Source organism: Mesorhizobium zhangyense (assembly GCF_011045115.1).
GTDB lineage: Bacteria > Pseudomonadota > Alphaproteobacteria > Rhizobiales > Rhizobiaceae > Mesorhizobium_M > Mesorhizobium_M zhangyense.
Window position 1 is genome coordinate 1 of the sequence record NZ_JAAKZG010000010.1, and the last position, 57671, is coordinate 57671.

A 57671-nucleotide genomic window follows, 5' to 3' on the forward strand; every position below is an offset into this window, starting at 1 on the left:
AGCCTACATCCCTGAAGCCAAGGCCGGTGACGTGCGTCTTTTCTTGATGAACGGCTTACCGCTTGCGCGCGATGGCAATTATGCAGCCTTTCGCCGCGTTCCGGCCAAAGGTGACGTTCGGTCCAATATTCATGCCGCCGGAACCGCCCGCAAAGTCAAAGTAACGGCCACGATGTTGGGCATTGCCGATATGGTGCGTCCCAAGTTGATTAGCGACGGAATGTTCCTGGTTGGACTCGATATCGTCGGCGACAAACTTCTGGAAATCAACGTCTTCACGCCAGGCGGGCTGACGCGGCTCTCCGTCATGTACAAGACGGATTTTGCCACAAGTGTCATCGCTGCCCTGGAGGAGAAGTGGGCGCTGCGACAAGCGTATGGAGATGCCATGCCGAATTCACGGCTGGCCACGCTCTGAGGGACGCAGCAAAATCGGTCATGCGCTCGCTGTCAGGCGGCAGCACGGATGCAGGCTGCCGCCAATGAGCAGCCGACTTTACGGAACGAAGCTTCGCGCGCCGCGTTTACGGTGATCGCAACCACATCATGATCAAACAGTAGCTAGGCAGCCCCTTCCTCTCGAAGGCGGACAGTCATGCCGTGCGCGATCAGTAAAAGGGAGGAACCCAATGGCGAAAACATCAGGCCGTTCCGACAAGGCTTCAACGGCAAGCATATCTATCCACGATCAGAAACTGCGCAAAGGCAATGGCGGTGAGCTTCACCAGGTTGCAGCGGGAGACACGCCTATTCTGACGACCGCCCAAGGCGGGCCGGTTTCAGACGATCAAAACTCGTTGCGGATCGGCGATCGAGGCCCGACGGTGATGGAGGACTTTCATTTCCGAGAGAAGATTTTTCACTTTGACCATGAACGTATACCCGAGCGCGTGGTCCACGCTCGAGGCTATGGAGCGCATGGTTATTTCGAAACATATGACTCTCTGGCGGACTATACACGGGCCGACATTTTCCAACGGGCAGGAGAAAAGACGCCGGCGTTCGTGCGCTTCTCCACCGTGGCAGGCAGCAAGGGCTCGGTTGACCTGGCGCGCGATGTTCGCGGCTTTGCTGTCAAGCTCTACACCAAGGAAGGCAACTGGGACATCGTCGGCAACAACATCCCGGTCTTCTTCATACAGGATGCGATCAAGTTTCCCGATATCATCCATTCGGTGAAACCCGAGCCTGATAGCGGTTTCCCCCAGGCCCAGTCCGCGCATGATAATTTCTGGGATTTCATATCGCTGACGCCCGAAAGCATGCACATGATCATGTGGGTGATGTCCGATCGCGCCATCCCCCGCTCTTTCCGCTTCATGGAGGGGTTTGGCGTCCACACGTTTCGCATGGTCAATGCCAAGGATGAGTCGACGTTCGTAAAGTTCCACTGGAAGCCGAAGCTCGGCCTGCAATCCGTCGTCTGGAATGAGGCCGTCAAGATCAATGGGGCTGACCCCGACTTCCACCGCCGTGACCTTTGGGATGCGGTTAAATCCGGAAACTTCCCCGAGTGGGAATTGCAGGTTCAGCTCTTCGACCAGGATTTTGCCGATAGCTTCGATTTCGACATTCTCGATGCCACCAAGCTCATTCCGGAAGAAGTTCTCAGGCCCATTCCCGTCGGCCGCCTGGTACTCGACCGCATGCCGGACAACTTCTTCGCCGAGACCGAGCAGGTTGCGTTCATGACGCAGAACGTGCCGCCGGGCATCGACTTCTCAAACGATCCGCTGCTTCAGGGCCGCAATTTTTCGTATCTCGACACCCAGATCAAGCGGCTGGGCAGCACCAACTTTACGCATCTCCCGATCAACGCCCCCAAATGCCCCTTCAATCATTTCCAGCAGGACGGCCACATGGCCATGCGCAACCCGGTCGGCCGCGTCAATTACCAGCCCAACTCGTGGGGAGAAGGCCCGAGGGAGTCTCCGGAGCGAGGATTTCGATCGTTTGCAGACGTGGAGGAAGGACCCAAGCAACGCATTCGCGCTGAAAGTTTCGCCGATCATTATAGCCAGGCGCGGCAGTTTTTCATCAGCCAGACGCCGCCGGAGCAGCATCATATCGCAGCAGCACTCACCTTCGAGCTTAGCAAGGTCAAGACACCGGTTATCCGCGAGCGGATCGTCTCTCACCTGCTCAACATTGACAAAGGACTGGCCAACGAGGTCGGCATCGCTCTCGGGATTAGGGCCATGCCCAAGCCCGCTGACGCGGCCGTCGCGACGCGCCAGGATCTCGATGCTGCGCCGTCCCTCAGCATCCTCGCAAAAGGGCCGGAACGGTTCGAAGGCCGCAAGCTTGGCATTGTGGTCACCGATGGAACAGATGCAGCAATTCTGAAGGCACTCACTGCTGCATTGGTGAAAGAGCGTGCGAATTTCGAGATCATCGCTCCAAAGGTCGGCGGGGCAAAAGCCAGCGATGGAAGCCTGATCGAGGCGGATCAGATGATCGGCGGCGGACCGTCCGTGCTTTACGATGCGGTTGCGCTTCTTCCGTCCGAAAACGCGATGGCAGATCTGCTGAAAGATCCGGCCATGCGCGATTTCGTTGCCGATGCCTACGCGCATTGCAAGTTCATCGGCTATGTCGGACCGGCAAAACCCATATTCGAAAAGGCCGGTATTGCTGACGGCCTCGACGAAGGCATCATTGAACTCTCCGGGGCAAAGGATGCCGTCCAGTTTGTCAAAACACTCGGCTCTCTTCGGGTCTGGAGCAGAGAGTCCAAAGCTTAGAGGTCATCCCCATAAACCGCAAAATACCCGCCGCTCCTTTCGGAGCGGCGGGTAAATGTGTACCACACCGGCCGAGGACGCTCGACAATGCTTCACGAGCTTTGCGCGCCTGAGCTGGATAACTGGATCAGCCCGTGATTGAGTGCTGATCACGACAACGCACTCGCCTTGCGCGCGTTAAATGGCGTCGCCATCAGCAATGGCAGGTCATGGCCAAGAAAAACGGATGTAGGCGGGCACTTGGCTTCACGGAGCGCGGTCAAGCACGTCTTTGTCGGCACAGGATTTCCTGTCTTCGTGGACAAGGTATTGTCTTGGCCGAAGCCCCACGCTGGTCTGAATGAGATATGGCTAGCCGTTCCAACTGTGCCGTCCCTGAGTTCATCAGAGTTATGAACTGGATCACCACCTGGAAGAAACCGCCATACCGATCTCTAAGACAAGTTTGCGGCGGAGTGCGGATGCATAGTCCGCTTTGCCAATCGGCGAAATGACAAAAGATCCAATACCGCCAATCACATTCCTGGCGAAATAGTCGGCAATGTCTCGTTTTTCGCCGGGAATCGTTGACGGTATGGCGATGGCCTTCGAGCGTGACCGCTTCGAGGAAGAATACAATCGCCGCCGCGCTAAATGGGCTGCCGATTTGCCGATGGATGCTCGCCAGTCTGAATTTTTTTAACAATAAGAAAGCCCGCCATCGCGAGGGCGGCGAAGGCGGGCTCTGTGCCGCCGGGGAGTAAGGGGGCGCCGGCGACGTGCCGCCATGGCGTGGCAACCGAAATAGGCGGCGCAGGTTTAACGCTTTCGACCGTCGCGACTGTTCCAATCAAAAACACTGGAACGGCAGGAAATTCGGAGATTGTCTGATTGCGTAGCTGCGTCCGCTGGCTGCATGGGCTGGCGCGATGAATTGAACCCTCGTCATGTCGGCCTCTAATTACATGAAAGCCGAGCGTGTCCGACAACCCCTTACCTCAGCAGAAGAGGCCGATGCCGTCGATTGTCGTCGTGCGTTTCGATCGCCATGAAACCTTAAGGGTTAGATTTCCCGGTTAGGCATACGCCTTTTTTCGCCAGAAAATCAGACAATAGACGCAGCCCTACACACCCCAGATGGGAGTGTCGGACGAGCTTTGGCTGAGCACTACTGGAAACGTTGCAACGTCGACTGCTGACGCGTTCTGACTGCCGGCAGGCCGCAGAACGAAAACGGCGGCGGCATATAAAATGTCCGGAGAACGGGCATCTGGGGGATATATGGCGATCACGATCTCAGCCACAGGCAATTCGGTTGTCGAGAGTTCAAGCAATTACTTGCGTTTCACTATTACCCTCTCAGAGCCGGCAGTCGATGCCGTCACCATAAATTATCGTACGCTTCTCGCCGGCACTACCGGCGAAAGCGACCTCTGGAACCCCTCAACATTCGCCACCAACAACGGCGTGGTTACATTCGCCCCTGGCGTCACGTCGATGGATATATTCATCCGCACCACAGGCGACAGCCTCGATGAAGTTGACGAGCATATTGTGCTGGAGCTGTTCGATCCCTCGAACGGCATGTTTTTCGACGGCACGGCCACTTTGCGGACAAGCGGCGTCATCCTTGACGACGACGGACCTGGGTCCAACCTGGCCCTTTTTGTTTCCGACCCCGTCATAGTCGAGGACGACAGCGGCTCCAAATTCGTGACCTTCGAGGTCAGGCTTTCTCAACCCGCGCCAGCGGGCTTCAGCGCCTCCTACCAGACGATCAACGGCTCGGCAGCGGCAGGCTCGGACTACGTCGCCAAATCCGGAACCTTGAACTTCGTAGCTGGTCAGGAAGTAGCCACGGTGACGGTCCAGATCAATGGCGACGTTACCGTCGAGGCCTCTGAAACGTTTTTCCTCTCCGTGAAGCCCAATGCCGGCGCTCCGACGATAAATCTTTCCGGGACCGTTGGTACGGCCACCATCCTGGAAGACGACGCGGGCCCGGCACCTGTCATCTCTCTCTCGAACGGCAGCGCGGTCACGGAAAGCAGTTCGAACTACATACGTTTCACAGTAACCCTGTCTGCTGCAGCGAACGATGCCGTTACCGTCAATTATCGCACATTGTTGGCGGGCACGGCAGGGGAGGATGATCTCTGGAACCCCTCAACCTTCTCCGACGCCAACGGCATCGTTACGTTTGCGCCGGGTGAGACATCCAAGGACATCTTTATCCGCACTACGGGCGATACGGTCGACGAACGCGACGAACATATTGTTGTTGAACTGTTCGACCCCAACGGCGCCCGTATCGAAGGCGGCGAACCGACCATTGCCAAAAGCGGCGTCATTCTTGATGACGATGGTGCCGGCTCCAATCTTGCTCTTTTCGTCTCCGATCCGGTCGTCCTTGAAGGGGACGCCGGCCAAAAGAATGTGGTCTTCGAGATCAGGCTTTCTCAGCCGGCGCCGCTGGCATTCACGGCCAACTATACGACCGTCGACGGAACCGCGGTCGCCGGAACGGACTATGTCGCCAAGAGCGGGACTGTCAGCTTCGTAGCCGGGCAGGACGTTGCCTATGTGACAATTCCGGTTATCGGCAACACGGTTTCTGAAGCAACCGAGCGGTTCTCCCTGGTGGTGACACCTCCCGCAAACCCCTCGATCGGCACAGATGGAGCGGTCGGAACCGCAACGATCCTCGATGACGACACGGGCTCGGGTCCGGTCATCAGCCTCTCAGGCGGCGAAGGGGTCGTCGAAAGCAGCTCGCACTACATTCGCTATATCGTCAGCCTGTCCGAGGCGAGCCTGAACGCCGTAACGGTCAATTTCAACACACGCCTTGGCACTGCCTCGGATGCCGATCTATGGGATCCTGCATCCTCCGGCGCCAACAATGGGATCGTGACCTTCGCTCCGGGCGAAACCTCCAAGAGCATCTTCATCCGCGCGACCGGCGACTCAATCGATGAGCGTGATGAGACAATTTTCCTGGAACTCACCAATCCTGCAAACGCGTCCCTAGCCGGAGGCAAGTCAGTATTGCGGCAGGCCGGGTTCATTCTGGATGATCCGGCCGATGGGGTTGGTCTTAACATAGCCGTGACGGGAACGAATGCGACTGTCACCGAAAGCTCAGCCACGCAACAGCTCGAAATTCTCGTAACGCTTTCGAGGCCCGCACCGAGCAATCTGACTTTCAACATTACAACAACCAATCAGACAGCGGCTGCAGGGAGCGATTTTCAGCTGGTCGACAGTTCGGTGACCTTTGCCGCCGGCCAGACTATCGCGGCGGTTACGGTCAACATCCTTTCGGACAAGATTTCGGAAGTAGCCGAAACCTTTGCCCTTAATTTTTCTCTGGCCTCCGGGCCTTTTCCTGCCGGAGTGATCCCGTCGACGATCGTCACGATCAACCCCGGTGCAATCTACGGAACTCCCGCCAGCGAAACGATCAATGGCGGCATCTACAACGATGTCATCCACGGCCTAGAAGGCAATGACATCCTCAATGGCCTAGGAGGCAATGACAAGCTCGATGGGGGTGTCGGCAACGACCATCTCGACGGCGGTGCTGGAAACGACGCCATGTATGGTGGCACCGGCAACGACACCTATGTCGTGAACTCCCTCAGCGACCAGACCATTGAAGCGGCGAGCCAAGGCACCGATACTGTTCGTTCGTCAATCAGTCTGACACTCGGCGCGAATATCGAACGCCTGGAATTGCAAGGCACGACCAATCTGGTCGGCAACGGCAACAGCCTGAACAACACGGTGATCGGCAACAGCGGCAACAACGTCCTGCGCGGCGGGGCCGGCAACGACTTGCTGAGTGGCGGCGCAGGCAAGGACACGCTGGCTGGCGGAAGCGGCAACGACGCCTTCCACTTCAATGCCCGTCTCGGCTCGACCAACATCGACAAGATCACGGACTACAGTGTCGCGCAGGACACGATCCAGCTGGAGAATTCGGTTTTCACCGGCCTAGCGAACGGATGGCTTTCGGTGGGGGCCTTTCACACCGGCAGTGCGGCGCATGACGCGACTGATCGCATCGTCTACAACAAGACAACCGGCGACCTGTATTTCGACAAGGACGGGCTCGGTGGAGCGGCGGCAACGAAATTCGCCACCCTTGCCCCGGGACTTGCCATGACGGCCGGCGACTTCTTTATCGTGTAGGTAAAAGCAAAAGCGCGTCCTTCTGACACGGAATTCGCGGGACCCTCGGGATATCACTGGGCTAGCTGATTATGTCCGGCAAAGTCCTGCCGCAGCAGAAAGCGCCGAAGCTGATCGTTGTCATGGCGTTCGACCGAGACGCGGAAGGAGGCCGCTAATATGTGGAACACACATTATTAACAATAAGAAAGCCCGCCATCGCGAGGGCGGCGAAGGCGGGCTCTATGTCGCCGGGGAGTAAGGGGGGACGCCGGCGACGTGCCGCCATGGCGTGGCAACCGAAATGGGCGGCGCCGATATAACGCCGCAATCGCCGCGACCGTTCCAATCAAAATTGCTGGACGGCAAAGAATTCCGTGATTATCTGATTTCGCGGCCGACCGGCAGGGTTGTTACCGCATTGGCTGGCGCAGCTGTCAGCAAGCTACCATTGCGCCGGCCTCTCATTGGAGGATGCGATGCCACAACTTCATGCGCGCGGCGTGGAATTGGTCGTTGAGCTTCTGGATGCCGCCGAACATCTTGAGAAAATCCCCGCCGCCGAGGTCAAGAAGCTCTTGCGCGAGACATCGCTAGTTCTGGGTGATCTATTGGCTCGCGATATCCCCCGACCCGTAGGAGACGCGGCGGCCGGCTGATCATGTCCGATAACGCCTTGCCACAGCAAAGGGCGCCGAAGCGGATCGTTGTCACGGCGTTCGACCGAGACGAGAAAGGCGATCTTCAGCCGGCGTTCGATCCTGTGGAGCAACAGTCCGAGGAAAGTGATCGGAACAGCGAAGGGTCAGGCGGGCAAGCATGCGGGCGTTATCGCATGGAGCCTATCATCTTGGTGATCACGGCGAGTATGATGAAGCGGGTGTAGAGGGAACTGGGCGATGGGCTTGGATTCGATGTTCGGCGGCGGCCATATCATGATCGTCATGCTCGGGCTGCTGGGCGCGTTGCTGCTCATGGTTTCGGTCTTCATAAACAACCAGGTCGCTCACTACACACAGCGCGACGAGCGCCACAAGGAAAAGCAGCTCGAATATTATCGCAATACATTTTCGCAGCTTGGCGTGATCCTCTTGGGAATCGCGGTTTCTCTATTCATATTCTTTTTCCAGCAGGGCTACCTGGAGCGTCAAAGACAAGAGTCACAGATGCAGGAGCTTTTGGCGAAGCTTGGCGTAAGGCTGAGCCGGGCGGCGCCACTGCTTGAATTCGTCGCCGAGATTGATCCCGTGCTCGATGATGGAGGTGACTATATTGATCCCAAGGACGGTGGGTCGAACCGAGCGGTAACGGCAACCGGCCCGGACCTCGCCAGGCAGGTCGAGGCCATTGAACTGCTTCAGCGCGAGATCGATCTCGAAGATTTTGCTGCGATGAAGTTCTCTGGCGATTTCCAATCGTCGCCGTTGGTGAACCAAATTGATCCCAGTCTCTGGTTCGGCATGGTCAAGGATGAGGCGGACCTGGAGTACGCGGCGGAGCAGCTTCGTCAGGACTATGGCGATCTACGGGCAGCGCTTGGGGATCGCAAGCCTGACGAGGGAGTATCCGACCCGGGTGTTAGCAGCAGCGTCAAGCGTGAGGTGCTGGATGTGCTGTGGGACTATGCCTGGCTCCGAGACCGGAGCCGGCGTCTCGTCGGGCGCTCCTGCTGGTTCTTGAGCCAGGGCCCGAAATTCCTCTTTCTAAAACCGATTCCTGCGGTCGAGACCAGATACGATTCCCACCGCGAATGGCTTCTAGAGGCGCGAAAGGTCTATGAAAAAGTCTCGGCCGGCGGAGAGAATTGCTACGCCATGCTCAGGGTTGCCGAGCAATCGTGAACGACCCCGTCAGTCGGGATCGATGCAAAGCCTCGCAGAGATCGTTCAGCCCACTTCTGATCCGCGAAATCAAAAGGGCCAGAAAGGCGAGCAATCCCCGGCCCATCCACCCTTTCAGAAATGAACTCGATACGGCCCGTCTCTAGTGCGCCACGGGTAGCGATCATGGCGGTGAAGAATGCGCGTCGATCGCTTGAGAGCCGAATACGGCCGTCAGATGATGCCGTGCTCTTTCAGAAGCGCCTGCTCGTCGCCCGACACCCAGCCGAAAACTTTCGGGTCTCCGTCCAGCTTCTGCACGAAGTAGTGGACATCGAAATCTATTCCGACATCCGGCTGATCCTTGCGGGTATAGGTTGCAGTCCAGGCAACATGGGCCACGCAGTTGATGCTCATCCATGGGGGAGATGCGGACATTGCGTATCCGCATTTCCTTCGTCCCTATCTCCCGATAGTGCGCATAGCCTTTGGCCATGACCTGCTTGAGATGGTCGTCGTTCTTTCCGGTCATCACCCCGGCAGGTGTGGCCGCTATGAAGTCGGAAGCGTACAGCGATGCAACCTCATCCATGTCCATGTCGCCGGCGAGGGATTTATTGAAAAAGCGCTCATATCGCTCGAAAAGCTTTCGCACGCTGGTCTCCATCATTTTCTCTCCAGTCATGTTCTGAAAGGGTCCAAGGGACCCATTCATCTCCTAGCGTGCGAACGGCGGCCATGTGGGATGGGTTTTTTTGGGCTTCTTATGTCAAATTTTGTTGCAGCGATTGGACGGCCCAGATTAATCTATCACCTTTGGTGAAGGAGGCTGCCATGGGTAGGTTTCTTGATGCCGACATTGCACATCAATGCATTTTCACGCCGGAAGAGCTCGAAGTCCTGAATTTCGTCTCCAGGGCCGCTATCGATCGTTTGGCGATCACCACGCAAGATGAGGTCGAGCACATAGCTAGCGCCGCTTTGTCCTTGTATTCAACCGGAATGACTGATCCCGGCCTACTGTTGCAGGAGGTGTTGTCTCGCTTCGGCAGATCGATAAAGCCGTCCGCGGCTCGTCATGTTGACGCCCGGAAACACACGCGCGCAAGAACCCGTTAGACGACACCCATCCCCAGGCGTTGCGAAATCGCGTGCCAGCAGTCTGGGCCTAGCATAACCGTCGACACTACAATCTGTGGTATAGTCTGCCCTCGGCAGGGAGGGTGCGATGGGATGGCGTTCCGATCGAGCCTATGAAGAAAAGCGGCATCGGGCATTCGTCCGATGGAAGGCGTCGCTCGGCTGGCCGGAATATCTGCGATGGCAATGGCAGCGCAGCCGCGCCTTTGTGGCCGGCGTGGCGTGTGCTGTTGGCGCGGTACTGATCTATGGATTTCTAACCTGAATCCCGAGCTTTGTGTCGAGATGAGGCAAGAGCTTTCAATACGCTCTGATCAATCAGACAGTTAGAAACGGGCATTTCCACCAGAGTGGAATGAATGGGCCAAGGTCCAACTAGCACCGCCACAACGGAATGGTTATTCCCGATTCAGTCATCAGGTTCAGCAACCCGGTCTCATTCCAGGTGGAGATTTTAGATGTTGCATGTCTCATCAACGGAAAACCCATCTCAACGCCAACCGCAGGCATGGTCACGGATGCGTAAAAATTGGATCGCATCCATTGTCAGCGTTGCAATCCTTGCCGCCGGCACCGCCCACACCGCCCTCGCTCAAGAGCAAGCTTCGCCCACTCCGACGAGCCGTCCGGCGCAGGTTGAAGCGCTGTCCGAGCAGAAGGTCCAGGAAATCGCGCGCGAAGTGTTCCAGTACGCCTATCCCATCGTGCTGATGGACGCGACGATGCGGCAAACGACGGCGGTGCCCGACGCAACCTCCGTCCACGGGCGCGCGCCGATCAACCAATTCGCCTATTTCCGGACATATCCGGCTGCCGACGCAAAGGATGTCGTCCGCTTCAACTTCGACACCTTGTACTCCTTCGCATGGCTGGACCTCAGCAAGGGTCCGATCGTGCTGTCGGTTCCCGACACCGGCGGGCGTTTTTACCTCATCCCCACCCTAGACATGTGGACGGATGTATTTTCCTCGCTCGGCTCGCGGACGACCGGCACGGGTGCAGGCAATTTCGCCTATGTCGCGCCCAGCTGGCAGGGCGATCTTCCCGAAGGCGTGCAGCGCATCGAGGCGCCGACGTCGACGATCTGGATGATGGGTCGCGTCCAGACCAATGGTCCGTCCGACTACGAAAATGTTCATAAGGTTCAGGATGGGCTGAAGCTGACGCCTCTCGACCAGTGGGGCAAATCCTATGCGCCGCCAGCCACATCTCCTGTCGAAGCGGGCGTGGACACAAAGACGCCGCCGCTGGTTCAGGTGGAGAAGATGACCGGCGTCGAGTTCTTCACGCGTTTTGCCGAGCTGCTGAAGAAATATCCACCGCACTCCAACGACTACCCGATCGTGTTTCGCATGCGCGCACTTGGACTTGAGCCGGGTCAGAGTTGGGATGCTGGCAAGCTCGATGCAAAGACAACAGCGCTCATCAACGATGCCGCGAAAGTGGCGCTGAGCGACGTTGTTGCTTTCCTCAAGCGAGGTGGAGAAGGCACGCATGTTAACGGCTGGAACATCGCAACCGATAACATGGGCACCTACGGCACATCCTACCTGCAGCGTGCCTTGGTGGCGCTCGCCGGCCTGGGTGCCAACCTGCCGGCCGATGCCGTCTATCCCGCAGCGTTTGTCGACAGTGAAGGCAAGCAGCTCGACGGTGCGAACAAGTACGTCCTGCATTTCAACAAGAATGAGCTGCCGCCGGTCGACGCCTTCTGGTCTCTGACCATGTATGACGAGCAGGGTTTTCAGGTGCCGAACCCGATCAATCGCTTCGCCATCGGCGATCGCGACAAGCTCAAGTTCAATGCCGACGGCTCGCTCGACATCTACATCCAGGCGCAATCGCCTGGTGCGGACAAGGAATCCAACTGGCTGCCATCACCGGCATCTGGAGCGATCCAGCCAACCCTGCGACTGTATTCGCCTCGCGCTACCGTCATGAACGGCACATGGGTGCCACCCGGGATCAAACGCGTACAGTGAAGATTTGAGAGCCAATGCAAATCTCAAACTGGCGTCACTTGTGTATTGCGCGGCAGTTCTCTGACGCCCTACTCTGCTCTCGGCAGGGAGGGTGCGATGGGATGGCGTTCCGATCGAGCCTATGAAGAAGAGCAGCGTCAGGCATTCGTCCGATGGAAGGCGTCGCTCGGCTGGCTGGAATATCTGCGATGGCAATGGCAGCGCAGTCGCGCCTTTCTGGCCAGTGCCGTGGCGGCCAGTTGCGTCATTCTGGCGTTCCGGCTGCTAGGTTAGCTCCTGTGGTGTGAAGCCAAAGGACTCTTCTTCGCCGAAATTAAACCTCGACGTGACCACCGGTTTGGCTCGAGGATGCAGTCCAATGTTTCCGCATCACGTCGGATAGGGTGTCGCGTGCTGCCACCATGCGCTGATGCCATTCATTTTCCTTGTCGAGGACAATTGCGCATTTGCCCGCCTCTTTCCCCAACAGGACCGGGTTGCTAACCCGCGAAAAGTACCACGTAGCTGCCGCAGCATAGAAGATTGTGCGAGGCGAGTGCGTTGAGGCCAGTCCGAAAATGGCCGGCGCGTACTCATCTCCCTTACCAAGCTTGCCGGATACAACCGTTAGCGCAGCAGCTAAATAGGACAGGTGTGACGACTGCGAGAGTATCTCATATTCTTCCCGGCGCCACTTCGTCATTGCATCAATCATTTCTGTGTCGAATCCGATTTTCTTCTCAATCGCAATGATTCTCTCGTGCAATCTCTTCGGCGAAGCCGTGGAATGCCAGAAATCCTTGACCCGAGCGTCAGTATCAGCGGCAACGTAAGCTTTCCCCAACGCAGGGTCATGTAAGACTACCGTACAGAGAAGTAGAGCTTCGACATATGTGCGCAAGATCGCGCGAGCGGGTGTGTCCAGTCCCGAGATCACCAACGTCCGAACTGACACGCCGAACGACACCGCAGATCCCGTCAGCGCCCACGCAGCTCGCGTATGCTCACTCGATGGGCCGTGACCCTCCGTGGAGCTCAGTGCAATGTGCACGTATGACAGAAACTCTAGACCAAACTCGAAGATGGCGAGGTGTGGTTGAAGCGCAGTCGTCGTGGCAGCTCGCGCCTCGGTCTCGGCTTCCAGCAGAAGCTCGTTGAACCCGTCGCGAGGCGAGGGATTGCGGTGCATGTCAGCGTAGATCGTGCGCCATCTCTCATCAATTTAATCGTAAATGCTCGCTCTCGGTGTCGGCTCGCTCAGCATCGGCAGCTTTCTTTGACCGTTTAGCTTTTGGCCATAATCACATAGACCGGCGAGTAAGTCGCACCCCTGCCCCACCACCATTCTCAGGTATGAATTCGATACCGCTCGCCTCGAAAGCCGCACGTATGGCGAGCAATGTTGCAGGATGTGCAGACTTCCCATTCTCGATGCGAGTGATCGTTGCAGCCGTCACTTGTGCATTGCGCGCCAGTTCTCTGACACCCCACCGCAACGCAGCTCGAGCCATCCGAATTTGTTCCGGTGTTATCAAATTATAACCTTGACATAATATCGAGTGCAGTCAGTATGCGTTCGTGCAATGCGGTCGTGCAGGATGGGCAAACATCCCACACGACCTGACCAGACCTAAGCTGTTGTGGAGCTCGGATCATGGCTGATTCCGACAATACCACGACTTTGCCCTTCGTCACCTCTCGGTTGCGGCGGAAGCGAAGTCCTGTGGATGAAAGGCCGGACGGCGCCTCGGAGCGGCGCGGGTGCGAGCCTGCCGACCCGGCTGTGGTGCTGCTGAATAAATGGCAGGAAGCGCATCATGTCGCCCACGTTCTTTGCCGGCTACAGCAGCGGCACGAGACGCGCCTTCTGAACACGCCTGCAAGCCCCGCGCAGGACCGGGTCGACCACGCCATGGCCCGCGCCTTGGAGATCGACGCCATGGATGCGGAACAGCGTCTGATCGATGCGGTTGCAACCACGCCTGCGCACAGCCTCTCCGGCGTAATGGCGAAGCTCGAGATGATCACCGGCTGCAGCGAAGCCGACGAGGACCCGTCCGCCTTCCCCTGGCCGCAGCTTCGCTCGGTACTTGCGGATTTGCGGGAAGTCGCTGCGCGCGACCACGCGTGCAGAACGGACAAGCCATAGCCATCAACAGAATGCCCGGTCGCGCCCAAAAACAAAAAAAGCGACCGCGCCAACAGTTCACGACAATGGGAGAACAGCATGAACCGTGGAATTCGAACGCTGCGAGCAGCCCTTTGGATCGCCTTGGCGTCCTTCACACTGGTCGCGGCCAGCAGTGCTGCTATCGCCGAGACGACGAAGGAACGCATCTTGCGCGAAGGCAAGATCGTCATCGGCATCCACAACCGCTCGCCCTGGGGTTTTCGCGATGACAAGACGGGCGAAGCGACAGGCTGGCATCCGGATTTGCTGAAGGCTGCCTTTTCCGAGCTCGGCGTTGAGGAACTCGACATCCGCGTGACCGAGTTCGGCGCTCTGGTCCCCGGCCTGCTCGCGGGCCGGTTCGATGCCGTGGCCTCGGGCCTGGCGATCACGCCGGAGCGGTGCCAGCAGGTTCTGTTCGGGATGCCGGACCTGAAAGTTCCGGATGCGGCGATCGTGCTTTCCGGCAATCCCAAGAAGATTCATGGCTACGCCGATATCGCCGCGCAGGCCGAGATCACGATGGGCGCCGGACGCGGCAGCGTGGTCGCCCGCAATGCAATCGCCATGGGCGTGCCGCAGGAGCGGATGCTGCTGTTCCCGGACATCGAGGCCAACATCTCGGCCCTGCGCGCCGGCCGGATCGACGTGGCGGTGCTGTCTTCGCCGACGGTCATAGGCCTGCTGTCGAACGGCAAGGCCGCGGGAATAGAACGCGCCCTGCCCTTCGAGATCGTCGACGATCAGGCGAACTTCGCTGCAATCGCCTTCCGCCGCGAGGACGGCGACCTGCGCGAACTCTATGACGAGCAGCTGGCCCGGCTGAAGGCGGACGGGACGCTCGCAAAGATCATGGAGAAATACGGCTTCGGCGCGCCGGAGGCAGTGCCCGACACCATGACCGCTGAAAAACTGTGCGGTGCGGGCGAATGAGCATTTTCGATATCTGGCTCGGCATCCTGCAGGGCCTCGACGTCACGGCAACGGTGACGGGCTATGGTTTGCTGTTCGCCGTCCCCTTCGCGCTGATCTTCGGTGTTGCGCAGTATCTCGCGAAGGGGGCGGTGCTTTTTGCGGTCACCTGCATCATCGAATTCTGGCGCAGCTCGGCGGTCATCATCCTGCTTTTTGTTTTCTACTATGCGCTTCCCGTGGTGGGATTGATGCTGTCGGCGGTGACCGTCAGTGCGATGGTGCTGGGCCTGAACATCGGCGGCTACGCCAGCCAGGCGGTTCGCGCCGGTTTGCAGTCGCTCGATCGCGGGCAAAAGGAAGCCGGACAGGCGCTCGGCCTGTCGCGGTCGATGATCCTGCTTCTGATAGAGCTGCCGCAGGCACTGGTGGCGATGAGCCCGACCTTCGTCAACCATTTCATCCAGCTCGTGAAGGCAACAGCGCTCGTGTCGCTGGTGACGCTGACCGACATGACGTTCCGCGCCAAGGAGATCGCGCAGATCGAATACAATCCGGTCGGCATCTACACCTCGCTGCTCCTTGCCTATTTCGTTGTCTGCTACCCGATCGCCATTCTTGGCCGATTGCTGGAAGCGCGGATCAGTTCAGGAAGGGAGCTTGCCCGTGGGCTTTGATCTTTCCTTCGCGCTCTCGACCGTGCCGACGATACTGGGCGCCATTGGCACGACCTTGCTGGTTGCGCTGATCAGCTGCCTCGGCGCGGCTGGCATAGGTTTCGGCTTCGAGATGCTGCGGCGCTCGGGTGGACTGAGCGGGTATGCCGTTCGCTTCCTGATCGACTTCATCCGGGCAACACCCGTTCTGGCCTGGCTCTACTTCCTGTATTTTGTTCTTCCCTTCTACGGCATCCGGCTTGGCGCGCTCACCGTCGGCATTCTGGGCCTGAGCGTCTATTTCAGCGGCTATCTGGCCGAGGTCTTCAAGGCAGGCATCGACGCCATTCCAAAGGGCCAGTCGGAGGCGTCACGAGCCGTTGGCCTCAGCCGCATCGACACGATCATCTTCATCATAGCCCCGCAGATGCTGCGCAACATCGCAGCCCCCTTGGGCAACTACTTCGTGTCGATCCTCAAGGCGACGCCCTATCTCGCAGTGCTTGCTGTGCCGGAAATGCTCGGTCAGGCCTTCGATATTGCGTCCGACACCTACCGCTATGCCGAACCGCTGACGGTTGCCGGCATTCTGTTCCTGCTGCTGGCACTCGCGATCTCGCAGGCCGTCAAGCGGGTCGAGACGCGTCTACTTGGGTCGAACAGGCGATGATCCGGCCTTCCATTCTCATACAACCCGATCGAGGAGTTTCGATGCGAGAGCAATCTCCAGACATGGCCACAGAAATCAGCGGGCTCAACAAATGGTATGGCAGTTTCCATGTACTGAAGGATATCGACCTTACCGTAGCTGCCGGCTCGCGGATTGTCATTTGCGGGCCATCCGGTTCCGGCAAATCCACGCTCATCCGCTGCATCAATGGACTCGAGACCTATCAGGGCGGCTCGATCGCGCTTGGCGGCGTAAAACTCGGCGACAACGCGAAGGAGACCACGCTTGCGCGGCGCGATACCGGCATGGTGTTTCAGAGTTTTAATCTCTTTCCACATCTGACGGTATTATCGAACTGCACACTGGCCCTGCGTCGGGTTTTGAAGATGTCTCGCAGGCAAGCCGAGGACATCGCGCTTCATTATCTGGAGAAGGTGCGCATTCCCGAACAGGCCAAAAAGTATCCGGCCCAGCTGTCGGGTGGCCAGCAACAGCGGGTGGCAATCGCACGTGCCCTTTGTCTCAGTCCCCGCCTGATGCTGTTTGACGAGCCGACCTCGGCGCTTGATCCGGAAATGATCAAGGAGGTGCTGGACGTAATGGTCAGTTTGGCATCCGAGGGCATGACCATGCTTTGCGTAACCCATGAGATGGGATTTGCCCGCGAAGTCGCCGATCAGGTCATCTTCATGGATCAAGGTCGGATCGTCGAGCAGGCCCGGCCCGACATCTTCTTCGGAGCACCGAGCCATGCCCGCGCCCAACAATTCCTCGAAAAAATCCTGCATTGAGGCCGAGACCCTATGACGAGCAAGACACGAATCTGGACACCGGTCGACTATGAGGCCGATGGCAAGCAACGCGACTGTCTGAGATTACCCCATTCCACCGATCTCTCGGCCTACGGGTTCGTGCCGATACCGATTGTCTGCATCAAGTCCGGCAGCGGTCCCACGGCTCTCCTGATCGCCGGAAACCATGGCGATGAATATGAGGGCCAGATTGCCCTGAGCAATCTCGCACGGGAGATTGGCACGGACGACGTCCGCGGCAGGATCATCATCCTGCCGGCACTGAACTTTCCAGCTGTCGAAGCCGGGCGACGCGTTTCGCCGCTTGACGACGGCAACCTCAATCGCCTGTTTCCGGGCGACGCGCTCGGCTCACCAACGCAGATGATCGCGCATTATGTCAGCGACGTTCTATTGCCGATGGCCGATATCGTTATCGACCTGCATGCCGGCGGCCGCTCCCTGCACTATTTGCCAAGCGCCCTGGTCAGGGCCGGTGGAACGCAGGCGGAGACGGCCAGGCTTATCGAACTGTTGGGGGTATTTGGAGCACCCGTCAGCTCGATCAGCGACGGATCCGGCGGTGGCGGTGCCACGACATTGGCTGCTGTCGCCCAGCAACTGAATGTCCCTGCCCTCACCGCCGAGCTTGGCGGCGGCGCTGGTCTCTCCCGGGACGGCCTCCAGCTTGCCGAGCAGGGCGTGCGCCGTGTGTTGAAACATTATGGCATCCTGCCTGATATCAAAGTCGACCCGGCGCCAGGGACACGGCTAATGAAGGTCGATGGTCGAGACGCCTTCACCTATGCGCTCACGAGCGGCATATTCGAGCCGGCGGCCGAGGTCGGTGAACCTGTGAAAGCCGGACAACTAGCCGGCAGGGTCCACCCGATCGGTTGGCCGATGCATCAGGTCGAGACGGTGCATTTCAGGCAGTCCGGGCTTGTGGCCTGCCGGCGCGCGCCATCCCTGACCGCGCCGGGTGACTGTCTGTACAAGGTCATGGCCGATATCGGCACGCAAGCATCACTTGCGCGGTCCCGCCACCAAGAATTGCAGGCGGCAAACCACAACAGGTGACATTGGCTATCCTTCTATTCCGGCTGCCCCGAATGCCTGGACAAAGCATCGATCTCGCAGGCAAGAACACGTTCCTGACCGATCCGCCCCTTGAAAATGACGCCGGTGGCGCGAAATCCGCAGTGCAGGTAAAGCGCGCTGGCATCAGGGTTGTCAGCATTCACCGTCAGCATCAGCTGTTGGATTTCGGGTCGATTGGCGGCAATCCACCGCGCGGCCAGCTTCAGTCCGACAGTTCCATATCCCTTGCCCTGCTGACTTCGGCTCACCCTGAAACTGTGCAGGGTAACGGCGTCCTTCGATGCCCAGGCCGGCAATGCCGGTCCTTCTCGCAGCACGTAAAACCCGACCACGTCGGCATCAGCAACAATCGCGAAGGGATGCAGCGCTTCCGAAAAATTGCTGGTCTGCAGAGCCAGAAAGATCGCGTCCATATCGCCGCCGGCAAATCGCTCCTGCTCGGCATCAAGCTCAATTGAAGCAACGAGATGCCAATCCGATAGTTTGAGCGGTCTGAGAACAATATTCATGGCCATCTCTCCGGAAGCCCGCCGGAAAGCACGAAGGCTGATCCATCCGGTGGCCAGCCACAAAGATTACGGCAGACCGCCCAGCCGGCCATACCAGTATCTGTGGATTGACGAATAAATCCGCCGAAACATCTTCACCAGCCGGAGCCTGGCAGCGCATAGAGCGACAAGTCGCTGCTGCCCAGGACGCGCGACGCTTGTTTGTGACGGGATGTGTTATTTTGCACCTTAACGGTACTCGTTTCAGCGTTAGGGAATTTCGTTCGAAGCCAGGGGGCGAGCATGCAGCGGCAGTATTTCCTTGGTGTCATGGCCAGCGCCGCAACCGGGCCACCTGTTGCATAGGCTCCGCAGAGTGCGTTGTCCCAAGACGGATTCACGGTCGAGTAGGCTGAACTATCACTTCGCCTAACTGACTTCATTCGATCCCGTGTCACCACTCATTCTGCCCCTCGGCTGCGCGGTACATCGAGTGGACAGCTCTTGCAGTAAGCCAGTGAACGGATCGAATAACGCAGGCAGCAGACGCGTCGCTGCCGGTGTATCTCGTCACCCTTCTTCACATAGCGCACCGGCTGGTAAAGCCAGTTCCTGCTTCCATCCGGCCAGTTCCGCGACGCAAAGAGCAGGTTGCCGTGTTGTACGCCCGCATGACCGGCGCCAAGAAACGTCTCACATTCGCGCATGACGTTTTCCGCAACGTTTCCGGCATTGCTCCACAGAACCTTCTGCGGCAGGCCGCTTGCATGGGACAGCGCGGCGATAATGGGCTTCAGATGCCGCTCGATAAGCACTCCGAAGCGCTCATGGGCGTCGGCTGGGCGAACTGCGCTCCCCTCGCCGGACAGGCGTATCGCCGATGTACGGCTGTTTTCGGAAAGGATCACGCCGATGGTTTCCAAGTCCGTTGGAAGCTGCCAGTCGGCAATGATGTTGGCGGCAAGAACCGGCGCGAGTAGCACGGAAAAATGCCATTTGGACCATTGGGTCGCAACGGCCGGAAGATCGGGCTGCTCATAGTTTTCCGCAAAGCGGGCGAGCAACGCACCAAGCCTGCGCTCGTCAAGAAGATCGGCGCCCGGCACATAGGGACGCGGATCGTCTTGGAGGACAAGCTGTTCGCCGAGCGCGGCCAACTCGCCGCGGAAGATGGGTTGAAGCGCCGGTATCATCGTCGAAATGACAACGCCACGAAATAGGCGCCGCCGAGCATGGTCGCTATGAGCCCTGCCGGTATCTGCCATGGGAACGCAACGGTTCGGCCGATCCAGTCCGCCAGCACCATCAGGAGCGCACCGATCGTTGCTGCCACATATGTTTGCGCAATCGGCCGCCTTACGCCGAGCAGCCGCGCCATATGCGGCGCCATCAGCCCGACGAAGCTGAGCGGCCCGACGATCAACGTCGTCGTGCCTGTCAGCACAGCCGTTGCCAGAAGCAGGATCAAACGGCTGCGGCCGAGCGACAGGCCGAGGCTTGTCGAGGTGGCCGCGCCCAGCGGCAGAATGGCAAGCCAGCGCGCCAGGAACGGCACAAGGACAAGCGACACGGCTGCCAGCAAGCAGATGGCCGTGGCGTCCGTGGCGGTCACCGAATAGGTCGATCCGGACAGCCAGTTCAGCACACGCAGGACGCGGACATCGCCAATGAAGAGCAGAAAGGTTAGCGTTGAGCCAAGCACGGTGCTGAGCGCCACGCCGGTCAGGAGCAGGTGCTCCGGCGAGAAGCCGGAGCGGCGGCTGAGCCAAAGGACCATGACCAGCACCAGGCCGGCGCCCAGGCTGGACAGGCCCATCATGGTGATGCGGTCGAGCGGCGGCAGAAGGAAGGTCACCAGCAACAGGATAATCGCCGCACCCGACGAGATGCCAAGCATTTCCGGACTTGCGAGACCGTTTCCGGTCATCCGTTGCATCAGCATGCCTGCGATGGCGAGCATCCCGCCGGAAGCGAGTGCCGCCGTCACCCGTGGCAGCCGCCAGGGCGTAAGGTCTCCGAATTCGTCTCCGAGCGCGATATGCCACCCTTGCGGCAGTCGCCCGACAGCCAGCGCTACGGCGATGGCGACCGCAAGTGCTGCCAAAGTCACGACGATCCAGAACACAGTGAGGTCGTCGCGCGACTGCCTTGCAGCCGTTGATCCGGAACTTTGCGGCATCCTTTGCGACGATCGTATCGTTCGCATGAGCCAGATGAGCAGCGGCGCGCCGACGACCGCCGTGACGGCACCGGCCGGGATCTCCATGCCGCCGGAAACGAGAACGAGACCCTGATCGGTGAACGCCAGCAGCCCGGCAGAAACGAGAGGGCCGGCCCACAACCTGTCGCGGAACCGCCGCGCACCGGCGTGGCGCGCAATGGCCGGCCCGGCAAGCCCGATGAAGCCGATCACCCCGACCGTGCCCGCGACGAAGCCGCTGGCCACGACGGCAATGACGATGGCCAATGTTCTCACCGTGGCGAGCGACAGACCGACGCTGCGGGCGTTTCCGGCCTCGAGATCCAGCAACGTCAAAGGCCTGATCATCAGCACAGTTGCCACAAGGACGAACCCGAGCCGGGGCAGCAGCTCCTGCACGCCCCTCCAGTTGTTCTGGACCAGCGAGCCAGCCTCCCAGTTATAGAGGTCGCTCAGCGCCTCAAAATGGACGAGCATCAGCATCGAGCCGAGCGCATTGAGGCAGAGCGAAAGGATCAAACCGGCGAGGATGACGGAGAGCGGCGAAAAACCCTGGCGTGATGCGAGCAGGAGAACCACCAGCGTCGCGATCATGCCACCGCCAAAAGCGACGACGTCCCAGCCAAGAGCAAGGGCGCCCGGCGCCCAGAGGATGGCTATCGCCAGCGCGCATTTGGCGCCGCCAAACACACCAAGCGTGCCGGGTTCGGCGAGCGGGTTGCGCAGCACCTGCTGGAACACCAGTCCGGCAAGCCCGAGCGCACCGCCGCAAAGCAGGCTCATGACGAACCTCGGCATCAGCACGTCGCGCGCCATCAGTTGCGATAGATTTGCCGGGTCGAACCCGACAAGAGTTTCGATCCATGTGTCGACCGGCAGCAGGTTTCGCAGGTTAAGCGCAAGCAGCGCCAGCGAAAGGAACAGCAAAAGGTTCCCAAGAAATGCAGCCCGATTGCCGGATCTTTGTGGAATGGCCAGATCAGTCATCTTCGGGAAGTCCGTCGACAAGCTGGCGGGCAAAGCGCATCGCCGTGAAGACGCCACCGCTCGGATAGATCACGGGCATCGTGGTCACGCGGCCGCTTCGTACGGCGGGCAAGGCATTCCACAGGGCGCTTTCGGCAAGCCGTTCCAGCGCACGCGCAGTCTCTGGACCGCGGTTGAAGTGGACTATGCGGGCTTCGGGATTGCCGGCAAGCTGATCGATCCCGACGGAGGCGACACCCGAAGCGTTGACGCGACCTTGCCAAGCGTTGCTCAGCCCGAGCCGCCGCAGGACATCACCGATGAGCCCGTTTCCCCCGAAGACCGCGACATTGCGGCCATTCTCAAAAAAGCGGCAGACATAGAGCGGCCTCGCCGAGCGTGGGCCGAGCGTAGCGCGTGCCGCCGACAAAGCTTCATTTGCCTGCTGACCCCAACGCGTCGCTTCCGCTTCGCGCCCTGCAAGACTTCCAATCTTTTCCAGCAGCGCTGCCATATGATCGACCGCCGGAACATCGCCGGAAATGGTCTGCAACGGCACGAGCGGTGCAATGCGGGCCAGCCGGTCGAGCCCGCCGACCTGCCACGATGCCAGCACGATGACATCCGGCTTGAGGGACTGGAGATATTCCGCATTCGGTTCGGTAAGAGGTCCGAGGTCCGTTACCTCGTCAGGAAGAATCGGTTGCGCCACAAGCCGGCGATAGAGGGGAAGATTGGCTGCCGCCAGCGGCGTTACGCCAAGAGTGAGCAGAAGCTCGGTCGGCAGAAGGTCAAGCGAAACGACGCGCGGGATCGATGCGGCACGGAGCGGGGCCAAGCCAAGCGACGCGAAAGGGGCGGCAAATGCCGCCCCGAACAACGCGCGTCTCGTCAGACGGCCCCGCCCCATGATCACCACTTGTAGGACAGCGTTGCCGTCGCGGTCAGAGGTTCACCATAACGGCAGCCCGTCGACCCGGCGCAGGTGAAATACTCCTTGTCGAACAGGTTGCGTACATTGAGCGTCAGCTTCGTCCCTTCGAACTTCTTGTCGATCGCTGCGAAATCGTAGCTCACCATGGCATCGGCCAGGAAATATCCCGGGACATGCTCGGAGGTGCCGATCAGATCAATGCTGTCCACCATATTGGTCTTGCCGACGTAGCGGACGCCGCCGCCCAGCTTGACGCCTTCGAGCCCGAGATCGTCCATGCGGTAGTCGGCCCAAAGCGAGAAGGTATGGTATGGAACCATGTCGACCTGCTGGCCGATTTCCCAATCATTCGCGCTGTTCAGTATCTTGGCGTCCGTATAGGCATAGGCGCCTATGATGCCGAGATTCCCGAACTCGGCCCGAGCTTCAAGTTCCAGCCCGCGAGAACGGACCTTGCCCATCTGATAGGGATCGCCGAACGCGTCGTAGCTGACGACGTTCTTCTGCGACAGTTCATAGACGGCAGCGCTGAGCAGGATATTGCTGCCTTCTGGCTGGTAGCGGATGCCAGCCTCATATTGAATCCCTTCGTTCGGCTTCAGTGTCTCCCCCGACAATGCATCAATGCCGATCTGCGGCGCGAAGGACTGACTGATGCTCACATAGGGCGCAATGCCGTTGTCGAAGAGATAGACGAGGCCGGCGCGTCCGGTGACGGCATCATCCTTCTGTTCCGTGGTGGTGCCACGCTGGTAGCTGGTGGAGGTGCTGTCGCTCCAATCGTAGCGTCCGCCAAGCAGGAGCACCCATTTGTCGTCGAACTTGATCTGGTCCTGCAGGTAGAACCCGACCTGATCGCTGACATTGTCGCTGCCGCGATCGGTCCCGTAGTCGATGTCGGGATATCCGGAATAGATTGGATTATCGATGTCGAGGGGAACGAACCCCGTCCCGCGAAAACGGTGGCTGTCATAGCCGCGGCGGTAATAGTCGAAACCGGCCAGTATGGTGTGTTCGGAATTCCCCAGTTCGAAAGTCTTCTCCAGCGAAGTGTCGGAGGTGACGCCATAGGCCTTTTCATGACGGAGGCTGGCCAATCGGTAGAGATCTGACCCCATGACCGGCGCGAGATTTGCCAGCATGTAATCCCAGTTGACGTCCGAGGCGAAGTAGCGGGCGCTGTGGCGAAGTTTCAGCCCGCCGTCGAACTCATGTCCGAAATCATATCCGATCGTATAGGTGTCACCCTTATATCGGTCGAAATCCGGCTCACCCAGGAAAAGATCGCGCGGGATGCGGCCTGTGCTTACATCCTGGAAGGAAAGCGGCGTGGCAAACCGCGTGTTCACATGCTGGTAGCTTGCCAGCACGGTGAGCGAGGTCGCGGCATCCGGCTGCCAGGTAAGAGCAGGCGCGATATAGACCTTGTCGTCAGGCGTCTGGTCGACCCAGTTGTCGGCATCGCGGATGAGGCCGGTCAGGCGATAGAGGAGCGTGCCATCTTCGTTGACCGGACCGCTGAAATCGCCCGAGACCTGCTTGCGGTCGTAGCTGCCATATTCGACATTGACTTCGCGCAGCGGGGTTTGGGTCGGCCGCTTCGAAATGCCGTTGACGATGCCTCCGGGCGTCAACTGGCCATAGAGCATCGATGACGCCCCCCGCAGCACCTCGACACGCTCGAGGCCGTAAGGCTCCTGCCCGCCGTCATAGACATTGGACTGATACTTCATGCCGTCGCGCAACATGCCGCCATTGCCGGTCGCGACATTGAAACCGCGCATCATCACGTCGTCGGCCATGCGGCTGAAGGCCGGCGACTGCATGCTGACGCCCGGCGTGTAGGTTAGCGCGTCGGCAATCGAGGTAGCCTTCTGGTCCGAAATCTGATCGGCCGTCACAACCGAGATGGATTGCGGCGTCTCGATAATGGGAGTGTCCGTCTTGGTTGCCGATGCGTTCTGCTTGGCGACATAGCCGTCGACCGGTCCCCAGGCGCTCTCGATCCGACCTTCGATGGTAACCGTGTCGAGAACGATCGAACCGTCTGCTCCGACGCTTCCTGTCGTCCCGGCATCAGAGCCCATGCGCACCAGCGTCACCGAGCGAGCGCCTGTGAAGCGATAGCTCATACCGGTCCCTGAAAGGAGCTTCGAAAGCCCCTCTTGCGCCGTGTAGCTGCCTGACAGGCCGGGACTTTGGATGCTTGCCGGTATGCCGCCATCCGACACGATGTTGATGCCGGTGGTGCGCGAGAAGAGCACGATCGCTTTCGCAAGCGGCTGTGCAGATATGGAAAAGCGAAGTGGCTCGGACGCGGCGGTCACGCGTGCTTGCGTTTCCGTCTTGGCGGTGTCCTGCGCAGTTGCAACACTGTTGCCTGCCAGGACCGCCGTCAGCGTCAGAAATGTTGCGACGCCCGCGCGCAGACGTATGCTCGTCCTGATCCCTGCTGTCGAATTCGCCCCACGTCGCATTCCACTCTCTCCTGAACAAACACTGCTTCAGACGCATGCCCTTAGCCCCTGCTGTTCAAGACGAAGCGGGTTGCCTATTTTCTGAATAGAAAATTCAAGTTTTTTATTTTTCTGTCTCACGCGGAGAAAACGAGCGTCACCAGCGGGGTCACGTGGACCACGCGAATAGGCAGCGCGTCGGATAGTTGAGCCATGATGTCGTCGGTTCTGTTCAGGTCGACGATGACCGTGACGATACGGCTCGTCAAAGCGTCGTCCATGATAACGATCCGCCCCGAGCGCCAGCGATTGAGAGCAGTGACCACGCGGTCGAATCGTGCCGACGCAAAGACAAGCTGGCCGCCGCGCCAGGCAAGCTCGGCCTCCGCATCGGCCGCAACAGGAGCGCTGAGCGCGTTGCTGTCATAGGTGACCTGAGACCCTTCCTCGACGCGTGCAACCTGGGTCGCCGTTGCCACCTCGACGGCATGCTCCGCCACGGTGACGCGGACACCCCGGTCGACGATCGATACCGAGAAGGCAGTGCCCAGCGCGGTCGTCGTTCCGTTGCGCGCCTGCACAGCGAACGGACGGCGGACGTCCGGCGCCACCGCGAAAAAGGCTTCGCCGGCCTCCAGAAAGACGTTCCGCCGGTCCGGACCGAAGTCGATGGACAACGCCGTTGCAGTGGAGAGATCGGCACTGGAGCCGTCGGGGAGAGCGAAGTTGCGGCGTTCGCCGGTCGCGGTTCGATAATCCGCGAACGGATGCGTCTCCTTGAACATCCAGGCGCCGCCACCGATCGCAAGCAGCATGCCTGCCTGCGTGAACATCCGCCTTGTCAGCACGCGGCGCGTCTTGCGCTTTCTCTCCGTCACCGCAGGCAGCCCGGCAGCACCGGCCCACAATTGCTCGACTTCGGCATAGGCTGCTGGATGCGCCGGGTCACGGCGCATCCAGGCCCGGAAGGCGACTTGATCGGCGGTGGAGACGGTGTCGCCATGGGTGATCCCGAACCAGGCCACCGCCTCACGCATCACCGGATCGAGGTTCTGTGCGAAATCCTTGTCACCCCAATCCTGTGGCACGTCATTCTTCATGAAAGTCTTCTCGGCGATGGTTGCTACTGCAAAGACGTTTAGCGGCGTCGTTTTTCTGAAACAGGCAGCTCGTCGCCTCTCGCCTGATCCAGACGCGACTTCAGATGCATCATCACCTTGACCATCTGGCTGAATGCGGTCTGCAAGGGAATATCGAGCTTTTCCCCTATTGTCGCGAAGGTGTGCCCCTCGACACGCAACAGAAAAACCTCGCGCGGGATTTGCGGCACGTCGTCCAGCGCTGCCTGCAAAATCGCAAGTTCCTGCCGCGATATGGCAACCCTCTCGGCGGAAGGAGCCTCGTCGGGCAGCGCGGCAAGCACCGTCTCCGCGTCAGCAACAGTTGGAAACAAGCGCTGGCGCCTCGCTATGTCGACGGACAGGTTTCTGGCAACGCCGAAGAGATAGGCCCTGTCGTTACCGATAGGCAGTGCCGGCGCCGCCGTCAAAACCCGCAGGAAGGTCTCCTGCGTAATGTCTTCGGCCATGTCGGAGGACGCGCCGCGCCGGCGCAGAAAACGCTCGATATCTTTCCCGTGCCGTTTGAAAAGAGACTGGATATCCCACATGCCATGCCTGCCATACGTCTGCAGGAGCACGCAACTGCGCACCCTGGTCCTTTGGCTAGACCGCAACAAGGACGATCGGGCTGATGGCGATAACTAGTACAAATGCCATTTATTGTCGATTTGCTAATTGAGCGCGTCCCCACGCCATCGCGATCCTTTGGCGATGTGTTGCATGAAGGTCCCTGTTCTTAAAGTTCCCGGTCATTTCGCGCGACGTGGCCCTCGATTCGCCAACCTTCGGAACACGCTTGGCTCGCAGCACCCAAGAAATGCAGTTTGTCACGCGCCGATTGTCGTCACAGGCGCGCCTCTCCGCTTCGTCACCACCGAGGTCCAGTTCACCACCGTGCGCGCCGGCATCTACCGATGGTCCGTCCCAAATCTCGCCGACAGGGACATGGACGGCACAATTAACATCAAATAGTACGATGACGCACTTATGGCCAATCTGGGTGGGGAGCTGACGCTGCAGACCTGGCTACGGTAACCGTGTGAATTCTGGATGTCTCTGAATGTCGGCTAAGAAGAGACAATACGAACGTCCAGGACTGATCGCTCAATCTGGTAAGCGCTACGTGTGCAGAGCAGTGCGTGCGGCGTGATATCAATCAGCAGTCCGATAATTTCGCCGTCGGGATGATCAAGCACGTCTCCCAGAACCGCGATTTCCCAGCCGAGCGCTCGCAGGCGTTCTGGCCAGAATGCTTCGCAGACCACGCTCAGCTTGCGAATACGTAGCTTAAGACACGATTCCAAAAGCCCACAAAGAACGATGCCGACAGCCTGCGACGACTGTCCGGATGTTCGCAGCGACGGAGCAACAAAAAACCGGGTCCACTCGAATGTATCCTCAGCTTGCGGCGGAGTGCCTCGTGCAAGGATAGGAAACACATCCGCCAAGAGGTGAGGCTTCAAGCTCGGAACCAGGCGCGAGCCTCCAACGACGTTTGATTGTGCGTCAATTCCGAGAAGATAGATCGCGTCTTCTGTGTCGAAAGCATCAATCTCCATATCGATTGGTCGAGCAACAGCCTTCCAACCTCGCCCTTCGACATAAATCTCGTGACGGATACGGAAATATCTCTCCAAGTGGTGCTTATAGATATCCCTCGCAGACCAATCGACAATATGAATTCGAAACATGGCGCCCCCACCATGAAGCCTACAAAATAGGCGCTCCTCGCCTGTATCCCAAGATTCAGCGATTGCTAAATCTGAATCTCATGTCGTCGCAACCCTTCGGCAACGGCATGGGCCGCGTTTATTACATCGAGCTTTTCACGAATGTTGCGCAGATGCGTTTCCACCGTGTACCTGGAGATATTCAGGATGCACGCAATGTCCTCGGCTCCCTTACCGGCCGAGATCCATTGAAGAATTTCCCGCTCGCGAGGGGTCAGAACCGGGCGTTGTTCATGGCGAACCAGTTCTTCCAGAACACAGACTTTTCTATAGGCATATCTGCATACCGCTTCGATGATAGGCAAAGTGGTGCTGGGCAATCCAACGAACTCACCGGCGGCTGTGACAACCGCAGGGCCGAAGTGCCGAGCATGGATCGGGACGCATACACCCTCATTCATTCCGAATTCGCGCGCTTCTTCCATTACGAGTAGGCCGCGAGGAGCCATATGTTCGCGTTCAAGCTCGCTCCAGAAAAAGGCACCGCCGGTACGTCTGCTCTCGCCCGCGCAAGGATCGTGAAAATAATGGCCTTGTTCGCTGTAACGCGCATGCCACTCCTCGGACCAGCCATCGCACAAGATTTGCCTGTGCCAATGTTGGTCGTCCGGCGCTGGCAGCCCGGTAATAAGACATTGACTAAATCCATACTCTGCCAGACATCTGCGAAGTCCACCGAGTACAGCCTTGGAAGATTTTGCTCGTTCAATCCTTGAGATCGCGTGGTTGATCTCCGAGATCACACATTCATTCATGCGAACGCTTCGACGCCCCACAACGCCGCCTCTATCCCAATGACGCTAGGGTAACGCGCCAAAGTTTGTCGGCTCAACGTTAGGGGCAAGGAATGTTCACTATAGTGAACATGGCTCGATAAACATTTCGTCAGTATCGTTTTACTGATTTGCCGGCAAATCGCAGGGATCGTTATCCTAAGTTTTCGGCTCCGACGCAGGCGGGCGAATTAATTCAGTTGCCTCCACTTCGAGTGCCTCGGCGAGATCCTCCAGTGTCTCAAGCGTTACATTGCGTCGACCTGCCTCCACACCGCTGATGTAGGCGCGCGAATGACCCGCGAGAAAGGCCAGCCCTTCCTGAGAGAGCTTCTTATCCCTGCGCAAGCGTTGAACGTTTAGACTCAATCGACCAGCAAGCTTCATGCATGAAGGATTGCATATTTGTTCACTATAGTGCGGCACACTATAGTGAACATTTTGCATTGACAGCGGGCGGCAGGGCTGTTTGAACCATGTGAGATTGAAACTCTTTGACAGCCACAGGAGGAACAATGGGTTACCGTTTTTTCAGGAAATCTGAAATTCCGGTGCTGCTGCTCTTCAAATCAGTTCGAGCGACGGGCCATCAAAATCTGGTCAAAGGGTCGAATTCCGGTACCGGGGATTTGTCATGACGGTTGCATGCAAGATCGCCGGCTTTTCCTGTATCCGGTGCAGCGCGAACTATTCTGCCGACATCGAGATTGATTCGAGGGGTTGCCCCGTTTGCCAGCTAAGTGCGCCGGCCAATCTTCAGCCTGTTTACAAAAAATCGCAATCAGCCGGAGAGCCGGATCGGCCCGATCTGCGGAAATCGCTGTGGCGCCACGCGAACACGCTTCCTTGCGCAGCAGAAGACGCAATTTCGCTGGGGGAGGGTGACACACCGCTACTGAAGGCTGCGACCATAGGCCAGGCTCTCGGAGTGCCGAACCTGTTCATCAAGGACGAAGGCCGCAATCCGACCTGGTCGCATAAAGATCGTTTCTCGACGGTGGCGGTATCAGTCGCGCGCAGCCAGGGTGCGCGCGTGATCGCGACAGCCTCGTCCGGCAATGCCGGTGCTTCACTCGCCGCCTATGCTGCACGGGCGGGCCTTGAATGCGTTGTGGCCACCTTTGCCGGCACTGCCGGGCCTATGCTGTCACAGATACGGAGATATGGTGCGACTGTCCTGCCTCTGGTCAACAAGATGGACAGATGGGCGCTGCTCGCAGACGCTGCTTCGCGTTTCGGCTGGTTCGTGACGTCGCCATGCCATTCTCCCGTCGTGGGCAGCCATCCGGTGGGCATCGAAGGCTACAAGACGATGGCCTATGAGATCGTTGAACAATCAAACGGCGAAGTTCCCGACTGGTGTGTCATGCCTGTCTGTTACGGCGACGCACTCGCCGGTGTTTGGCTCGGCTTCAAGGAATTGTTCGAGGCCAGATACGTCGATCGCCTGCCAAAACTTGTCGCCGCGGAGGTACACGGTTCTCTTTCTGATGCGCTCGCGCGCGGTGTTGACAGGCTCGATGAGCAGGAGATGCTTTTCGAGACACTCGCGGTATCGATCGGCACGCCACGCAGCACCTATCAGGCGGTCAAGGCGTTGCGTGAATCGTCGGGCCGGGCAGTCCCGGTTGGCAATGACAGCCTGCTGGATCTTCAGAAGCAGCTAGCGCGACGCGAGGGCATCTTTGCCGAACTCGCGTCTGTGACGCCTCTTGCGGCAATCCGCGAACTGCGGAAGCAAGGGGTGATCGCCGCGGACGATCGAGTCGTCGCGGTTGTCACGGCGAGCGGCTTGAAAGACCTTGATCGCTCGACCGATCCGTCGGAAACACATCAGACATTTCGGACCATCGAAGATGCTTGGCAGTGGCTGGGATCCAGACAGCTCGGGTGACACCCTCCTCCCGTTGAGACGATCGCAAGGTTCGCTCAGAGGCCGAGCTATTGAGACAAAAGAACATCGTCCAGCCGCCGCCGCGCCCAGGGAAAGTGCGTCCAGTCTGATTCTTTGGCAGGTCTTATGCGGGAAAGCGTTTCCGGTTCTGTCGGATGCTTGCACGGCCAGCCCGGCAAGTCAGCCAGCCACGCCTCGTTGTAGATCGTATCGGCATGACGATGCCCTTCGTCGGGCATGATTACAGCGACCGTTGCGCCATCATGCTTGCTGGCGACCCATTTCGCCACAAGTGCGGCCGCTCCACTGGTCGGGCCCATGAACACTCCTTCGTCGCGAAATAGGGCATGCGCTGATTGATACGCCGGATAGGCGCCAACCCAGTGGATCTCATCGACGAGTTCATGGCGAACATTGCCGGGCAAGACGCTGTTGCCGAGCCCACGCAGCATCCGTTTGCCGACCGGTTGGCCAAACAGCATGCTGCGATGGGTGTCGACGGCAAAAATCTTCAAGTCGGGAAATATCTGGCGCAGAAATGTTCCCGTGCCGCACAGTGAGCCGCCGGTTCCGACGCAACCAACCAGGAAGTCTATCTGACCGACGTTTCGAACAAGAATGTCGACCAGGTTGGCATAGGCAAGCCAGTTGCCGGCGCTGTCATACTGCCGCGTCCAAAAACTTTCGGGATTTTCTTTCAACGTGTTGTTCAAAAATTTCAGCCGACCTGTCTGATTGCCGTCGCCCAAAGGATCGTCAATCGCGACCACGGTGGCATCGAGGCGCTCAAGCCTTGCCTGATATTTCCTGTCGATCAGGCTAGAGGCGGTGACGAGTGTGAGCGGGTAGCTGCGCGCAGCCGCAAGCAGCGCGACAGCCATACCGAATGTACCCGATGTCGTTTCGACAATATGTGCGCCTGGCTTCAGCTCCCCGGAAGCTTCAGCCCGATCAAGAATAAAACGCGCGGGCATCAGCTTCATCAGCGGGAATGCAGCCGCCACAAGATTAGGTGCGAGCCTTGCAAGGCGAGGCGTTTCAAGAGCGCGGAAATAATCGGCGTCAAGTTTCATTTTCCAACGCCTCCTCCGTATTGACCGAATGGATCTCGACGTCCTTAAACCCGGCATCGCGTATGGTTTGGGCAAGGTCGAGCGCTTTCGTCCAGGCGTCTCTTTGTGCCGCGTCCAATAGAACGCCGACCAATGAACCGCTGTGGGCGACCTGGACGCCACAGGCGTGATGTTGCCGGGCGATCTGGAGGGCAACATCCAAACGCGACTTGGGCAAATGACGCAGGCTGATTTGAGCGCTTACCGTCGCGACGCGTCCCAGCAAATAAGGATCCTGAAACCTGATTGACCGCGAGGCCAGCCCTCGCAAAATACGAAACAGCTGGATCTCCTCGCTGCCGTAGCGTGCCGGCTGCAGCCCCAATGTGTCGATCGGCGTGCCATTGTGTGCCTTGAACCCAACCACGAGGAGCGGTGGCAATGCGCCACCGAAATGCTCGATGACTACGCCTTCGCGGTGCGCAAATAGTACGGCCTGGTCTTCATAGGGAATGGCATCACTTGCGCCTTCCGCCGCCACCGCAAGCCGGCAGATACTGGATCGGCGCAGCTTGACATCATGTGCGTCGGCCACAGCTCGGATCGACGAAACCACGTCGGCTGTGGAAGACCCATAACCATGACCGACCGGAATGGCACTCTTGATGACAAGATCGCCTCCGGTGTGAGAGCGATCGATGTGCTCCAGGGTCAAACGGGCTGCTGTTTCCGCCTTTGTTCTATCGGGGGGCAACGCCTTGATGCGGGCCGTTTCCGTTATCTTGAACGTCGCAACCGACCGGATACGATCGAGCGGAAGTGTCATCAATCCCCGATGCAGGCGTCCGGCATCGTCTTCGAACACACCCTGGAGCAGCTCACCATGGTGGGCAATCGCATGACCTTTACCTGCCCTGAAGGCGGGCTTTCTGGTAGCCACGGTGCTGTCGAGATTTCCGGTTTCTACCATGCCGATCCTCATCTCAATCTTGCTGACAAGCTCGAGAGCGTGAACCGAACGGCTAGGGCCGTCACTCGCTGCATTCAGGTATTGACTGGTTGATTGGCGATCGAACCACGTCTGCGCACTTGGATGCGCTGATCAGCCAAACCTGCGGCATGCCGCGTTAGGACTGACCGGCAACCCTGAGCATGGCGTAGCAATTCTCTCCGCCAGCAGAGACTTGTTCATAGGATTTTCGCGCCTGCACAAGCCATTCGCGGTGTGAATCGTATCTGGTCTCGATCGCAGGAATCGGTTTCAGTGAGAGGAATTTGGGGCCCTGGCTCAAGAACCAGCAGGCGCGCCCGACGAGACGCCGACTCCGGTCGCGGAGCCAGGCGTAATCCCACAGCACATCCAGCACTTCACGCTTGAGGTTGCTGGCAACAGCCGGGTCGGATACCCCCTCGTCTGGTTTGCGAGCGCCAAGCGCCGCCCGCAGATCGCCGTAGTCCTGACGAAGCTGCTCCGCCGCGTAGCCGAGGTCTGCCTCATCCTTGACCATGCCGAACCAGAGACTAGGATCGATCTGGTTCACCAACGGCGACGATTGAAAATCGCCCGAGAACTGCATGGCACCAAAATCCTCGAGATCAATCTCGCGCTGAAGCAGCTCTATCGCGTCGACCTGCTTAGCGAGATCCGGGCCGGCTGCCGATAAGGCTCCGTTCGACCCACCGTCAGCGGGGTCGATATAGGCACCGCCATCGTCGAGCACCGGGTCGATCTCGGCTACGAATTCAAGCAGCGGCGCCGCCCGGCTCAGCCTTACACCGAGTTTCGCCAAAAGCTCTTGCATTTGAGCTTCCTGCCTTTGGCGCTCCAGGTAGCTTTGCTGAAAGAAGAATATGAATAGCGAAACGGCGATACCGAAGAGGATTACGCCAAGCTGCGAAAATGTATTGCGATAATATTCGAGCTGCTTTTCCTTGTGACGCTCATCGCGCTGTGTGTAGTGAGCGACCTGATTGTTTATGAAGACCGATACAATCAGCAGCAACGCGCCGAGCAGTCCGAGCATGACGATCAGGATATGGCCGCCGCCGAACATTGATTCGAACACCATCATCCCGTTCCCGCTTCACAATGCTCGCCAAGGTCATAGGCTCAACGCCCTGAGACTCTCTTTGAGCTGTTCGACAAAACAGAGAATACCATCAAGTTTATCGCGGGACGCCTTCTTTATCGCCTAACTGACGCGTCACCCAATTCTTCGAGAGGTTTTCGACCGTCAATGATCCATATTCAATTCGGGCGAGCACATGCCTCGCGGTTGCGTGACTTTCTGAAATCACCTACGCCAACGTTGGCGGATCATTACCAGAGGAGAAGACTATGTCGGAGATCGAAGATCAGACAGAACCGAACCTGCGGCTGACGGCGCATATCGTTTCCGCTTACGTTTCAAACAATCCAGTCCCAAGAGGCGAGCTTGCCGGTTTGATCGGACGCGTAAACGCCTCCATTCAACAAGTGTCTAAGTCTGGTATCGGCACGCGATCGGAAACCCTGATCCCGGCCGTACCAATCAGGAAATCCGTGACACCCGATTTCATCATTTCGCTTGAGGACGGAAAGAAGTTCAAATCGCTCAAGCGTCATCTCAACACGCATTATGGGATGACCCCAGACGACTATCGTGCCAAATGGGGGCTTCCAGCCGACTATCCCATGGTTGCTCCGAATTACACCGCGGCCAGATCCCAAATGGCGAAGAAGATGGGATTGGGCCGCAAGTCGAAGTTGGCCAAAGCGCCAAGCTCGACGAGCAAGAACGCCCGATAGATGACGATTGGGGCATCGGGAATAAAGACCGATCGGCCCAGCCTGACTGACGCTATCCGCTATGCGCGTGACGGCAACACACTCACGGTCTGGAAGCTCACCCGTCTCGGCGCTCAGGGCAGGAAAAATCAATGAATAGTCCACAGCACCCGCGTCACTCGGATGCTCTGCCTATCAGTGCGTTTACGCCTTCGGAAGTCGCATCAGATCTTTCATGGGCACCGGATATGGCCGCCTTTGACGAGCCTCCTCTGACCGCAAAAGCTTATGTGCAGGCCTATCTGGCCGACCCCACTACATGGTGGTGGTCGACGAACGACTATTCATCAAGTGAGGCGGACGTCGTATTGAAAAGGGTGCTCGCCATCGCCGCGGAAGCCCAATTGCCTGATCACGAGGAGGCGCTTGGTCAGGTAGGTGTCGGTCCCCTAGAAAATATGATGTCCGACACTTTGCTCGACCTTTTAGGAGCCTGGATGCCATTCACGCCCGCAATGCGCTACGCTCTTAGCAGCGTGCGGATGGAATTCGAATCGCCAGCTTTGCAACGACGACTGTCAGCGATGATCGCAGGGTCGCTACGCAATAGTCGATGATACCTCCATACAGTTCACAGTTGGCTCCCGAACATTAAACGGGTGCAGACATCCGGCCAATTTTGCCGAAAGATTTCCCTGACAGCCGAACGGGCTTTTGTCCGAAATGGAGAGGTGCCCGACTTCAAGCCATGGGGATTTCCGGCCGGAGACATGGGGCGGTCACTGAGCCATCACTTTTATGTCGTAACGCCAGCTTTGGGCTTTTGCGCCCTGCCCCTTCGCCGCTTGATTTCGGAAGGATCCGATTGATGCGCGAGCGTCTCGGGACTATTGTATCCAGACTGCGTTGCCGTCGTGGTGCCAGCAATGAATCGCGGTCTGGTATTCAGTTTGGTTGGTGGCATCGGCTTGCTTGCCGGTGTAATATTTGTCGTCGCCAGCCCACCACAGGTTTCGCCTGAGGCAATCCAGTCTTCAGTTACGCGCACACCCGAGTTGCTGAGCCGTGCATGGCAGATGCCTGTGGCAGCTACCTTCAAACACAGCGTAACGTGGCAATCCAATGCCTCTCGCTGCGGCCCTGCAAGCGTTGCAAATGCGTATCGTTCCCTTGGGGAGGAAGAGACTACCGAGGCAGAGGTCCTAGAAGGCACCGGCAAATGCTGGACCGGTTTTTGCATTATCGGCCTCACTCTCGATGAACTCACTGAGGTTGCGCAGCAACACACCGAGCGGAAGGTGTCAGTCATACGTGACATTACCGCCGCAGAATTCCGCGAGCATATGAAGCGCGCCAACGATCCAAACCGCCGGTACATCATCAACTTTGCCCGCGAAAAGATTTTCGGTGCGGGTGCAGGCCACCACTCCCCGATCGGCGGATACCTGGAAGCCCAGGATATGGTTTTTGTCCTTGATGTGAATGAGAACTACAGGCCGTGGCTGGTCGAGACCGATCGATTGTTTGCAGCAATGGACACGCTCGACGGGGGTAAAAAGCGCGGATTGCTTCTCATCCAGTAGCTCGAAGCGGCGCACGGTGGTGCCAGTTGGCTGTCTCGCTCGAGAGCTTGCCGCCACATCCCCTCGGCCCACACCAGCGTTTTTGACGGTAAAGCTGCGTAGCGCCCGGCTTTCAGTCTACGGAGATACCGCTTTATCTGCTTATCGTTTTCAAGGCGGGCAAGTACCTACACGCCATTTTGATTACCGTCGGACAAAGCTGCGCGATAGGCTCCCTGAACGCGGGATACAGGGAGGAAACGATGAAAGCTTTGTCCATACTGTCTGTCTCCGCGCTGCTTGCATTTGTCGGCATCACCGCCACTGCTGCACAAAATGCCTCCATGACTTTCTTTGTAACCAGCCAAGGCCCAGGCGATGGGGCCAATCTGGGCGGGCTGGAAGGCGCCGACGCCCATTGTGGCTCCCTCGCTGAAGCTGCCGGCGTCACCGGCAAGACCTGGGCCGCATATCTCAGCACCAGCGAAACGAATGCACGCGACCGTATCGGAGCCGGGCCTTGGGTGAATTCCAAGGGTGAGACTATCGCTGAAAGCGTCGAAGCTCTGCACAGCGAGCAGAATGGAATCACGAAAGCAACGGCTCTCAACGAAAAGGGTGAGCAGGTGAACGGGCGCGGCGACACTCCGAATCGCCACGACATTCTTACGGGCTCGATGCCCGATGGCACTGCTCACGAGGCTACCTGCGAGAACTGGACCGCCAACGGACAGGGATCAGCGATGGTTGGACATCATGACCGTATGGGATTGGATGACTCCGCGCCAGCCAAGTCCTGGAACTCATCGCATCCATCGCGTGGTTGTAGTCAGACTGATCTGCAAGGCACAGGCGGTAGCGGTTTGTTCTACTGCTTCGCTACCCAATAGGAACTGCAGCGGATCAAGCCGGGGACCGCTCGCTTTTTACCCGGCTTGGTGATGGTTTTGGCGTTGTCGGCATTTGCGCTCGGTGGCTCTTAGATGAACGCATGCCGAATGGGTCTGCCGGGCACGAGCATTTCGGCGGCTTTCATGATGCCTGCGGCATTTATACCATAATGCCTGTAGAGATCGGTGATTGTACCTGTCTGACCGAAATGCTCGACACCCAGCGACCGTGTGCGATGTCCGCGCACCGACCCAAGCCATGCCAGGGTTGCCGGATGCCCGTCGAGTACGGTTATCAGGCCGCAGGGCTGTGGAACTTCTGCGAGCAGCTTTTCGACATGACTTTCGGCGGTGTTCAAGCCGCGTTCCCGCGCCCGCTGTGCTGCTGTCCAACCGGCATTCAGTCGATCCGCCGATGTCACCGACAATATACCGACATCCCGGCGATCCTCGGCCATCAGACCGGCCGCTTCTATGGCTTCCGGCGCGACCACGCCGGCGTAGGCGATGACGATTTCAGCGTTCGGCCCTGGCCGGCGGAGCCAGTAACCACCTTTGATGATGTCGCGGGCGATGTTCTCGTCGACTTGCCGGCTTGGTTGATCGATCACGCGCGTAGACAGGCGCAGATAGACTGCTCCTCCGGTCTTGTCTCGAAGCCAACTGACCGGATCGGGCGCACCGTCGCCATTGCGCTGTATGTAGTCGAAGGCAAAACGCAACATGACGGCCAACTCGTCGACAAACGCAGGCTCGAAACAGGCAAGGCCGTCCTGAGCCATGCCAATCAGCGGCGTGGCTATGGATTGATGGGCACCGCCCTCCGGCGCAAGCGTCACACCCGATGGCGTTGCTGCAAGGATGAAACGGGCGTCCTGATAACAGGCGTAATTCAGGGCATCGAGGCCGCGCTCGATGAAAGGATCGTAAAGCGTTCCGACCGGCAAAAGCCGTTCGCCGAAGATGGAATGGGACAGCCCCAATGCCGACAGCGTCAGGAACAGGTTCATCTCCGCAATGCCAAGCTCCAGATGTTGGCCATTGGGCGAAAAATCCCAGTTGAAGGTCGACGGAATGCGTTCTTTCCTGAAGAGATCCGCGAGTTCCTCGCGCGCAAAGAGCCCTCTGCGGTTCACCCAGGCACCGAGATTTGTCGAGACGGTGACATCGGGCGAAGTCGTGACAACCCTATTGGCAAAATTTGTGTTCTGCTTTGCAATGCCATGCATTAACAGCCCAAAGCCTTGTTGTGTGGACATGGACGGCGACAACTGGACTTCCAGCAGCTCGGGAACGTCTATCTTTGGTGCCGTGTAGCGGCGGGTGCCTTTCTGGTTGAATGGAACCTTCTCAAGGTATTTCCGCAACGCGCGCACATCCCCCTGGATACCCTCGGTAGGATCCCACTCGGTCCCTTCCCTGATCCCCATGGTATTGCGCAGTTCCGCCATTTGGGTGGGCGTCATAAGCCCTGCGTGGTTGTCCTTGTGCCCGGCAAGCGGCAGCCCGAAGCCCTTGACCGTGTAGGCGATGAAACAGACGGGTCGATCGTGGGATGCCGCCGCCTCGAATGCTTTGAGCAGAAGCGGAAGGTCGTGACCGCCAAGATTGGTCATGAGCATTTGCAGTTCGGCATCAGTGCGGCGCTCGATGAGGCTGCTTACCTCTCCCTGATCCCCGAGATCATCCATCAGTCGTCGACGCCAGGCGGCACCTCCCTGAAACGTCAGGGCGGAATAGAGCTGGTTCGGGCATTGATCGATCCAGCGTTTGAGCGCCTCGCCGCCCGGCTCAGTGAAAGCCGCCAATTGGCGTGACCCATATTTCAGGACAATGACGTCCCAGCCGAAATTGCGGAAGATCGCCTCGAAACGCTCCCAAAGCCCCTCCCTCACCACAGCGTCAAGGCTCTGGCGATTGTAGTCGACGATCCACCAGGTGTTGCGAAGTCCATGCTTCCAACCTTCGAGAAGGGCCTCGAAGATGTTGCCCTCGTCCATCTCGGCATCGCCGAGCAACGCGACCATACGGCCTTCGGCATCGCTCTTCGACCAGTTCTTCGCCGTCAGATAGTCCTGTATCAGGGAGGCAAAGAGTGTCTGGGCGACGCCCAAGCCAACGGACCCGGTCGAGAAATCGACATCGTCGACATCCTTGGTCCGCGACGGATAGGATTGTGCGCCTGAATAACCCCTGAAATTCTTCAGCTTCTCTAGGGTCTGATTGCCCAGCAGATACTGGATCGCGTGAAAAACCGGGCTTGCATGAGGTTTGACAGCGACCCGATCCTGCGGCTTTAGCACCGAGAAATACAAAGCGGTCATGATCGTCGCCAACGAGGCCGACGAGGCCTGATGCCCACCGACCTTCAAGCCATCGTCGTTCGGGCGAACATGATTGGCGTGATGGATCATCCAGCTCGAAAGCCAGAGCACCTTTCGCTCCAGCTCGGAAAGAATGGAAATCTCGTCTTTCATGGCACTGCCTCCCCGTCACTGCCTCAAACGCTAGGCCGGATCGGTTGGCGTTTGCAGTCAAAATCACCTGCATCTGGGGTTGATTTTGGTGGACATTCACCGAAAAAAGAAAACTAAAGGAGGATTCCGCCAAAATGAGCACATTGGACCATATCGGGCGCAAGATCATCGCCGCCATTCAGAGTGATGGGCGTATCACAGTGCAGGAACTAGCCGACAAGGTGGGCTTGTCGGCCTCACCCTGCGCCCGCCGCGTGAAGATGATGGAGGATGAAGGCATCATCAAAGGCTACAGCGCCGTCATCGACCAGGCCAAGGTCGGGTTGCCGGTCAGCGCCTTTGCTTCCATCAAGCTCGAAAAGCAGCGGGAAGACTATCTCGACCGTTTTGCGCAAGCCATCGCGCGGTGGCCGGAGGTCGTGGACTGCTATTTGATGACCGGGCAATACGACTATCTGATGCGCGTGGTCGTCGCGGATCTCGCCGCCTATGAACGGTTCCTCAAGACCAAGCTGACGCGGCTGGAAGGGGTGGCGTCGATCGAGACCAGCTTTGCGCTTGGCCAGACCAAACGATCCGAAGTGTTGCCGGTCGAATGAACCGTCAGCTCCTGCGTGCCTTTGTCCTTACGGCAGTAGAAGCGGCCGCCGGACAAAAACAATCATATCAATCCGAGTTGCGTCGCTCGCGCCGTTGCCTGTGGGAGCGTTTCAGCATCGAGTGCTTTTCTTGCGTTGCTGATATGAAAGCAGACATTGGCGAATGACATATTCTCGATCATGGCGATCGCCTTCATTGTCTTTCCTTCCGCCGCCCATTTGAGACAAAGCGCTTGCTTTGCCGTCAATCTGACTTGGGTATGGGCCCTTGTTTCAATCGTCTGGTGTTCCAAACGCGCGTGAAGGTGCGCAACCGCGGTGGCTGCTGCAATCGGATCGATATCCTCTTCGAGGCACACTACTTTTTTGTTGGACGCCAGCGTTAGAATTGACACATGCCCAAATGCAGTACGAACCGGAATTGAAATCCCGGATCTGATACCAAACGCTGTTGCTTCGGCATAAAAACGACCGACGGCTCTGGATCCAGTGGGTCTCCGATCATCCGCGGCCCAGTCGAACGCTTCCATTTTGAGTCGTGCAGCCGCAATTATGGGATCGATCCTGGCGTAATCCCGCGAAACGTATCTGGCTTGCCACTCTGCCGGGTAGTTGGAAACAACGACCATCCTGACAGGCTGGATATGCATGAAGGCGTAGAAATCGAAACCAAGTTCCTGAACGAGACCCACGAGGGCTTTCTTCAACGTAACCTCGTCTTGGGCGACAGCTATGATGTCAGTGAGCCTCTGAAACCATATCTTCAAACCTCAACTCCCCTGGCCCACTTCTCCCCACTGTCATTCCTGGCTAGGGCACGAACCAGTGTTTTGCCGCGTGGCTTGAACGCATCCCGAACAATGCAACAGGCTGCGTGTACCTATCTTAAGAGGTAGGAACTGGCTTATTCGATACCCAAATTCCGGTATTGACCGCGTCAAATCTGTAGCCGGTGCGCATTTCCAGAGCGGGCGTTCGGTGAGAAAAGCACAGGATTCTGACCGAAGTTGATCGAGCTGCCACCTCGGCGACACAGCCGCGTGCCGAATCAGCTATGCTCGTTGGCCCCTCTTCAACGTACGAACTAGTCTATCCGCTCAGCAGCCGAAGCTCGACGCAGCAAGAAGCTCGAGCCTCAACTCGCTTAAGACATTTCGTCTCGGTCGAGAGAATGGTCGCGTTTGCCATGCAGGATCTCGCGCTTGCCGACATGGTTCGGCGCACCGACGATGCCTTCCTGTTCCATGCGTTCGACTAGCGATGCAGCGCGGTTATATCCAACGCCGAGTCTGCGCTGGATATAGGAGGTCGAGCACTTCTTGTCGCGCAGCACCACCTTCACCGCTTCGTCATAGATACTGTTGCCGTCCTCGGCCGCCAGCGCGCCCTTGTCGAACACTGGACCCTCATCGACTTCGGATTCTTCGTCCTCTTCGTCGGCTGTAACGGTTTCGAGATATGCGGGGCGGCCTTGCGATTTGAGATGCGTAACGACCTGCTCCACCTCGGCGTCTGAGACGAAGGGCCCATGGACACGAACGATACGGCCTCCTCCGGCCATATGCAGCATATCGCCCTGGCCCAGCAGTTGCTCGGCCCCTTGCTCGCCGAGGATCGTACGGCTGTCGATCTTGGATGTGACCTGGAAGGAGATGCGCGTCGGGAAGTTGGCCTTGATCGTGCCGGTGATAACATCGACCGACGGGCGCTGTGTGGCCATGATGAGATGGATGCCGGCAGCGCGCGCCATCTGGGCGAGGCGCTGGATGGCGCCCTCGATCTCCTTGCCGGCAACCATCATCAGGTCAGCCATTTCGTCGACGATGATGACGATGTAGGGCATCGGAGCAAGGTCGATCTCCAGCTCCTCCATCACCGGCACGCCGGTACCCTTCTCGAAGCCGGTCTGCACCTGCATGGTGACGGTCTCGCCCCGCTCGCGGGCAACCGCGGCGCGCTGGTTATAGCCGTCGATGTTGCGCACGCCGAGCTTCGCCATCTTGCGATAGCGATCCTCCATCTCGCGTACGGCCCATTTCAGTGCAGTGACCGCCTTCTTGGGATCGGTGACGACAGGGGTTAGAAGATGCGGAATGCCATCATAGATGGACAGCTCCAGCATCTTCGGATCGACCATGATGAGGCGGCATTCGTCCGGCTTGAGCCGGTAGAGCAGCGACAGGATCATCGTGTTGATGGCGACCGATTTGCCCGAGCCGGTGGTGCCGGCGACCAGCAGGTGCGGCATCTTGGCGAGCTCGGCGATTACCGGTTCGCCGCCAATGGTCTTGCCCAGACAAAGCGCCAGCTTGCAGGGGGTATCGCGGAAACCGTCTGATTCGATCAGCTCGCGGAAATAGACGGTTTCGCGCGTCTCGTTGGGCAGTTCGATACCGATAACATTGCGTCCGGGCACGACGGCCACGCGCGCCGAGATCGCCGACATGGAGCGGGCGATGTCGTCGGCAAGGCCAATCACGCGCGACGACTTCACACCCGGCGCCGGCTCGAACTCATAGAGCGTCACAACTGGACCAGGACGGACATGGATGATCTCACCCCTGACGCCGAAATCCTCGAGCACGCTTTCCAGCAAGTCGGCATTCTGCTCCAGCCGTTCCTGCGACATGTAGAAGCCCTGCCCTTCCGGAGGCCGCTGCAGAAGCTCTTCGGAGGGAAGTTCGTAGTCCTCATCCGAACCCGGCTGCACAGCCATGCTCGCCACAGGAAGCGATGGTTTGCGCGGCGCCGGCATGGTGATCTCGACGGTTCTAGCCTGCGGTGCCGCAGTGGTTACCGCTGCCGGCTGGTCGACGGAGATTGGGATTTCTGCAGGCGCGCTGGCTGGTTCCTCGGACTTGGAAGCGGATTGCCTGTTATCAGGCTTGTCGGGCTTTACCGCTATGACGTCAGGTTGCAGCGGTTTCGCGGGCGACGACCACTCGATGACGCGGTACAGCGCCGTTATCTCAGGCTCCGGCTTGGGACGCAGCTGCGCGCTGCCGGCTACGGTTGTCGGCGGGGCGACTGGCGCAGGGGCGATCGACGTAACCTTCGGTGCGGCCGGAGCGCTTGCCGCCTCGGTATGCCGACGCAGCCGTGCCGACTGGAGGGCATAAGGAATGAATTCGAAGAAGGCGTGGTCGGAGAGATGGGACCATTTGGGGTTTGATGACGCCTGCCTTGCGGCCACCGGTGCAGACGTTGCCGTTTTGGCCGCAATCGAAGCGGGACTGGCCATGACCGGCAGCTTCAAAAGAGTCGGCTGGGTGTTGAGTTCTTGCGCGCGTTCGAGAACGCGGGGAGCCACCGGTAGCGCAGAGTGAACAAGGGGCGTTGCCGGAACGCCTGCCGCCTTTGCCTTGAGCACAGCGGGCTGGGCGACAGGCGGCGGCGTGAAAGCTGCAGAGATTGCAGGGGCAGGTGCTGTGACAGGGGTCGCTTCCGGTGTCGGCTGATTCTCCTCCTCGCCAACTTTCCTGGCGTCACGGTGCGGCGTGCGCGTGAAGCGCACATTGGGCGCCAGGAAAAAATGACGCTGCCAGGTTGGATGATCGAAATCGCCTTCGCCATGGCTGGTACTGGACGCCGAATCATTCCCCTTCGGCTTCACGTAGGCTTGCTCATTGCTATTCGGATGGCCACCGCCGCTGGTAAAGCCGATGTCGCGCTGGTCTTCAAAGCGGAGCTGATCGCTGTCCTCGAGGGAGCTTTTGTTTGTTAAATCTGCTCGAGGAAAATGCCTGGATACCATACTCAAGACTCGCCGGTTGAACGTCTCCTGAGCAATAGGAACCGATGGTTAACAGGCTCTTTCGATGGGTGGCTATCGGCATGATGTGCCGATCCATCAACTATCTCTGCTGCGCCGAACGCCCCACGCGGCAGTGCAGGCGACGAGGTGAGCGCAACTGTCGCGGCTGCAAGTATTTGGAACATATGGCCGCGTTCAGTCTGCGTAGCTGCCCGGAAACACGATGTCCTGATCGACGAGGACATTGAACTTGTAGCCTGGCCGTATCTCCAGGGTGGGCTGAACGTCCATGTTGCGCTGGATCGTGCGGTCGGCAACCCGGCCGAAGGTCTCGGCGAAATTTCTTCTGGCGGCATCCTCGGCACCGTTCGCGGAGCCAAAAGCATAGCGATCTTGTGGTATCGCCATGTCTACACCCGCACCGATGATGGCGATCAGGATTGCCGAACCGAATGTCTGCAGCCATTTGCGGTCAACCTTGTCACGCAAGCCCCCATAACCCTGTCCGTCGGTTCCGGCCATACCGCCGATCTGCAGGGTAGAGCCGTTGGGGAAGATGATGTCTGTCCATACGACGAGTACACGATTCTGGCCAAACGCGACCTTGCTGTCGTAGCGGCCGAACAGCTTCGTGCCCTGTGGGATCAAGAGACGATGACCGGTCGCCGAATCGAAAACGTTCTGACTGACCTGGGCAGTGATCCGGCCGGGAAGGTCTGAATTGATGCCGGTGATCAGGCTTGCCGGAATGACCGAGCCTCGCTTCAGTTCATAGGACGATTGTTGCGCCACGACGCGATTTGGCAGGTAGCCAAGCTCGTTGATGTCGGTGTTGAAAAAATCTTTCTTTGAATTTTGTCCGTTTGGATCGAGGTCCTGACCCGCTAGTCCGGCCCGCAGAGCAGCTGCGTAGAGATCGGTGGCTGATCCCGGCTGCCTGTCTTGCACCGACGGCGCACTGCCTGAATTGTTGGTTGATTGCATCCTGCCGTCAAGCTTGCTCCTGTCGACGGCAATAGGCGCGTCATAGGCGGCATCATTTGCCTGCAACCTCGCCATTTGCTGGCGGTGGCGTTCACGCAGATATTGCTCCTGCTGCTCGCGCTCAAGGCGAGCTCGCCAAATCTCTTCCGGCTCCAACTCGGAATTCTTCTCGGGATGCGCCGCTCCTGGTTGCGGCGCGAAGGGATTATCTTCAGGCAGCTCACCCGCCGTCTCAACTGGAGTTGGTTGGAAGGTCATTGCGGGCTGCGGCTCGCCGATGATGCCGTCCGAGATTCCGCGCTTCAATTGGTCGGCATAGGTAGAGGCGAGATTGCCGGAACTCTCACCAATTGAAGGACCGCTACGGAAATAGAGGCCGCGCGAGGTCAGTCCATAGAAGATCACCGCCAGGAAGACCACAGTCAGTGCGATCACCAGGATGATCGGCAAACGGTTGATCCGCCGGATGCCTGCGCCAGTTCCGTCGCTAGGCCCGGCACCAAGTTTGAGGGATTGCACCATGACCGCTCTCCCTTATCCTCGACGCATGACTGAAAGTGGGCTTGCGGGTGATGCCCCCGTCGCGGTGACGGAGTAGGCGCGGGCGATCTCGAGGTCGTTCGTCGACAGGCGTGCCAATATCTGGCCCTCGAACGGATCGATCACATAGGCGAGCGACATAAGTTGCACTTTTTCGCCGGTGGCCTGGTCGGTTACGACTGCATAGCCTCGACCTTGCAGTGCGGCCGCGAGTGCTTGCCCGAAGGGCGAGCCGTCCTGCTTGAGCGCAACTGTGGCTGTTCCCGGTCCAATTTGCTCGGAAAGGCGGCCAACCATGTCGTTTGCGATGGCATCTGCCGACTGTCCGGCGATACTGGCCGGGGCTTTGCTTGCGACCAACCCGTCGGTACCAAGAGCTTGGCAGCCGGAAAGAAGGAGGACAAGAAGAGATGCCGCGACGGCATGGTACAATGCGACAAACGGCATCACTGGCCTCCCCGTCTGATCGTCACTTTTTCCTGTGTTCGTCCAGTGCCGGAAACGAGGACAGCGCGATCGACGTCGTAGTCGACGATCATCATGTCGCCCTTCATACGGTAGTTGACGATGCGGTTTTCCCCTCCCGAAACGACGAACAGCACAGGAGCGTCCTGCCCGGAAATCGACCGCGGGAACTGGATGTAGGTTTTTGCCCCGTCACCATAGACGCGTGCGGGGCGCCAGCGGGCTTTGCCGGACACCGAGTAACCGAAATTCAGCCGCTCGGCTGGGACACCTGCACCTGGAATCGTATTGGCTTCGAGCCGTGCATTGATGTCTGCAAGCTTGGCCGAGATATCATCCGGATATTCGAAGCCAATACGAGCCATGTAATTTGTCGAATGGGATTTGAGCTGGATGTGATAGGTGCGCAGTGACGTTGTCACCACCATCGAGGTGACAAGACCCGGCTCGGACGGCTTGACGATCAAATGGGTAGCCTGCCGGTTGACCGGACCCGAGGTGGCCGGCTCCACTTTCCAGCGCACTGTGTCTCCAACCAGCACGTCACGAACCACCTCCCCGGCCTGCAGCTCGATGTCGCAAACCTGCAGTGGGGAGCAGACCACCGACGGCTGGACCTCGCCGAACAGGTAGATAACCTTGCCATCGGAACCCTTGGTCACGAGCCCCCTGCTGCCGCGCCATTGGTCAGAAATATCAGTACCCCTCACTTCATTTGCGCTCATGTCCCGCGCGAAGGCGTTCGGCGGCGTCAGGGCGGAAACTGAGAAAACGGCGAACAGCAGCGCGGCCCGCGATATTCTGGTTCTGATGTTCATATGCAGGGTCATGCCTTTCAAAGCTGTGCGGTCCAGTCGAAGTCGTGCAGATAGAGGCCGATTGGATTGAGACGGATCACGCTCTCGTCCTGGGGGGCGCTCAGCGTGACGGTGGCAATGCCGCGGAAACGCCTGACCGCGGTTTCCTTACCCTTCCTGTCGCGCTCGAACTCGGTCCAGTCGATCTGCCAGGATTGCGGGGAGAGAGCGACGATGTTGTTGACCTCGATGGCTATCGTGGCGTTCTTCGACTTCTCGAATGGCGAGTTCGACCGGAACCAGGCATTGATCTTCTCGGTTCCCGGATCCGATGTTCTCAAAAGGGCGTAAGTCCGGTCGATATATTGCTTCTGAACGACAGCGTCGGGACTAACGCTGCGGAAATTCGAAACGAAACTTCCCAGCGTCGCACGTACAACGCGCGGATCGGCATATTCTATCTGTTGTGGGACTCCCACGCTTGCAGCAGTACCGAGCTTGTCGACCTCGACGATGTAGGGGACGAGCTTGACCTGGGTACTCTGGAACAATCCGTAACCGAAGCCGATGACTGCCATCAGCATGCCGGTTATGCCGACAATGCGCCAGGCTGCGGCCGCCCTCACATAGGATCCATATCGCTCGTTCCACTCCTGGCGAGCAGCAATATAGGGATTTTCAGTCGGTTTACGTGCTGCCATGCCTTGGCGTTCTCCCAATCATTTATTGTCGTTAATGGGCGGTGGCGGTGGAGACGGCGCTGTCGATCTACCTCCGGATTGACCTGTCTGATCGAGCTTCGCGTTTGCCAGACCTAGGAGTGATCCCGCATAGGCGCCTGGGGCGGCGATCGCCTTCTCTTTGGCGGCAGAGCCTGCAGCCCAGCCAGCATTGCCGATGCCTGACGCCATGCCGCGCAGGGCAGCCTCCGTGAGAGAAGCCCCGCCCGCCCGCGCCACGCTCGCGGTCGAGGCACCCTTGGAGGCGGCGCCGGCTCCGAGAAAGGCGCCGCCGGCAGCAAATGTCGCGGCTTGCGTGCCGTGGCGGATCGCCTCCATGCCTCCGGCGACTGAGGCGCCCTGAACCACTCCCTGCAGGATTGCCGGCACATACATGGCGATAATGAAAACGACCACCGAAATGCCAGCGACGGCGAGTGTCGTGATGAACTGGTCAGACGTTGCCGTGGGTGCTTCGGCGAGGCCGAGGAGGACATCGGAGCCAATTCGAGCGATCATCACAAGCGCCATGAGCTTCATGCCGACGCTGAACGCATAGATGAGATAGCGGACAGCGAAATCCTTGGTGAAGGAAGAGCCTCCGAGCCCAAGCATGATCATGCCGGCGAGTAAGCCGACATACATCTCGACCATGACGGCGATGAAAATCGCGGCGACGAGCGAAAATGAGACGACGACAACGACCATGGCAAAGACAGAAGCTATCGCCAACGCATTGTCCTCGAATATCCCGAACCTAGCTTGTTCCGACATTTTTGAGGCAACGCGTATGCCGGCATCGAAAATGTTGGCCGGTGAGGCGGAACCGCCATCGCCGCCGAGCTGGAACAGGCTGTCCACAACTGCCTTGGCGAAGCCTGGCCCCTGATCGAGGATAAAAGCGAAAAGTCCGATGAACATGATCCGCCGCACCAACTCGGCGAACCAGCTGTCTAGCGAGGCGGCATTGATGGCGAGCCATATAGCGGCAATGCCGATCTCAATTCCGGCCAAAATCCAAAACAATGACCGTGCGGCATTTATCACGGTCGTCTCCCAGCCCCTGGCCGCCGTAACAACGGAATTCTCAAGCGTCGTCAGAACAGAACCCTGCTGAGCCAAGGCCGGCATGCTCATAAGCAAGACAGAGCCGATAACAAGAAATGTTAGCTCAAGTCTGCAGGAGCGTCTCAAGACTACCATCGCGGACGCATCTCTTGCCCGCTGCGGATGTCGCGGTCAGGATCCCCGCCGAAAAAATTTTCCCCGCGCTCGCGTCGTTCGGCCTCCGATGTGGCGGTCGGTGCCGTAGCAGCTCCAGCCTGCCCTGCCGACTTGGATTGTATGACTATCCCGACGGCGATGCCGGCAGAGAAGGTCATGGCGGCGCCGGCGATTACCAAGATAGCAAGACGGCCAGTCACCAGCGTGGCTCCATCGTTTGGCCGCCACGGATATCGCGTATCGGCGCGTTGAAAAACTGCTCACGCCGCGCCTGCGCGAGATCCTTTTCTGCCTGCTCGGACTGATACCATGTTCCCATCATGGTCATCTGCTGGGAGACGAGCCCTCGCAGTTTCTGCATCTGCGCCACTTGCTGGGCGGCGATCTGATGGCCGACCTGCAAGGCCTTCATCTGGCCGTCGGTACTCTCCGACATCGAACGCAACTGGGCCATCGTCGATTCCTCGCTTGAAAATTGCTCTGCAGTGAGATTGGCAGCCTTCAGCGTGCCAGTGATCGTGTCGCGGTTGGTGTCCGACCAACTCTGGTAGGTCGATGAGAAGGTCGCGCCATCCGGCAGATTTGTCTTGAAGTCGGCAAAGCTCTGGAAACGCTGCTTCAGGACATCATCAATATTGCCCATCGAAAAGGCGACGCCCTGCCCCTGCGAGACAATGCTCTGTAGCTTGCCGAGATCACCCTGAACCTGCCCCCAGATATGGTTGGGCAACTGGGCCGTATTCTGGAGCATATTCTCGTAGATTCTGAGCTGGTTCTGGATCTGCTCGGCGAACTGAGTGATCTGTTTGATCTGGTTGTTGACCTGTTCGGTCGACTTGCCGACGAGGCTGATCAGTTCGGCATTGTTGGCAAGCTGCGTCCATTCCGTCGCTTGTCCGGTGACACCGCCGGCATGACCTGATGAGGTGAGGCCTGCCGCTGAAATGGCCGCTGCAACAATTACCCCGAACTTTGTAAGGTATTGTTCATGGAAAAAGCTTCGCGGCATGGCTTACTCCTCTCTGCTCGAGCCAGTGGGTTGGCCAGTCATGACCATGTTCGCGGTAAAGGTCGCGCACGCGTTTGAGGTCCTCCTTGCCGGATGCGCCAACGAAGGAGAGCGTGACCGGACCCAATGCCATGTCGAAGAGCCTGCGGCCTTCCGGTGAGGCGACGTAGTATTCGCGTTTGGGAAGCGCGGTCGTGACGATCTCGATCTGCCGCTCGTTAAAGCCGATGCGCTCGTAGAATTCCCTTGTGCCCGTCTCGCGCGCGGAACCATTTGGCAGGCAGATCTTGGTCGGACAGCTTTCTTTCAGGACATCGATGATGCCGGAGCGTTCGGCATCTGAAATCGACTGAGTTGCCAGAACGACGGCGCAATTGGCTTTACGCAGCACCTTCAGCCATTCCCGGATTTTGTCGCGAAAGACGGGATGACCGAGCATCAACCACGCCTCGTCGAGAATGATGAGGCTGGGCGCACCGGTCAGGCGCTTCTCGATCCGGCGGAACAGATAGGTGAGCACCGGTACGAGGTTGCGCTCGCCCATGTTCATCAATTCCTCGATCTCGAAAGTCTGGAAGGCGACAAGCGACAGAGTATCCTCCTCAGCGTCCAGCAGTTGTCCCATCGGGCCATCGACGGTGTAGTGGTGGAGCGCGTCCTTGACCTCACGCATCTGGACGCCAGAGACAAAGTCCGAGAGTGAACGGCCCCTGGCTTGTGCCATCAAGCCGATCTGGCGGGAGATGGCGTTGCGATGGTCTGGCGTGATATTCACGCCCTGCATCGCCACCAACATCTCGATCCATCCGGTCGCCCAAGCCCGATCGGCATCGCTTGTAAGGTCGCTAAGCGGACAGAAGGCGAGATCATTCCCCTCCCCTTCCATCTCACCACCGATCTCATAATGGGTGCCGCCTGCTGCCAGCGTCAGCGGCAGCATGGAGCGGCCCTTGTCGAAGGCGAAGATCTGCGCGCCCGCGTAGCGCCGGAACTGTGCGGCAATCAGCGCAAGAAGTGTCGATTTCCCCGAGCCCGTAGGACCGAAGACAAGCGTGTGACCGACGTCATCGACATGCAGGTTCAGCCGGAAGGGTGTCGAGCCGCTGGCAACCAGCATTAGGGGCGGTGAGCCGGCCGGATAAAACGGACACGGTGCCGTCGGGCCTCCTGACCAGACCGAGTTCAGGGGGATGAGATCGGCAAGATTGCGCGTGTTGATCAGCGGCTCTCGTACGTTTGCGTACCAATTGCCCGGCAGCGATCCAAGAAATGCATCCGTGGCGTTGAGCGTCTCGATCCGCGCGCCAAAACCTTCGGCCTGGATCAACTGGCGCACCGCCTCACATTTCTCCTGAAGACGGGACTGAATCTCGTCGAACAGGACGATGACGGGGGTGTAGTAGCCATAGGCCACCAACTGCGAAGAGGCTTCGGCGATGGCGTCTTCGGTTTCCGCCACCATCATCATGGCGTCCTGGTCGGCCGAGCGGCTCTGCGTCTGGAAGAGTTGGTCGAAGAAGGGGCGCACCTTCTGTTGCCATTTCTTGCGGGTGCGCTCGAGTCTTGCGCGTGCTTCCTGATCGTCGAGGAAGATGAAGCGTGAGGACCAGCGATAGGTCAGAGGCATGAGATCGAGCGCGTTGAGAATACCCGGCCAGCTCTCGGCCGGCAGGCCGTCTATGGCGATGATACCGAGAAAGCGATTCTCGACAGTTGGTGTCAGTCCATGCTGGAATTCGGCTGTAGCCAGCCAGTCGAGATACATCGGAATTGCAGGCAGGCGGATTGGATGGTTCTCGCCAGTGATGCAGAACCGGACGAACTGGAACAGCTCATCATAACGGGCTGCCCGAAATCCACCTCGTTCTTCGGCCTCGCGCGTAACCATGCGACGGATCGAAAGGACATTCGCGAGATACTGTTCGACCTCTCGAATGGACCTGTCGAAAGTCTGCAGGACCGTGTCGGCATAGGAAGCAGAACGGCTTTCAGCGTCGGAGTAGACGTAGCGGGTCAATCCTGTTCGACGTTTCTCCGGAAGCCGATAGGTCAGGATCAAGGCGTGCCTGCTTTCGAAATGTCCGCTCTCCTGGCTGAAATGAGCCCGTCTTTCGGCGTCGATAGCGCGCGTGGTCGGATCGGGGAAATTGCAATCTCGCTCTGCGGGATATTCTGTCGTCGGTACGCGAACCGCTTCGACCTGGATCATCCAGCCGGAGCCCAGTCGCGACAGGATGGAATTGATCTGCCTGGAAATTTCGTTGCGCTCGGCATCGGTCGAGCTTTCGCTGTCAGGGCCGGCGAAGTACCACCCTGCCATCAGACTTCCATCTTTTAGTAGGACCACGCCATTCGCCACCAGGGCGGCATACGGCACAAGATCAGCAAAGGAGGGCCCGGTATGCCGGAAGGAACCAAGTGCTGCCATTTGTGTCCCGCCTCTAGAAGCGCCGCCAGGGCGTGGAAGTAGCCCTGTAATAAGGTCTGTAGGAAATGTGGCGCGCGTAAACCCTGCGCAGTTGCGGATCAGCCTTGGCCATCATGCGCAGGACCGCGACCGCCGCCACCCATACGGCCACACCCAGCAGTGCTGCATACCAGGTCAACACCACAAAAATCAGGATCGCGGCAGCCAGACCGCTGAGAAGCACCAGCTCGCGATCTGCACCCATCAGGAGGTTTGGCCTCGACAGCGCGCGATGAATGCGCGAGCGATGGAGCTTCGCTCCTGGCTCACCCAAGGGACCCCTCCCCTCCCGGACGAACATAAGCATCCGCAATATGTTCCGGCGTTTGAGAGCTGCTATTGAGGTTACCGATTGATGCGCCGGTTGCGCCAAACAGCGCAACGATCTGGGTAGCGCCGAGCAAGATACCGGCAACGAGCACGACAAACACAAGCCGGCGGGCAAAGTCGTTGAGCTCGCCACCAAAGATCAGCATGCCTCCGGCGACCGCCACCGCCGCAAGCGCGATGAAGCCGGCCACAGGCCCGGTGATCGACTGCTGTATCTGCTGAAGTGGCGCCTCCCAGGGCAGGCCACCGCCACTTGACGCCAGTGCAGGATCAATCGATCCAACGCAGACCAGCAGCACGACGGCGCGACCGGCAATGAAGTTATGACGGGTGAGCGACATGGCGTTCCTTCTCGACGTGAGGATAGGTTTCGGTTTCGTATTGGGAGCCGGTGAACCGTTCGACATGAACGATGTCGCGAACACGGCGACCTCTTGCCGTTCGTTCGATCGAGACCACCAGGTCGACAGCCTCGCCGATGACCTCGCGCATCGGCTGCTGGCTCACTTCTGCCGTGAGTTGCTCGAGGCGGCGCAGTGCCGACACTGCCGTATTCGAATGAATAGTTGTGACACCGCCGGGATGGCCGGTATTCCAGGCCTTCAACAATGTCAGGGCTGCCCCGTCCCGCACTTCGCCTACGATGATACGGTCCGGCCGAAGCCGCATGGTGCTTTTGAGGAGCCTCGCCATATCGACAGTGTCGCTCGTACGCAATGCGACAGCGTTTTGCGCAGCGCACTGAATCTCGGCAGTATCCTCAAGGATCACCAGCCTGTCGTCAGGAGCGGTCCGGACAATCTCGTCTATCACCGCATTGGCAAGCGTTGTCTTGCCGGACCCGGTCCCACCTGAGATGACCACGTTCAGCCGTGAGGCAATGGCGGTTCGGATGATCGATGCCTGCTTGTCGGTCATAGTCTCCGACTTTATGTAGTCATCGATCCGGATGAGCCTGGAAGCACGGCGGCGAATGGTGAAGACCGGTGCGGCAACCACCGGTGGCAACAATCCTTCGAAGCGATGCCCGTCGATTGGCAGTTCGCCCGAAATGATCGGACGCCCGTCATCGGCCTCAGAATGCAGTGCGTGTGCCACGCTACCAATGACGACCTCTGCAGTTGCAGATGCCATCTCACCGGCAAGCGAGATACCGTGGCCAAACCGTTCGATGAACAGCTTTCCGTCCGGATTGAGCATGATTTCGACAACGGTCGTGTCGTCGAGCGCCATGCAAAGCTGATCGCCAAGCGCTTCCTGAAGCTTTCTGACCAAGCGCGGATGCGATTTGGGACTGAGCATGGCGTCAGGTGAGCGACTGGTTGCCAGAGATGGAACAGTACCCGCGAGGACAAGCAGCGGCGGCGAGGCTGGCTGAGCTACGGACAAGGCACTGGTTCGCACGGAGAAAACCAGCGGATTCGTGCTCATTCGAACCGGTAGCAGCGAGAATTTTCATATGGGCCCTCAGCAATGATCTGGTAGCCAATGGGCATCACCTGGCGCGCGCTGACCACTGATAAATGTGCTAGCGCGGCCGCGATTCCCGTTCTGGCGACGCGTCTTACCGGCCCGCAATCCCCCGAGGGATTGATGCAAACAGAGGGCTTGTGCGGGTCGCCGAAAATACTAGTCCCTAGGGGGCGCCTTAGTGATCCCGCGCTCGATGAACCTTTCGACGATTGCTGATTTAAGGGCGGAATCGGCGCATTGCTGAATGAGGAAGGCGTAAATCACGGCAGCTCCTAGTTCAGATATTGAAGGCAGTGACGAGACGCACACCGAAGAGCTTGGCCCATGCGGTGGCGCTGGCCTTCTGGATGTCGACGATCGAGGTGCCACTCGTCCACCAGCCATTGCCCGTAGCCACGATGACGTCCGGCGAAAGCAGCATCGACTGCAGAGTGGGCCAGAGGATGAGTTGCTCATAGCAGATCAGCGGCGCGATCCTCGTCCCCGCGACCTCGATGACAGGATTGGCGAAGAAATGTGCGTGGGCACCTCCACCCTGCCCAGTCCACGCACGCCACGGCTGCCACATCGAGACCGGGACCGGCATGCGCTCCCGGTAGAGAACGTGGGCACCGTTACCCGAGACTTTTACCATGACATTGTCGTAGCCCCCGCTGTTGAGGACGGCCGCGCCAGCGAGCACAGTAACGGATGTGCCGTGCAGCTCCATGCTCCAGAGCCGTTCGACGGTCGGCGTCAAAAACCCGAGCGCGCTCTCGGGGAGAACGACCGCTCGGGCGCCCTCGGCCGCTGCATTCTTCACCGTTGCAATCAGATCACGATGCAGATCGAGCCCAGTCTCTCTTCCGAGGCTTTGCCCCAGTTCGAGATCGATGCCCATCCAGTCTTTCGATAATGGCGGGGCAGTCCACGTTGCCGCGGACCAACCCCATAAACCTGCCATCACAGCTGCCGCAACTGACCACCGTCTCGTCGTCATCATGAGAAGGACGGCCGCAGCAGCGGCCAGGCCGAACCAGCCCCACCCCGGAAAGAGAACGCCAGCCGCCGTCAAAGGATGCGCCCAACCGACGATCCCGAAGGGCGGCAGCCCCATCAGCACCGCCGCCAACCCGTATCGCATCGCCCTTCTCGCTCCCGGTCGCTTCGTCCAAAGCACTGCGTGAACGATGACAAAGGCGAGTGAAGCCGCGGTCCAGAGAGCCAGGCCCGGCCAAAGATCTGCGCTGTAGTAATTGACGACGCCTTGCGGTAGGCCACGTGAGGCGGCGAGGAAGTAGGCAACGGAGACGAGAGTCGCGGTGATGCGGGAAGGCGCGTACGCCCAGAGCACCGGAAAGGCGAGAGAGAGCGGCAGGGTCAGGACATTGCCGCTCCAGGCGATCCCGCCGGTGACGGCAGCCGACGCGACCAGCACGAGTGCGCGTGCAGTTTCAGGGACCGGTGATGAGGACCGGGCGGGCTTGGCCGAGCAGGCCGGCGCCAGGGATCGGCCCGAAGTATCGTGAGTCATAGGAGCTCGCAAAATCGGAGTGAAGAAAGAGATGCCCTGGCGGGACGACACCGCCGGGATAGGAGGCGAGCGATCGGCCTTCTCCGTCAGTCGGACGCAAACCCGAATGCGGGAGCGGCGTGCCGCCGACGGCGACGCCAGCACCGATCTCGATCGTCTGACCTTCGATTGCCGCCACGGTCTTGATGAGCGGAGTGAAGCCCCCCGGGCAGGGGCCGCGCCGGAGGTAGCCGCGCTCGAGCGCCGCCCGGAATTGGGGCGCGTCCGGCGGGCAGATGAAGATCAGATCGCCCACGGCAACCGGCCGGTCGAGCTCGATAATGCGCCAGAGCCCAAGCGGATAGCTTGGTGTCAGATTGAGTCGGAAACCGCCGCGCCATCCAATGCCCAGGAGAGCTACCGCACCCATTGCCGAAACGGCGATCGCGGCGAAGCGGCGGCTCATTGCTTCAGCACCGGGCTCTGGCGTTGCGAAAGCCTCAGCTCCTCGGTCTGCTTGAGCGTTGCGGCCGTACGCTCATGGGCGGCAAGTTGCTGGGCGGTGCGCATCACCGGCCAAGCTTCTGCGAGCTTCTGGCGCTCGCCCGGCCGCAGCCCATCGGCCGCTTTGTCAAAGAGGCTCCCGGCTGGCTCTCGCGCCGCATTGCTCAACAGAGTCCGCTCGCCGAAGCGCTCAGTGATCGCCTTGTTGAACCCGTCGATCTCGGCCTTGGCCATCCGGTCGGCGAGCGCGTAGCCGAGAGCAGCGGGAAGATCGTTGCGGTCGATGGCATCGCGCACGCGTTCAAGGACCTGCTTCGCCGCCTGCGACAGGGCCGGAATTTCGATCGAGACACGCTGGCGCAACGTCCGTTCTTCGGCCTCGATCTTCTGCACCGCTGTCTGGCGCAGCTGCAGATACCGTTCGATGTCGCGCTTCAGCGCCGGGGCGTTGACTTCGGCAATGCGCCGATCCTCGCGCTTGGCCTTGCCGACGAGGAGGCCTACCTTGCCCTTCAGCGGTCCGATCGAGGCCGGTTCGCTGACCAGCCGCTCCAACGTCGTCCTGGCCGCCGACGGATCGGTCAGCACCGTGTCGAATTTCATCGCCTGGAACGCGGTTTCGGGATCGGCGAAGACATAGCGGAAGCGGGTCGAGACCGCCTCCCACTGCCTGGCGGCCACCGGATCGGCGCGCAGCTTTTCCTCGACTGTATCGGAAATGGATTTTGAAAACACCGTGACGCCCTTCACCATCGGCGCGGCCTCCTTGAGCTTCGGGTTTTGACGTGCCGCAACAAGGCCGATGCGCTCGCCGAGGATCCGCAGACGTAGCGTGAGTTCGGCGAGCCGCCGCTTCTGGCGCAGCGTCCAGTCAATGTTGTTGCGGATAAGCGTCCGAGCGACACGCACGACATTCAGGCCGCGGTGTTCGGCAAAGCGAAGCGCCTGGCGGTAGAGCGTGCCACGCTCGTAATCGAGCGTCGTTTCCTTGGCGTTGCGCTTGGACAGGATCGGGACCAGACCACCGTTCAGGCCGAAGGAACGGCGGCCATAATAGAGTGCGACATCCTCGCGATGGCGGGTCATGGCGACGTAGGTCAGGTGCCGGTCAAGCGACAACGTCGCCAGCACCTTCACACGGTCAACGGTCGCGCCCTGGCTTTTGTGGATGGTGGTTGCATAGCCATGATCAATGTTGCGGTAGAAGCGCTGGTCGACGTCGACATGATGACGATGTTCGCCCTCACCTGTCTCCACGACGACACGATCGCGTGCGGCTTCGATGACCTTGCCGATCATGCCGTTCTTGACGCCGAGCGAGGTCTCGTTCTTCAGGAAGACGATCTGGTCGCCGGCGTCGAACAGGCGCATCCCGTCCTCGGTCCGGAAGGCGTGGCCCTCGCCGATGAGGCCGCGCTCGACCAGCTTCTCGCGCGCCATGGTGTTGAGCATGCGGACGTCACGACGCAGATGGGCGAGGATCAGCGTCGACTTCACAGGATCGTAATCGCGGTTCCAGTCACCGATCAGATTGCCGACGGCCTGGGCCTTCAGCTCCGAGCCGAACACCCTGCCCTGTGCCCTGTAGGCAGAGATGGCACGGTCGACATTGCCGCGCGCAAGATCGAGCGAGGCGGCGCGCATCCAGTCCTGGCGCTGGCGGTAGATCGTCTCGAGCTCGGCATAGCCGATGCGCTCGACGATCGCCCGAAACGCCGCGCCCGCTTCGATCGGCTGCAGCTGCTCCGGATCGCCAATCAGGACCAACTTAGCGCCGGCCTTCGTGGCTGCTTCGACAAACAGCGCCATCTGTTTTGAGGCCACCATGCCGGCCTCGTCGAGTACGAACACAGTCCTGGCATCGAGCGCCTCCCTACCCTCTTTCCA

General features: G+C 59.0%; 55 protein-coding genes and 1 pseudogene (1 of these 56 running past the window's edge). 22 read left to right on the plus strand and 34 right to left on the minus strand.

What is annotated here, in order from left to right; all coding sequences use genetic code 11:
* Both G6N74_RS20685 and katE read left to right on the plus strand, forming a co-directional pair.
* The coding region (locus G6N74_RS20685; protein ID WP_512698583.1) for an ATP-grasp domain-containing protein at positions 1–418 on the plus strand (418 nt) is incomplete at its 5' end.
* Positions 419–629: 211 nt separating this feature from the next.
* Positions 630–2744 carry a catalase gene (gene katE, locus G6N74_RS20690; RefSeq protein ID WP_165119920.1) on the plus strand — a complete coding sequence of 705 codons (2115 nt, stop codon included), beginning with the start codon at positions 630–632 and terminating at the stop codon, positions 2742–2744.
* A 402-nt stretch (positions 2745–3146) separates the two neighbouring features.
* On the opposite strand, the gene G6N74_RS30845 is transcribed toward katE, so the two are convergent.
* Complete coding sequence (locus G6N74_RS30845) at positions 3147–3326, minus strand: DUF1194 domain-containing protein (protein WP_312857905.1); 180 nt, start codon at positions 3324–3326, stop codon at positions 3147–3149.
* Between G6N74_RS30845 and G6N74_RS30850 the strand changes: the two genes are divergently transcribed.
* The 4 genes from G6N74_RS30850 (at position 3286) to G6N74_RS20710 (ending at position 8737) form a co-directional block, all read left to right on the plus strand.
* Positions 3286–3426, plus strand: coding sequence for a hypothetical protein (locus tag G6N74_RS30850; protein WP_246245867.1), 141 nt, complete (start codon positions 3286–3288; stop codon positions 3424–3426). The two genes, G6N74_RS30845 and G6N74_RS30850, sit on opposite strands and share 41 nt — an antisense overlap.
* A 578-nt stretch (positions 3427–4004) precedes the next feature.
* Positions 4005–6917 (plus strand): calcium-binding protein, encoded by a 2913-nt coding sequence (locus G6N74_RS20700; protein WP_165119921.1) that lies wholly within the window; start codon positions 4005–4007, stop codon positions 6915–6917.
* A gap of 458 nt (positions 6918–7375) precedes the next feature.
* Positions 7376–7555 (plus strand): hypothetical protein, encoded by a 180-nt coding sequence (locus tag G6N74_RS20705; RefSeq protein WP_165119922.1) that lies wholly within the window; start codon positions 7376–7378, stop codon positions 7553–7555.
* Positions 7556–7795: 240 nt separating this feature from the next.
* Entirely contained in the window at positions 7796–8737 is a 942-nt protein-coding gene (locus tag G6N74_RS20710) for a hypothetical protein (protein WP_165119923.1), read from the plus strand.
* Positions 8738–8950: 213 nt separating this feature from the next.
* Here G6N74_RS20710 and G6N74_RS20715 read toward each other — a convergent pair.
* Positions 8951–9383 (minus strand): annotated as a pseudogene (locus tag G6N74_RS20715) (DUF6841 family protein).
* A 167-nt stretch (positions 9384–9550) separates the two neighbouring features.
* Here G6N74_RS20715 and G6N74_RS20720 point away from each other — a divergent pair.
* From G6N74_RS20720 to G6N74_RS20730, 3 genes are all read left to right on the plus strand, one after another.
* A complete protein-coding gene (locus tag G6N74_RS20720; protein ID WP_165119924.1) occupies positions 9551–9835 on the plus strand; it encodes a hypothetical protein in 285 nt (94 codons plus the stop codon).
* Between the two features lie 539 nt (positions 9836–10374).
* Positions 10375–11838: a DUF1254 domain-containing protein gene (locus G6N74_RS20725; RefSeq protein ID WP_165119925.1), complete on the plus strand. Its 1464-nt coding sequence runs from the start codon at positions 10375–10377 to the stop codon at positions 11836–11838.
* A gap of 96 nt (positions 11839–11934) precedes the next feature.
* Entirely contained in the window at positions 11935–12111 is a 177-nt protein-coding gene (locus tag G6N74_RS20730; RefSeq protein ID WP_165119926.1) for a hypothetical protein, read from the plus strand.
* A gap of 40 nt (positions 12112–12151) precedes the next feature.
* On the opposite strand, the gene G6N74_RS20735 is transcribed toward G6N74_RS20730, so the two are convergent.
* Both G6N74_RS20735 and G6N74_RS20740 read right to left on the minus strand, forming a co-directional pair.
* The gene (locus G6N74_RS20735; protein WP_165119927.1) at positions 12152–13006 is read right to left on the minus strand and encodes a hypothetical protein; all 855 of its coding nucleotides are present in this window, start codon (positions 13004–13006) and stop codon (positions 12152–12154) included.
* A gap of 112 nt (positions 13007–13118) precedes the next feature.
* Positions 13119–13328 carry a helix-turn-helix domain-containing protein gene (locus G6N74_RS20740; RefSeq protein WP_165119928.1) on the minus strand — a complete coding sequence of 70 codons (210 nt, stop codon included), beginning with the start codon at positions 13326–13328 and terminating at the stop codon, positions 13119–13121.
* 143 nt (positions 13329–13471) lie between these two features.
* On the opposite strand from G6N74_RS20740, the gene G6N74_RS20745 reads away from it, so the two are divergent.
* The 6 genes from G6N74_RS20745 (at position 13472) to G6N74_RS20770 (ending at position 18096) form a co-directional block, all read left to right on the plus strand.
* Positions 13472–13966, plus strand: a complete 495-nt coding sequence (locus tag G6N74_RS20745; protein WP_165119929.1) for a hypothetical protein — start codon at positions 13472–13474, stop codon at positions 13964–13966.
* Between the two features lie 78 nt (positions 13967–14044).
* Positions 14045–14920 (plus strand): ectoine/hydroxyectoine ABC transporter substrate-binding protein EhuB, encoded by an 876-nt coding sequence (gene ehuB / locus G6N74_RS20750; protein ID WP_165119930.1) that lies wholly within the window; start codon positions 14045–14047, stop codon positions 14918–14920.
* The gene (locus G6N74_RS20755; RefSeq protein WP_165119931.1) at positions 14917–15576 is read left to right on the plus strand and encodes an amino acid ABC transporter permease; all 660 of its coding nucleotides are present in this window, start codon (positions 14917–14919) and stop codon (positions 15574–15576) included. The genes ehuB and G6N74_RS20755 overlap by 4 nt, the downstream gene beginning before the upstream one ends.
* Positions 15566–16225 carry an amino acid ABC transporter permease gene (locus G6N74_RS20760; protein WP_165120107.1) on the plus strand — a complete coding sequence of 220 codons (660 nt, stop codon included), beginning with the start codon at positions 15566–15568 and terminating at the stop codon, positions 16223–16225. Before G6N74_RS20755 ends, G6N74_RS20760 begins: the two co-directional genes overlap by 11 nt.
* A gap of 41 nt (positions 16226–16266) precedes the next feature.
* A complete protein-coding gene (locus G6N74_RS20765) occupies positions 16267–17016 on the plus strand; it encodes an amino acid ABC transporter ATP-binding protein (RefSeq protein ID WP_246245842.1) in 750 nt (249 codons plus the stop codon).
* Between the two features lie 12 nt (positions 17017–17028).
* Complete coding sequence (locus tag G6N74_RS20770) at positions 17029–18096, plus strand: succinylglutamate desuccinylase/aspartoacylase family protein (RefSeq protein WP_165119933.1); 1068 nt, start codon at positions 17029–17031, stop codon at positions 18094–18096.
* A gap of 14 nt (positions 18097–18110) precedes the next feature.
* Here the strand turns inward: G6N74_RS20770 and G6N74_RS20775 are convergent, their stop codons facing one another.
* From G6N74_RS20775 to G6N74_RS20820, 10 genes are all read right to left on the minus strand, one after another.
* Complete coding sequence (locus tag G6N74_RS20775) at positions 18111–18626, minus strand: GNAT family N-acetyltransferase (RefSeq protein WP_165119934.1); 516 nt, start codon at positions 18624–18626, stop codon at positions 18111–18113.
* Positions 18627–19066: 440 nt separating this feature from the next.
* Entirely contained in the window at positions 19067–19762 is a 696-nt protein-coding gene (gene fhuF, locus G6N74_RS20780; protein ID WP_165119935.1) for a siderophore-iron reductase FhuF, read from the minus strand.
* Positions 19763–19794: 32 nt separating this feature from the next.
* Positions 19795–21792, minus strand: a complete 1998-nt coding sequence (gene fhuB, locus G6N74_RS20785; RefSeq protein ID WP_165119936.1) for a Fe(3+)-hydroxamate ABC transporter permease FhuB — start codon at positions 21790–21792, stop codon at positions 19795–19797.
* Positions 21785–22609: an ABC transporter substrate-binding protein gene (locus G6N74_RS20790; protein WP_165119937.1), complete on the minus strand. Its 825-nt coding sequence runs from the start codon at positions 22607–22609 to the stop codon at positions 21785–21787. Before G6N74_RS20790 ends, fhuB begins: the two co-directional genes overlap by 8 nt.
* A 74-nt stretch (positions 22610–22683) precedes the next feature.
* Positions 22684–25182 carry a TonB-dependent siderophore receptor gene (locus G6N74_RS20795; protein WP_165119938.1) on the minus strand — a complete coding sequence of 833 codons (2499 nt, stop codon included), beginning with the start codon at positions 25180–25182 and terminating at the stop codon, positions 22684–22686.
* Positions 25183–25298: 116 nt separating this feature from the next.
* A complete protein-coding gene (locus G6N74_RS20800) occupies positions 25299–26261 on the minus strand; it encodes a FecR family protein (protein WP_165119939.1) in 963 nt (320 codons plus the stop codon).
* 38 nt (positions 26262–26299) lie between these two features.
* Positions 26300–26860 carry an RNA polymerase sigma factor gene (locus tag G6N74_RS20805; protein WP_312857901.1) on the minus strand — a complete coding sequence of 187 codons (561 nt, stop codon included), beginning with the start codon at positions 26858–26860 and terminating at the stop codon, positions 26300–26302.
* A gap of 489 nt (positions 26861–27349) precedes the next feature.
* A complete protein-coding gene (locus G6N74_RS20810) occupies positions 27350–27973 on the minus strand; it encodes an acyl-homoserine-lactone synthase (protein WP_165119940.1) in 624 nt (207 codons plus the stop codon).
* A gap of 65 nt (positions 27974–28038) precedes the next feature.
* On the minus strand, positions 28039–28767 hold the full coding sequence (locus tag G6N74_RS20815; RefSeq protein ID WP_165119941.1) for an autoinducer binding domain-containing protein: 729 nt from the start codon (positions 28765–28767) through the stop codon (positions 28039–28041).
* 177 nt (positions 28768–28944) lie between these two features.
* Positions 28945–29232: a helix-turn-helix domain-containing protein gene (locus tag G6N74_RS20820; protein WP_312857906.1), complete on the minus strand. Its 288-nt coding sequence runs from the start codon at positions 29230–29232 to the stop codon at positions 28945–28947.
* 373 nt (positions 29233–29605) lie between these two features.
* Here G6N74_RS20820 and G6N74_RS20825 point away from each other — a divergent pair, with 373 nt between their 5' ends.
* Complete coding sequence (locus G6N74_RS20825) at positions 29606–30679, plus strand: threonine synthase (RefSeq protein WP_312857907.1); 1074 nt, start codon at positions 29606–29608, stop codon at positions 30677–30679.
* Positions 30680–30726: 47 nt separating this feature from the next.
* Here the strand turns inward: G6N74_RS20825 and G6N74_RS20830 are convergent, their stop codons facing one another.
* From G6N74_RS20830 to G6N74_RS20840, 3 genes are all read right to left on the minus strand, one after another.
* Positions 30727–31752, minus strand: coding sequence for a PLP-dependent cysteine synthase family protein (locus G6N74_RS20830; protein WP_165119944.1), 1026 nt, complete (start codon positions 31750–31752; stop codon positions 30727–30729).
* Positions 31742–32701: a GHMP family kinase ATP-binding protein gene (locus G6N74_RS20835; protein ID WP_165119945.1), complete on the minus strand. Its 960-nt coding sequence runs from the start codon at positions 32699–32701 to the stop codon at positions 31742–31744. The genes G6N74_RS20830 and G6N74_RS20835 overlap by 11 nt, the downstream gene beginning before the upstream one ends.
* A 157-nt stretch (positions 32702–32858) precedes the next feature.
* Entirely contained in the window at positions 32859–33803 is a 945-nt protein-coding gene (locus G6N74_RS20840; RefSeq protein ID WP_165119946.1) for a hypothetical protein, read from the minus strand.
* Between the two features lie 266 nt (positions 33804–34069).
* On the opposite strand from G6N74_RS20840, the gene G6N74_RS20845 reads away from it, so the two are divergent.
* The 5 genes from G6N74_RS20845 to G6N74_RS20865 all read left to right on the plus strand — a co-directional run bounded on the left by G6N74_RS20845 (position 34070) and on the right by G6N74_RS20865 (position 36950).
* Positions 34070–34519: a Ros/MucR family transcriptional regulator gene (locus G6N74_RS20845; protein WP_165119947.1), complete on the plus strand. Its 450-nt coding sequence runs from the start codon at positions 34070–34072 to the stop codon at positions 34517–34519.
* Positions 34520–34654 carry a recombinase family protein gene (locus G6N74_RS20850; RefSeq protein ID WP_165119948.1) on the plus strand — a complete coding sequence of 45 codons (135 nt, stop codon included), beginning with the start codon at positions 34520–34522 and terminating at the stop codon, positions 34652–34654.
* Complete coding sequence (locus G6N74_RS20855) at positions 34651–35115, plus strand: hypothetical protein (RefSeq protein WP_165119949.1); 465 nt, start codon at positions 34651–34653, stop codon at positions 35113–35115. The genes G6N74_RS20850 and G6N74_RS20855 overlap by 4 nt, the downstream gene beginning before the upstream one ends.
* A gap of 309 nt (positions 35116–35424) precedes the next feature.
* On the plus strand, positions 35425–36081 hold the full coding sequence (locus G6N74_RS20860) for a phytochelatin synthase family protein (RefSeq protein ID WP_165119950.1): 657 nt from the start codon (positions 35425–35427) through the stop codon (positions 36079–36081).
* A gap of 242 nt (positions 36082–36323) precedes the next feature.
* On the plus strand, positions 36324–36950 hold the full coding sequence (locus G6N74_RS20865; protein ID WP_165119951.1) for a hypothetical protein: 627 nt from the start codon (positions 36324–36326) through the stop codon (positions 36948–36950).
* 89 nt (positions 36951–37039) lie between these two features.
* Here the strand turns inward: G6N74_RS20865 and G6N74_RS20870 are convergent, their stop codons facing one another.
* The gene (locus tag G6N74_RS20870; protein ID WP_165119952.1) at positions 37040–39427 is read right to left on the minus strand and encodes a thiamine pyrophosphate-binding protein; all 2388 of its coding nucleotides are present in this window, start codon (positions 39425–39427) and stop codon (positions 37040–37042) included.
* Between the two features lie 134 nt (positions 39428–39561).
* Between G6N74_RS20870 and G6N74_RS20875 the strand changes: the two genes are divergently transcribed.
* A complete protein-coding gene (locus G6N74_RS20875) occupies positions 39562–40026 on the plus strand; it encodes an Lrp/AsnC family transcriptional regulator (protein WP_165119953.1) in 465 nt (154 codons plus the stop codon).
* A gap of 62 nt (positions 40027–40088) precedes the next feature.
* Here the strand turns inward: G6N74_RS20875 and G6N74_RS20880 are convergent, their stop codons facing one another.
* The 16 genes from G6N74_RS20880 to traA form a co-directional block, all read right to left on the minus strand.
* Positions 40089–40733: an autoinducer binding domain-containing protein gene (locus G6N74_RS20880; RefSeq protein ID WP_246245843.1), complete on the minus strand. Its 645-nt coding sequence runs from the start codon at positions 40731–40733 to the stop codon at positions 40089–40091.
* A gap of 437 nt (positions 40734–41170) precedes the next feature.
* Entirely contained in the window at positions 41171–43780 is a 2610-nt protein-coding gene (locus tag G6N74_RS20885; RefSeq protein ID WP_165119955.1) for a DNA translocase FtsK, read from the minus strand.
* A 195-nt stretch (positions 43781–43975) separates the two neighbouring features.
* A complete protein-coding gene (gene trbI, locus G6N74_RS20890; protein WP_165119956.1) occupies positions 43976–45286 on the minus strand; it encodes an IncP-type conjugal transfer protein TrbI in 1311 nt (436 codons plus the stop codon).
* A 12-nt stretch (positions 45287–45298) separates the two neighbouring features.
* The gene (gene trbH / locus G6N74_RS20895) at positions 45299–45751 is read right to left on the minus strand and encodes a conjugal transfer protein TrbH (protein ID WP_165119957.1); all 453 of its coding nucleotides are present in this window, start codon (positions 45749–45751) and stop codon (positions 45299–45301) included.
* Positions 45751–46599, minus strand: a complete 849-nt coding sequence (trbG, locus tag G6N74_RS20900) for a P-type conjugative transfer protein TrbG (RefSeq protein ID WP_246245844.1) — start codon at positions 46597–46599, stop codon at positions 45751–45753. The genes trbH and trbG overlap by 1 nt, the downstream gene beginning before the upstream one ends.
* A 5-nt stretch (positions 46600–46604) precedes the next feature.
* Complete coding sequence (locus G6N74_RS20905; protein WP_165119958.1) at positions 46605–47267, minus strand: conjugal transfer protein TrbF; 663 nt, start codon at positions 47265–47267, stop codon at positions 46605–46607.
* A gap of 18 nt (positions 47268–47285) precedes the next feature.
* A complete protein-coding gene (gene trbL, locus G6N74_RS20910) occupies positions 47286–48488 on the minus strand; it encodes a P-type conjugative transfer protein TrbL (protein WP_165119959.1) in 1203 nt (400 codons plus the stop codon).
* Entirely contained in the window at positions 48482–48667 is a 186-nt protein-coding gene (trbK, locus tag G6N74_RS20915) for an entry exclusion protein TrbK (RefSeq protein WP_205826796.1), read from the minus strand. The genes trbL and trbK overlap by 7 nt, the downstream gene beginning before the upstream one ends.
* Before the next feature lie 38 nt (positions 48668–48705).
* Entirely contained in the window at positions 48706–49518 is an 813-nt protein-coding gene (gene trbJ, locus G6N74_RS20920) for a P-type conjugative transfer protein TrbJ (protein ID WP_165119961.1), read from the minus strand.
* Entirely contained in the window at positions 49496–51946 is a 2451-nt protein-coding gene (locus G6N74_RS20925) for a conjugal transfer protein TrbE (RefSeq protein WP_165119962.1), read from the minus strand. The genes trbJ and G6N74_RS20925 overlap by 23 nt, the downstream gene beginning before the upstream one ends.
* 13 nt (positions 51947–51959) lie before the next feature.
* Positions 51960–52286 (minus strand): conjugal transfer protein TrbD, encoded by a 327-nt coding sequence (locus G6N74_RS20930; protein ID WP_376767737.1) that lies wholly within the window; start codon positions 52284–52286, stop codon positions 51960–51962.
* Positions 52252–52656 (minus strand): TrbC/VirB2 family protein, encoded by a 405-nt coding sequence (locus tag G6N74_RS20935; RefSeq protein ID WP_165119964.1) that lies wholly within the window; start codon positions 52654–52656, stop codon positions 52252–52254. Before G6N74_RS20935 ends, G6N74_RS20930 begins: the two co-directional genes overlap by 35 nt.
* Positions 52637–53617, minus strand: coding sequence for a P-type conjugative transfer ATPase TrbB (trbB, locus tag G6N74_RS20940; protein ID WP_165119965.1), 981 nt, complete (start codon positions 53615–53617; stop codon positions 52637–52639). The genes G6N74_RS20935 and trbB overlap by 20 nt, the downstream gene beginning before the upstream one ends.
* Positions 53618–54065: 448 nt before the next feature.
* Positions 54066–55301: a conjugal transfer protein TraB gene (locus tag G6N74_RS20945; RefSeq protein WP_165119966.1), complete on the minus strand. Its 1236-nt coding sequence runs from the start codon at positions 55299–55301 to the stop codon at positions 54066–54068.
* Positions 55222–55746: a conjugative transfer signal peptidase TraF gene (gene traF, locus G6N74_RS20950; protein WP_165119967.1), complete on the minus strand. Its 525-nt coding sequence runs from the start codon at positions 55744–55746 to the stop codon at positions 55222–55224. Before traF ends, G6N74_RS20945 begins: the two co-directional genes overlap by 80 nt.
* Positions 55743–57671: the 3' portion of a Ti-type conjugative transfer relaxase TraA gene (gene traA / locus G6N74_RS20955; protein ID WP_165119968.1), read on the minus strand. It continues 1374 nt past the right edge of the window; the window shows 1929 of its 3303 coding nt (coding positions 1375–3303); its start codon lies beyond the right edge, outside the window; its stop codon occupies positions 55743–55745. The genes traF and traA overlap by 4 nt, the downstream gene beginning before the upstream one ends.

Bases quoted from the DNA above. Each gene is read 5' to 3' on its own strand.
- trbJ (WP_165119961.1), bottom strand. From the start codon at position 49,518: ATGCCGCGAAGCTTTTTCCATGAACAATACCTTACAAAGTTCGGGGTA.
- G6N74_RS20775 (WP_165119934.1), bottom strand. From the start codon at position 18,626: ATGAATATTGTTCTCAGACCGCTCAAACTATCGGATTGGCATCTCGTT.
- G6N74_RS20930 (WP_376767737.1), bottom strand. From the start codon at position 52,286: ATGTTCGTCCGGGAGGGGAGGGGTCCCTTGGGTGAGCCAGGAGCGAAG.
- trbK (WP_205826796.1), bottom strand. From the start codon at position 48,667: ATGACCTTCTCTGCCGGCATCGCCGTCGGGATAGTCATACAATCCAAG.
- katE (WP_165119920.1), top strand. From the start codon at position 630: ATGGCGAAAACATCAGGCCGTTCCGACAAGGCTTCAACGGCAAGCATA.
- G6N74_RS20730 (WP_165119926.1), top strand. From the start codon at position 11,935: ATGGGATGGCGTTCCGATCGAGCCTATGAAGAAGAGCAGCGTCAGGCA.
- G6N74_RS20705 (WP_165119922.1), top strand. From the start codon at position 7,376: ATGCCACAACTTCATGCGCGCGGCGTGGAATTGGTCGTTGAGCTTCTG.
- G6N74_RS20865 (WP_165119951.1), top strand. From the start codon at position 36,324: ATGAAAGCTTTGTCCATACTGTCTGTCTCCGCGCTGCTTGCATTTGTC.
- G6N74_RS20770 (WP_165119933.1), top strand. From the start codon at position 17,029: ATGACGAGCAAGACACGAATCTGGACACCGGTCGACTATGAGGCCGAT.
- trbG (WP_246245844.1), bottom strand. From the start codon at position 46,599: ATGACCCTGCATATGAACATCAGAACCAGAATATCGCGGGCCGCGCTG.
- G6N74_RS20800 (WP_165119939.1), bottom strand. From the start codon at position 26,261: ATGAAGAATGACGTGCCACAGGATTGGGGTGACAAGGATTTCGCACAG.
- G6N74_RS20700 (WP_165119921.1), top strand. From the start codon at position 4,005: ATGGCGATCACGATCTCAGCCACAGGCAATTCGGTTGTCGAGAGTTCA.
- G6N74_RS20945 (WP_165119966.1), bottom strand. From the start codon at position 55,301: ATGACTCACGATACTTCGGGCCGATCCCTGGCGCCGGCCTGCTCGGCC.
- G6N74_RS20735 (WP_165119927.1), bottom strand. From the start codon at position 13,006: ATGCACCGCAATCCCTCGCCTCGCGACGGGTTCAACGAGCTTCTGCTG.
- G6N74_RS20840 (WP_165119946.1), bottom strand. From the start codon at position 33,803: ATGATGGTGTTCGAATCAATGTTCGGCGGCGGCCATATCCTGATCGTC.
- G6N74_RS20755 (WP_165119931.1), top strand. From the start codon at position 14,917: ATGAGCATTTTCGATATCTGGCTCGGCATCCTGCAGGGCCTCGACGTC.
- G6N74_RS20830 (WP_165119944.1), bottom strand. From the start codon at position 31,752: ATGAAACTTGACGCCGATTATTTCCGCGCTCTTGAAACGCCTCGCCTT.
- G6N74_RS20835 (WP_165119945.1), bottom strand. From the start codon at position 32,701: ATGGTAGAAACCGGAAATCTCGACAGCACCGTGGCTACCAGAAAGCCC.
- fhuB (WP_165119936.1), bottom strand. From the start codon at position 21,792: ATGACTGATCTGGCCATTCCACAAAGATCCGGCAATCGGGCTGCATTT.
- G6N74_RS20850 (WP_165119948.1), top strand. From the start codon at position 34,520: ATGACGATTGGGGCATCGGGAATAAAGACCGATCGGCCCAGCCTGACT.
- G6N74_RS30850 (WP_246245867.1), top strand. From the start codon at position 3,286: ATGTCTCGTTTTTCGCCGGGAATCGTTGACGGTATGGCGATGGCCTTC.
- trbB (WP_165119965.1), bottom strand. From the start codon at position 53,617: ATGCTCAGTCCCAAATCGCATCCGCGCTTGGTCAGAAAGCTTCAGGAA.
- G6N74_RS20860 (WP_165119950.1), top strand. From the start codon at position 35,425: ATGAATCGCGGTCTGGTATTCAGTTTGGTTGGTGGCATCGGCTTGCTT.
- G6N74_RS20725 (WP_165119925.1), top strand. From the start codon at position 10,375: ATGCGTAAAAATTGGATCGCATCCATTGTCAGCGTTGCAATCCTTGCC.
- G6N74_RS20740 (WP_165119928.1), bottom strand. From the start codon at position 13,328: ATGGCTCGAGCTGCGTTGCGGTGGGGTGTCAGAGAACTGGCGCGCAAT.
- G6N74_RS20925 (WP_165119962.1), bottom strand. From the start codon at position 51,946: ATGGCAGCACTTGGTTCCTTCCGGCATACCGGGCCCTCCTTTGCTGAT.
- G6N74_RS20765 (WP_246245842.1), top strand. From the start codon at position 16,267: ATGCGAGAGCAATCTCCAGACATGGCCACAGAAATCAGCGGGCTCAAC.
- G6N74_RS20720 (WP_165119924.1), top strand. From the start codon at position 9,551: ATGGGTAGGTTTCTTGATGCCGACATTGCACATCAATGCATTTTCACG.
- trbH (WP_165119957.1), bottom strand. From the start codon at position 45,751: ATGCCGTTTGTCGCATTGTACCATGCCGTCGCGGCATCTCTTCTTGTC.
- G6N74_RS20875 (WP_165119953.1), top strand. From the start codon at position 39,562: ATGAGCACATTGGACCATATCGGGCGCAAGATCATCGCCGCCATTCAG.
- G6N74_RS20885 (WP_165119955.1), bottom strand. From the start codon at position 43,780: ATGGTATCCAGGCATTTTCCTCGAGCAGATTTAACAAACAAAAGCTCC.
- G6N74_RS20845 (WP_165119947.1), top strand. From the start codon at position 34,070: ATGTCGGAGATCGAAGATCAGACAGAACCGAACCTGCGGCTGACGGCG.
- ehuB (WP_165119930.1), top strand. From the start codon at position 14,045: ATGAACCGTGGAATTCGAACGCTGCGAGCAGCCCTTTGGATCGCCTTG.
- G6N74_RS20855 (WP_165119949.1), top strand. From the start codon at position 34,651: ATGAATAGTCCACAGCACCCGCGTCACTCGGATGCTCTGCCTATCAGT.
- G6N74_RS20870 (WP_165119952.1), bottom strand. From the start codon at position 39,427: ATGAAAGACGAGATTTCCATTCTTTCCGAGCTGGAGCGAAAGGTGCTC.
- G6N74_RS20815 (WP_165119941.1), bottom strand. From the start codon at position 28,767: ATGAATGAATGTGTGATCTCGGAGATCAACCACGCGATCTCAAGGATT.
- trbI (WP_165119956.1), bottom strand. From the start codon at position 45,286: ATGGTGCAATCCCTCAAACTTGGTGCCGGGCCTAGCGACGGAACTGGC.
- G6N74_RS20820 (WP_312857906.1), bottom strand. From the start codon at position 29,232: ATGCAAAATGTTCACTATAGTGTGCCGCACTATAGTGAACAAATATGC.
- G6N74_RS20810 (WP_165119940.1), bottom strand. From the start codon at position 27,973: ATGTTTCGAATTCATATTGTCGATTGGTCTGCGAGGGATATCTATAAG.
- G6N74_RS20745 (WP_165119929.1), top strand. From the start codon at position 13,472: ATGGCTGATTCCGACAATACCACGACTTTGCCCTTCGTCACCTCTCGG.
- traF (WP_165119967.1), bottom strand. From the start codon at position 55,746: ATGAGCCGCCGCTTCGCCGCGATCGCCGTTTCGGCAATGGGTGCGGTA.
- G6N74_RS20905 (WP_165119958.1), bottom strand. From the start codon at position 47,267: ATGGCAGCACGTAAACCGACTGAAAATCCCTATATTGCTGCTCGCCAG.
- G6N74_RS20935 (WP_165119964.1), bottom strand. From the start codon at position 52,656: ATGTCGCTCACCCGTCATAACTTCATTGCCGGTCGCGCCGTCGTGCTG.
- G6N74_RS20795 (WP_165119938.1), bottom strand. From the start codon at position 25,182: ATGCGACGTGGGGCGAATTCGACAGCAGGGATCAGGACGAGCATACGT.
- G6N74_RS20710 (WP_165119923.1), top strand. From the start codon at position 7,796: ATGGGCTTGGATTCGATGTTCGGCGGCGGCCATATCATGATCGTCATG.
- trbL (WP_165119959.1), bottom strand. From the start codon at position 48,488: ATGGTAGTCTTGAGACGCTCCTGCAGACTTGAGCTAACATTTCTTGTT.